This is a genomic window from Exiguobacterium sp. s192 (assembly GCF_018618795.1).
Classification (GTDB): domain Bacteria; phylum Bacillota; class Bacilli; order Exiguobacteriales; family Exiguobacteriaceae; genus Exiguobacterium_A; species Exiguobacterium_A undae.
On record NZ_JACSMS010000001.1, the window covers coordinates 1 to 57671 of the forward strand.

Consider the following 57671-nt stretch of genomic DNA (forward strand, 5'->3'; position numbering starts at 1 on the left):
CCTGGTCCACTTTTCGAACGAGATGGTCCTGCGGGACCAATTGTTCCAATGTGATGGTGATGTTCTCAGAACGATGATGTTGGTCTCTTTTTCCCATCATAATGAGTCCTCCTCTTTCGAATGTCTATGCTAGTTTTATACCCGGAAGTATGAAAGAAAAAGCGTTTGTTCGCTCGTAATCGCTTCCTAGGGAAAAACAAGCAGGAGCGACCCAGCAGCGAAGCGATGCGGCGCGATGCTTGTCCCAGGAAAACGATTCGAAGCGAACAAAAAAGCGGTTCTTCTCAATCAAGAGAAAAACCACTACTTTGTCTTCAGTCTGAACACTGATCCTTTCAGATCAGTGTTTTTGGTAAAGAAGTTATTCAGTTTCTTGCTTGGCGTCATTTTCTTTCTTTTTAGCGTCCACCTCGGCTTTGCGTTTGGCTTCAGCCTCTGCCTTCGCTTTGGCATCGGCGTCAGCTTTACGTTTCGCATCAGCCTCAGCTTTCGCCTTGGCGTCGGCGTCGGCTTTACGTTTCGCGTCAGCCTCAGCTTTCGCTTTGGCGTCGGCGTCGGCTTTACGTTTCGCGTCAGCGTCTGCTTTCGCATCGGCGTCAGCTTTACGTTTCGCGTCCGCATCCGCTTTTTCATCCTCGGCTTTTTGTTTGGCGTCTTCAGCCTTCGCTGCATCTTCTTTTTTCTTTTCTTCTGCTTGCTTTTTCTTTTCTTCAGCGGCTTTTTTCTTCGCCTCTGCTTCTTTTTTCTTTTTATCCTCTTCTTTGAAACGACCTGTATTTTTAAAGTCGTTGGCGCTGACTGACGCTGGCTGATTAAAGCGGGCATCTGACTTAAAGTAACTGCTGTTTGCGTTATACGTCAGATTCGCCATTTGAGCCCATAGATTTTGCGTCCGTTGGTAATATGTCGTCGCACCTAACAAGGAATTGTTTTGGTCGTGTCCCGTCCAGACAGCAAGTGTGACACCTGGTGTAGAGGCGACGAGGTACGAATCCTTGATTTCATTTGTCGTTCCTGTTTTACCGGCCCAATCTCCAGGTGCATTGAGTAAGGAATTAGCATACTGGGCTGTTCCTTTATCAAAGACACCACGCATCATATCAAGCGTGAGATATGCCGTACGGTCTTGATAAATTTGTTTTTTCTTCGCTTTTGCTTTGTAAATATTTTTGCCGTCTTTTGTAATCTTCGAGATGACATATGGTTTCACGTATTCACCGTAGTTCGCAAGTGTTGCATAAGCACCTGCCAGTTCAACTGGAGTGATTTCCATTGTCCCGAGCGCAGCAGACGGCGCATAACGAATATTGTCGGGAATTTCGATGCCCATGTCGACTAACTTTTGAATCGAGTTCGACATGTTCATTTTTTCGTACGTCTTAACAGCCGGAACGTTTAATGAGAGTTCCAATGCTTCCCGAACCGTGACATTGCCACGATAACGTCCACCTTCGTTGTTGATCGGGTTGTCACCCGGTTGACGAGGAACGGTCTGGTAATAGTATTCTTCATCGTTGATCGTCGAAGCTGGCGTAATTAATCCATTTTCGATTCCGTTTGAATAAACAAGAATCGGTTTAGCTGTAGATCCGATTTGGCGTTTCGCCTGGAAGGCGCGGTTGAAATCGTCCGCTGTCCCATCGGTGTAACGACCGCCGACAAAACCAAGAATACGACCGGTTTCGTTTTGCATCAAGACGGCAGCTGTTTCTTCCGGATCTTTTTTCGTGACCGTCTTTTTCGTTTTCGGATCGACGACTTGCTTGTATTGCGGAGCTCCCGGGAAGTTCGCCGCATTTTTGGCAGGAGTCTGCATCGCTTCATGAATTTTTTTGTCGAGTGTTAAATGAATTTTATAACCACCTTGACGGATGGCAACAAGTGCCTGATCTCGATAGTTGGCTTTGACTTCGGCCAGTTCAGATGGTTTCACTTCATCTTCCTTAACACCATCTTGTTTCATGAGGTAACTGGTCATGATTTTTAACGCTTCTTTTTCGGCTAAATCATAGACATACGGGTACGTGTCGCGTGAACGAGTTGATGTTTTAGCGAAATCTTTTGTAATGTCGTATTTGACAGCCTTTTCGTACTGCGCTTTTGTGATGTTTTTAGCAACATACATCCGCTTTAAAACAGTTTTCATGCGGTTCGTGCTCGGTGTTAAGTCTTTTTTGACAACACCGCCTTGAAGATATGGCGTGTAGTAGTAAGGGTTCTTCGGAATACCGGCCAAGAAGGCAGCTTGCGGTAACGTCAGTTTCTTGGCGGGTTTATTAAACACGCCGCGTGACGCCGCTTCGATTCCGGCGATGTTCCGCCCTAAAGAGTTTCGTCCGAATGAGACGACGTTCAGATACGCTTGAAGAATTTCATCTTTTGTCATGGCGTTTTCAAGACGCAGTGCCAGAATGATTTCTTTTGCTTTCCGTTCGAACGAGACTTCGTTCGTTAAAATCTGGTTTTTGATGAGCTGTTGTGTCAACGTACTTCCGCCTGTTCGTGAAGCAGAGTTCGTCAGCTCTTGAAGAACGGCACGTAATGTTGCTTTTGGCACAACACCATCATGTTCGTAAAAATCAACATCTTCTGTTGAGAGGACTGCATCAAGCAGGTAAGGTGAGATTTCTTTGATATCAACGGGTTGACGTTCTTCATCAGTCGAGATGTTCGTCAACTTTTCGCCGCTGCCCCAGTAAATTTCGCTGGTGATCGCATAGCTGTTCACTTGTTGTTTCATGTCTGCCAGTTGTGGTGCTTTCGTATCCTTGACGAGTGATGCGAAATAGCCGCCAGCTGCACCGACAGAAAAACTTCCGACGAGTAAGACACCTATGATGAGGAATAAAATGATATTCCAAGATACGTCGTATGTGATATTCGACCAGTGCCGAACGGCTTTCGTTCGGGGGTGATTCCAAAACTTGAACCAGTTCTCGCGCATAAATGATCTCCTTTACATCTTAAACTTGGGTGTAAATTAACATTAAATCACAGATAGACGTATTATACCATATCTGAAGTATTAGAAAGTGGCTTGACAGTGGATTCTGCTTCGACGTATCATGGAAACATCTTAGGATAATTATATAAAAAATAAGCTGTGAATGGAATTAAGTAATGAATCGCTCCCTGTATCAGAGACCTAGTGGTGCTGCGAACTAGGACATAGCGCTTTCATGAATTACGCTTTCAGGAGCTTCTTGAGAAATCAAGCGGACTGTGCCCCGTTATCGGCAATCTAAGTGGCATGATGTTCATGCAATTAGGGTGGTACCACGGAATATTCCGTCCCTTCGTTTATACGAGGGGACGGTTTTTTTTAGACTATTTTTAGGGGGAAGACAGATGACGTTACTTGAAGATTTAGAGTTTCGCGGCTTAATCAGCCAACTGACAGATGAAGAAGGAATTAAGGAATTGTTGGCCAGTCCGACGACACTGTACACAGGATTTGATCCGACGGCAGATTCCCTGCACATCGGACATTTATTGCCAATCCTTGTTCTTAAACGCTTCCAAGAAGCCGGGCACCATGTCATCGGCTTAGTGGGTGGCGCTACCGGAATGATCGGTGATCCAAGTGGTCGTTCGACGGAACGTTCATTAAATACATCGGATATCGTCGAAGAATTCGCGAACCGGATCAAAGGACAACTATCTCGCTTTTTACCGCTTGCAGGTGAAAATCCGGTGACGATCGCCAATAACCTGGACTGGACAAAGGATTTGACGATCATTGATTTCTTGCGTGACATCGGAAAGCATTTCCCAATTAGCTACATGCTGGCGAAGGATTCCGTCGATTCGCGTCTCCAAAATGGGATTTCGTTCACGGAATTCTCATACATGTTGCTGCAATCGTTTGATTTCCTGAAGTTGTACGAAAATGAAGGATGCCGCCTTCAAGTTGGAGGAAGCGACCAGTGGGGGAATATCACGGCAGGAATGGAATTGATCCGCCGCGTCGGTCATGATCAAAAAGCATTCGGCATGACGGTTCCACTTGTCACAAAATCAGACGGACAGAAATTCGGAAAAACAGCCGGCGGCGCAGTCTGGCTCGATGCCGATAAAACGACGCCATACGAGTTTTACCAATTTTGGTTTAACGTCGACGATCTCGATGTCATCAAGTTCTTAAAATACTTTACGTTCCTGACGCATGAAGAAATCGGAGATCTCCAAACAGAAGTCGAGACAGCACCGGAAAAACGGATTGCCCAACGTCGACTGGCGGAAGAAATGACAGTTCTCGTTCACGGAACGGATGCGTTGGAACAAGCGAAACGCATCACACAAGCGCTCTTCAGCGGTGAAATCAAATCATTGAAAGCAGAAGACATTGCCGATGCTTTCAAAGGCATGCCGCGTTTTACACTCGGTGAAGCGACGAACCTGGTCGATGTTCTCGTTGAAGCAAACATCAGTCCGTCAAAACGTCAAGCACGTGAAGATGTGACGAACGGAGCGATCTACATCAATGGAGATCGGGAACAGGAATTGACGAAAGAGATTACAAAACAAGATGCGATTGGTGATTTTACAATCATTCGACGTGGGAAAAAGAAATACTTTGTACTCGAGCACGCTTAAACCTAAAAAAAAGAACGCTGACGGATTTCGTCAGCGTTCTTTTTATTACGCGACCCGGAATAAGCGAAGCGGGAGCAAACGAACGGCAATCGTCGTCGCAAGCAAGGCTTTTAATACGTCGCCGAGGATAAATGGAATGTTGATGGTCAGGGCATCAAGGAAAGACAGTTGTAAAACGGCCATCAAACCAAATGTACCGAGCAGATAGACAAGTCCAAGCCCGAACACGATCATTCCGATAAACAGCGGCAGGAAACGACGTGTCATTTCAGCGACCAGACCGATAAAGAAACCGGCAATCGGGAAAGCAATCAAATAGCCGACCGTCGGACCGACGAATGGGGCAAGTCCTCCTTTTCCACCAAGTAAGGGAAGACCGGCGGCAGCGAGCAGTAAAAAGACCAGGACAGCAAGTCCACCACGTTTCGCACCGAGGATGGCACTGACCGTCATGATGGCAAGCATTTGAAGGGTGATCGGAACGGGTCCGACAAGTTGGAGTTGCGGCAGTAGACTGACCGCGGAAATGATGGCAGCACCTAAAGCGATAAATGTAAGATCTTTCGTTTTCATAACATGACACGTCCTCTTCATTATGTGTTAACCAATATAAATAAAAGGTTAACACATAATGTGAAAAAGGGAAACACAAAAAAAGCACCCACCGAAGTGGATGCTTGAAACAACTGATTAACGTGAGTAGTACTCAACGACGAGTTGTTCTTGGATTTGATCGTTCAATTCAGAACGCTCTGGAAGACGGACGAACGTTCCTTCGAGCTTCTCAGCATCGAAAGTAACGAAGTCTTTAGTTGCTGGAGCAACTTCGAGTGCTTCTTTGATAACGACAAAGTTCTTCGATTTTTCGCGAACTGAGATCGTTTGACCTGGTTTCACGCGGAACGACGGGATGTCGACGCGAGCGCCATCAACTTGGATGTGACCGTGGTTGACGAGCTGACGAGCAGCACGACGTGTACGAGCCATACCCATACGGTAAACGACGTTGTCAAGACGTGCTTCAAGTAAGAACATGAAGTTCTCACCGTGGATACCAGGCATTTTGCCAGCATCGTTGAAGATACGGTTGAATTGGCGTTCGTTTACTCCGTACATGTGACGAAGCGTTTGCTTCGCTTGAAGTTGAAGACCGTACTCAGACATTTTGCGACGGCTGTTACCGTGTTGTCCTGGAGCGTACGGACGTTTTGCGATTTCTTTTCCTGTTTCAGTAAGAGAGATACCGAGACGACGTGAAAGTTTCCAAGCTGGACCTGTATAGCGAGCCATAATAAGACTCCTCCTTAGTGTTCGTTATTATTTGCATAAAAATAATAACGCCATCAAACCCACGTTACGCCCATTTCATGATGTGGCACCCTCGCTTGATAGCAAAGTTACACGATGCCCCTCCGGCAAAAGCCGAGTCATGAAATGTGATACGTAAGCGATTTGACCGCTATCGTTATCATTTCTGCACTTTTACAAGTATACGTCTGCTGATTCCTGCTGTCAATCAAATATGACGAAGAAGAATTTCGCTGAACGCTTCGAGACCGGCTTGGTCCGTTTCGTCAAAACGACGGAGTTCCGGACTATCGATATCGAGGACACCAATTGTTTTTCCATCTTTAATCAATGGAACGACGATTTCTGAATTGGTTGCGGCGTCGCATGCGATGTGCCCCGGGAAAGCGTGCACGTCCATGACGAGTTGTGTTACCTGATCTTGAGCAGCTGTCCCGCAAACACCACGTCCGAACGGGATGCGGACACAAGCCGGCAAACCTTGGAATGGACCGAGGACCAATTCATTTTGCTCGGAATCCGTCAAATAGAAACCGACCCAGTTCGTTCGATCGAGAAATTGACCAAGCAATGCGCTGGCATTGGCAAGATTGGCGATTTGATTGGTTTCTCCGGTAAGTAAGGCATCCAGTTGCTTGTTCAGCATTTCGTATTGTTTCGTGCGGTCACCATCATAAGTCGTTGTCTCAAACATGTAGCATTCCTCCTGAAAAATCATATTTTATTCATCTTATCGGGTTTTTACGTGACTGACAAACAATTGATTTCAAGAAACGGGTCTGAAAAGTTCGGAAGAAATTAGGAAAAGCCCGAGTAAATCTATGCAAATCGGTTGCGCTATACTATTATAAGGATAAGATTAAAGCGAATATATGAGAATATGAAGTCGCTTGACAGGGTGGAGGTCGTAACAAATGTGGGCATGGGTGATTGGCGTCATCGTCATCGTATTACTCGTCATGCTGTTCAGCATGATCAGTCGGAAAAAATATTATACGAAAATCGATGAACTTGATCTGCGGAAACAAGGAATCATCAGCGCGTCGATTCCGAAGGAGTTGCAAGAACTGAAAGAACTCCCGATGGCGGGTGAGACGGAGACGAAATTCACTTCCTGGCACCAAGCATGGGAGGAATTAGTGACAGTCCACGTCGCACAAATCGATGAGACATTGTATCGGGCGGAAGAAGGACTGGACGGGTACCGATTCGTTGCAGTCAAAAATGATTTGGAAGTAACCGAGCAATTGATCGGTGAGCTGGAAGGGTTGATTGAAGGAATGCTGACGGAGATGTCGACGTTCAAGGAAAATCAATCGGTTCTCGCAGAACTGAAAGCGCAAGGGGAAACCGATTCCAGTCAAGTCCGGAAATCGTTGTTATTGCAAGCAACCTCGTTCGGACCAGCTTTACCTAAACTCGAAGAACAGGCGGAAACGATTGACCAGCTACGAACTGAAATGGTTGCGTTCGAGGAAGCGGGAGAAGTCACGAAAGCTTACGAAACAAGCCTTCAATTGGAAGCGCAAGTTGAAAAAACGCGCCAATTCGTTGAAGTGATTCCGAAACATTGGAAGACGCTTGCCCACGAGTTGAGACAACGGATCGATCAATTGAGTGCCGGTTATAAAGAGATGACGTTAGACGGCTATCCGCTTGAACCTCTAGGAATGCAGTCCGACATCAAACGGTTTGAAGAACAACGTTTGAGTCTCGTCAAAAAGTTAGAATTTCTTGAAATCAACGGTCTTGAAGAACAAGTCCAACAACTTGCGGCCGACATCGATCAAATGTACGACACGTTCCGACGTGAAGTCGATGCCCGTCACCATGTGAAAAAAGAAAATCAAGCGTTGAAACAAAAAGCTTTGCGGATGCGTGAGAAAGTTCATCAGTTGGCGCAAGAGTTCAGCATGTTACGGGAAAACTACGAAATTTCGGCGGACTTGGGCGAACATTACGAGTCGATTCAACGCGATGAAGAAATGTTGTTTGGTGCCGCAAAAGATTTGGATGAGTCCATTGCAAGTCGGATCATTCCGTTCAGCATGCTTGAAGATCAGATGCGGGATGCCGTACGTCTCGAAGAACAGCTGATGATTCAATATGAACGGTTTACTGTGGAACTGCAGGCGCTGCGCAAGGAAGAAACAGAAGTCCGGCAGCGTGTCACGGAATGGCGGCAAATCGTTTCCTCGACACGTCTGCGTCTAAAACGACTCGGGCTACCGAAAATTCCGGCAGAGGTAGAAGAAGCATTACAAGCTTCGAACCGTTCCCTGCAGACGCTCGAATCACGCTTCGAGGAGCTGCCGTTCAACGTCAGTTACGTCGTGGCGCAGAGCGAAGATGTCAACGGAACGTTTAAACTTCTGCAAGAACGGATAGATAAATTAGTATTCGAAGTCACTTACGCAGAACGACTCGTCCAGTATGCCAATCGGTTCCGGCGACACGACAATGAGATACATATGTCGCTGACGATTGCCGAGACGAAGTTCCTCGCAGGAGATTATGAGCGGACGATCATTTTGGCAGAACGTGTATTGGAACAATTTGATCCAAGTTCGATTGACCGAATTCGAAAAGCATGCGGACAACAAGAGACGATGCATGCATAATCATCACTGACAACTCAGGGTGGCCTTTCAGGTCACCCTGTTTTTGTAAAACAAAAGGGAGCGATTCAGATGGGAACACTGTATGTGAACGGCGTCATCCGGACGATGACACATGAAAATGAGGTTCAACCGGCGATGTTTGTCGAAGAGACGAGAATCATTGCAATGGGAGAAGAGGGTACGCTGCGCCGACGGTTCGGAAGACGTGTGACGACGATTGTCGATCTAAACGGGAAAGCTGTCTACCCGGCGTTTACAGATGCGCATATTCATTTGATTGGTTACGGAGAAGCCATCGGACGAGTGGACGCCTCTAGTTATGCAACACTAGATGAACTGGGAAAAGCCTTTGTTCAGGCGGAAGCCGTCAATGGGTTGCACGTAGCAGAAGGCTATGATGAGACGAAACTGGACCGTGCACCGACCAAGGCATGGTTAAATCAATTGTTCCCAACTGAACCGGCGTTGCTAAAACGGACGGATCGTCACACGGTACTCGTCAACGATGTCTTGTTCAAACAACTCGGATACAAGGCATCGACGGTCATCGAAGGCGGTAAGATCGGTTTGCTCGAGTCCGGTGAAGCGGATGGTTTCTTGTACGATGCAGCAATCGAACCGTTGTATGCTTTACAATCGGGATCGGTCGAACGGAATAAGGCCTCACTCCGATCGGCCATCAAGAACTTGTATCGTCGCGGGATCATTGCTGCCCATACAGAAGATTTGGCATACCATGGTGAGTTGTCGGAAGTATTACAAGCGTACCGGGAAGTGACGGAAGAAACAGGCTTCCATGCCCACCTGCTCGTTCATCATTTGGTTGTCGATCAGTTCATCCAAACGAATCCTGAGTTACCGCCGACCTTGTCGGTTGGAGCGATGAAACTGTTTGTCGACGGGGCATTGGGTGGACGGACGGCGTTACTTGGAAGAGGATATTCAGATGACGCGACGACACGCGGCATCGAAGTCCATTCACCGGAACAACTGGAACAACTCGTAAAACGAGCCCGGAGCTACGGCTTTACGGTCGCGGCACACGTCATCGGTGACTTGGCGATCGAGCGTTTTGTGACGGTCCTTGAGAAGTATCCGGCACCAAAAGGAACACGCGACCGAATCATCCATGCAACGGTCGTCCGTCCGGAACTCTTGGCACGGATTCGGAAGCTTCCTGTTTTGATTGATGTTCAACCGGTCTTCCTGCTCGACGATGCCGACTTTGCGCAAGACCGTCTCGGGTTGAACCGGCTGGACTGGGCGTATCGTCTGAAGTCACTGGCGGAAACGGGGGCGCTTCTGTGCGGCGGATCGGACGCACCGATTTCGGATCCTGATGTTCGACGTGCCCTCTATGCGGCAACTACCGGAACAGCGGGTAATATCAATAAGACGAACGAAGTCCTGTCGATGTACGAAGCTTTACTCCTGTTCACGAAAAATCCGCATATCGCAACCGATACACATGGACGAAAAGGAATGTTGCTTCCGGGATACGATGCGGACTTCGTCATCTTTGAACAAGACTTCTATTTATTGCGCGGAGAAGACATCTTACGAAACCAGCTTGTTGAGACGGTCCAAGCGGGAAAAACCGTTTTTCAAGCAGATCCCGTCTTACGGTAAGTCAGCGTGTTTGGGTGTAAACCGTAATAGCCGCTGCGTAGAAATCGGCTAAGCCCGGTTCATACGTTTCGTAATAGTTTCGGAAGCGTTCATCGGTGACATAAAGCTGTCCGAGCGACTGAAAATGAGTGAGATCACACGGATAGTAATGTTGGTCGATGAAAGCGTGTTGATCCCGGACGACTTGCTGGACTTCTGCGTCGTGAACGGGACGGTGAGTCCGGTACAACTGCGTCAACCGTTGATCCAACTGTTTGTGTTGCAGGCTCAATTGTTCTGCTTCTTGTGGACTTCGCCGTTGTTGGCGGATTTGACTGATCCGGTAGGCCTTGGTTTCGGCATAGTGTGTTTTTGCTTCTTCGGCATGCTGCGCTTCAAGCGCGGTGAGTTCTTCGTGACGAAGGCCACGGAAAAGTTGCTCATCGTTCATGTTGATTCCTCCTTCAATCGATTGGAGTGTCTGAGTGGCTAAATCAATTAAAGTCTGATAGTGCAGGGCGGTTTCCTGAAGACGTTGAATTTGATCCCGCAGGACGGCGCTTGCTTCCATCCGGTTGCCTTTTAGGAGGTGAGGGATTTGAGACAGCGGGACATGCAGTTCGCGGTACAACAAAATCTGTTGCAAACGGTGAAGCTCGGTCCGGGAATAACGGCGGTGACCAGCCGGAGTCCGGTGACTGGGAGTAAGCAAACCAATGCTTTCGTAATGGTACAGAGTTCGTTTTGAGACCCCGGCCAGCCGAGCCAATTGTTGCGTTGAATACATGTCTGACACCTCCTGGTTATGATGATAAGGGGTGACGTAACGGAACAGGCAATAAAAAAATCTGCCAAACGGCAGATTTTTTTATTCTATAAGAATGAACGTTGGATTTTATGCCAAAATGTATTGTTTGTTAATTTAACGGTCTTCAATTCTTTTTCGGATAACTGGATATCGACCGAATCGGTCCGTTTCAAACTGAGTGCTTCGTTGTCCATTCCGATGATCGGATAGTCATTGCCGTCTTCGATGATGCGCAGAGACAGTTTACGACCACGGTTCAAGAGGAACGCCGATCCGAGTGTCCGGTAGCGGTTATTGTTGACGGATGCGATTTCACTGACTTGGAGACAGTGAATCAATGGGTCAACAATCGCACCTGACAAGGATTTGTTGTAAGCTGTGGAACCGGTTGGTGTTGAGATGACCATACCGTCGCCACGGAAGGTCTCGAACAGGAAACCATCGATGTACACTTCAATGGCGAGTGATTTAATGATGCTTGATTTGACGGAACATTCATTCAGGCAAAGCATCCCCGGACCACCATTGATCGAAGCTTCCAGAAGCGGATAACGACGGACTTCAATTTCTCCATTCGAAGCACGGTTCCCGGTTTCTTTGAAAATCGCCTCAACGGACGACAAATCGTTGATGTCAAAGTCACAATAAAACGAATTTGGTCCTTCGGCAAAACCAACGTAAATGGCATCTTCGCGGAATCCTGTAAAGCGGGCGGCTTGTAGGAAAGCACCATCTCCGCCAATTGAAACGATGATGTTCGCTTGTTTATGATCCTGGACGACATTCAATCCATACCGATTTCCTACTTCAATCAGTTTACGTACCTGTGTCTCGTGTCTTTGTTTATTACGGTAATACAGGTAAACATTGTTTCGAGCCATGGTCAATTCCCCCTTGAAAGCGTTTCATGAACTCCTTCATTATACCTGTATTTAGGATAAATCGGTACTGATAGCTGAGGGCAGCGGAAGAAATCTTGTTTTACCGTCCGTGTGTTTTTATAGTAGAATAGGACAGGACTTAGAATCTATCGGGAAATGGGGAATTGACATGGCAACATTTAAAGGGAATGACATCACATTAATCGGAACACCGGTTGAAATCGGACAACAAGCACCAGATTTCGAGGTATTGGCAAATGACCTTTCACCTGTGACACGTGATACATATGCAGGCGTCCGGATTATCAGCGTCGTTCCATCTATCGACACAGGTGTCTGTGATGCACAAACTCGTAAATTCAATGAAGAAGCTGCAGAAATCGAAGGCGTAACGGTACTGACGATTTCGAACGACTTGCCATTCGCCCAACGCCGTTGGTGTGCATCAAGCGGACTGGATAACGTCGTGACGTTGTCGGATCACCGTGATCTGTCATTCGGGACGCAGTACGGTGTCGCGATTGAAGAACTTCGTTTATTGGCCCGTTCGGTGTTCGTCATCGATGCGGCGAATGAAATCGTATACGCGGAGTACCTCGAAGAGTCGACGAACGAAGTCGATTTCGAATCTGCTCTTGCCGCAGCGAAACGTGCAAAAACGACGAAGTAAGAATAGTTTACAAACGGCGTAAAACCGCTACAATGAAGATAATGAGAAAAAACGGCTCCCAAGAAGTGCGGGGGCCGTTTCGTTTTGAAAGGATGGAATACAGATGGAAGCTTTAGAAAATTTATATAAAGAACTGACACAACAAACACGTAAATTAGAACGTGATCTGGACATGCCGTATTTAGAAGCCTTGACGGAAGTCATCGATCGACTCAATGAGCGGCATACGGAAAATGTAGAATCCGAGACGGTACGTAAAGCGGTCTCACTCGCAATCCTGGAAGGGATGAAACAGGCGCAGCCGAATCATTTGCCGACGCCGGACAGCGTTGCCTTGTTTGCGGGTTATTTAATCGGGAAATTAATCAAGAAGGACGATGTCCGTCTGCTTGATCTTGGAAGCGGGACCGGCGGGATGTTGCATGCCGTCCTCAGTCAGCTTCCGAAAGATACCGTCGCAGAAGCGGTCGAGGTGGATGAGACGTTAATCCGTTTATCGGCGTCAGTCACGGAACTGCTTGATTATCCGGTCAACTATACGCACCAGGATGGACTGCGTCCGCTCTTACTGGATCCCGTCGATCTGGCGATGGCAGATTTACCGATCGGTTATTATCCGGATGAAGAAGCAGCGAAGACGTATGTCTTGAAGCGGGAAGAAGGGATGAGTTACAGTCATTTTCTTTTGATTGAACAAGCCATGAATTACGTGAAGCCGGGCGGGTTCGGTGTGTTCGTCATTCCGAACGGATTGTTCCAACATGATACAGAAGGAAAACTGAAACAGTATTTCGAAACAAAGGCTCATGTCATCGGTATTCTTCAGTTGCCTTTGACGATGTTCAAACAAGAACAAGCTGCGAAAAGTTACTTGATCGTCCGAAATCATCTGGCAGGGGTGACGATGCCGAAACAAGCATTATTGGCAGAGTTGCCGTCCTTTACCGATGCCCGTGCCTTTGGCGGAATGGTGAAACAGATTGATGAATGGATTAACACAGAATTAAAATGAAATGCGCAAAGTGATTGAAATCTGTTGTTAATTTGACTATTCTAGTGTAGAACAGAAATAGAGCAAGACTCATACAGATGTGAATGTCTACTGATTTCGAATGGAAAAGGGGAAATAAATCATGGCAAAGATTATGGCAGTAAACGCCGGTAGTTCGTCGCTTAAGTTCCAATTACTTGAGATGCCGAATGAGACGATGATTGCAGTTGGTTTAGTAGAACGTGTCGGAAAAGACGACGCAATCTTTACGATTAAATATGGTGAAGGACAGAAGTTTACGGATGTTCTTCCACTTGCTACACATAAAGAGGCCGTTGAATTGTCACTTGAGAAATTGATGGAATTTGGCATCATCTCATCGTATGACGAAATCAAAGGTGTCGGACATCGTGTATTACACGGAAAAGAAAAGTATGCTGATTCTGTTGTCATTACAGAAGAAGTCATGCAAGACATCGAATCATATACAGAGCTCGGTCCATTGCACATTCCACCAAACTTGATCGGAATCCGTGCGTTCCAAGCGATTTTACCAGATGTACCACAAGTGGCAGTCTTCGATACGGCTTTCCACCAAACGATGCCGGAAGAAAACTTCCTGTACAGCCTTCCGTACGACTACTATACGGAGTACGGCATTCGGAAATACGGTTTCCATGGTACAAGCCATAAGTATGTCACGGAACGTGCGTCTGAATTATTAGGTCGTCCGTTACAAGACCTCCGTTTGATCTCATGTCACCTCGGTAGTGGTGCTTCGATCGCTGCAGTTGCAGGCGGAGAATCACTCGATACGACAATGGGCTTCACACCGCTTGAAGGAATCACGATGGGGACACGTTCTGGTTCGCTTGATCCAGCCTTGATTCCATTCTTGATGGAGAAGACAGGAAAAACGGCAGAAGATGTCTTGAACGTCATGAACAAAGAGTCGGGTATTTACGGTCTGTCTGGTCTCTCGAGTGATTTACGTGATGTTGAGTCGGCAGCGACAGAAGGAAACCACCGTTCAGAGATGGCACTCCGAATCTTCGCAAACCGAATCCATGGATACATCGGACAATATGCGGCAGAGATGAACGGCGTTGATGCGATCATCTTTACAGCAGGTGTTGGTGAAAACTCTGATTCGATTCGCGAGCGTGTTTTACGTGGACTTGAATTCATGGGCGTTTACTGGGATCCATCCCTCAACAACGGCGCACGTGGTGAAGAATTGTTCATTAACTACCCGCATTCGCCGGTCAAAGTCATCATCATTCCAACAAACGAAGAATTGATGATTGCACGTGATACGGTTCGTATCGGTGGTTTGGTCGAGCAAAACGCTTAAAACGAACAGCATATGACTTTTAGTCCCGCTCCAACGTCTGTTGGAGCGGGACATTTTTATGTCCTTTAAACCGGATTTCAGCATCGATCAAAACACGATGAATCGGCTCGCGATTATTTTCTATTACAGGCGTTGTCATATAAAAATACAAAAAAAGAAAGTTAAACGTCAATTTGACGTAATAAACACTCAAAAATGAAAAAAATGAGTCTTTTGTAACACGATAGTAATAAAGGCGTCATCTTTTTGTGGTCTATATGTAACGGCACTGCTCCATTTTGTCATGTATATTAATGTAAGTTACAAAACAGGGACAATTATGGAGGAGAGATTACATGATGAAACGGATACTCGCTAGTGTTTTAGCAGTCTTGTTAGCACTCAGTTCGTTTGCAGGTCTTCAAGCGGAAGCTGCAGCCAAAAAAAATGTTAAGTCGTCGGTCGATAGCCTAGTTGTTCGTCAGAAAGCAACAACGTCGTCTAAGAAACTTGGTCTTTTATATAAGAATCAAACATTACCGTACAAAGCAAAAACAGGAAACTGGTACAAAGTCAGCTACAAAGGTAAAACAGCGTACTTAAGTGCCCGTTACTCAAAAGTCGTAACCAGTTCTTCTAAAAAACAATCAACGGGTGGCTGGAAAACACTCACGAATGTAAGTGCTACAGCATACACACCGTACGATCCGGGCAGTGGTAACTTAACGGCAATCGGTTGGAACATCAAGAGCTCTAAAAAGAAAGTCGTTGCAGTTGATCCACGTGTCATTCCGCTTCGTTCAACAGTAAAAGTGTATTACAAAGGGAAATTAAAAGGGACGTACACAGCAGCTGATACGGGTGGTGCGATTAAAGGGAAAAAGCTTGATATCCTTTACTACTCACGCTCTGAAGCATTTGACTGGGGTCGTCGTAACGTCACCGTTAAATTCAAATAATCCGTCAGATCTATTGCACATCGGTGCGATAGATCTTTTTTTTGATCAAAAAAACACTCCACCCGCAGGTGAAGTGCTGAAAAATAGTAATGAGTGCGGTTAAAGACGGACAATCAAGACGTCACATTTGGCGTAACGGGTAATGCTTTCGGATACACTACCGATAAAGAAGCGTTCTACAGCGTTTAATCCGGTGGCACCACAGATGATCAAATCCACATTGTGGTTGGGGGCGAGTTTCTTGGCGATGGTTACTTTAGGAGAACCGTATTCAATTGCGACTTCAACATCTTTGACACCGCGTTCTTGTGCGGTTTTGACATAGTCATCCAGTAATTCCTTGGCGTACGATTCGGCGCGTTCTGTAATCGTCCGGTCATAGGCCTCGACGGTCGCAAAAGTCCGTGTATCGATGACGTGTGCAATGACAAGTTTGGCATCGTTTCGAAGTGAGACGTCAATCGCTGTTTCAAAAGCACGTTCTGCTTCTTTTGAACCGTCGACTGCTACTAAAATGTTATGATATACAATTGCCATTCTGTATCCATCCCTTCGTATTCAGCTGATCTTACACCCTTATTATACCATTCCCTCAAATGGAAGATGACGAACATTTAAGGAGATTTAAAAATTGTTCTTCCTCAAGGGAACCCGTAAGATGGAAGGAGATGAAAGGAGGCGATGCCACGATGAGGCACGCATTGATTACAGCAGGAACAAAAGGGCTCGGGGAGATGGTGACCCGCCGCCTGCTCGAAGAAGGGTGGCACGTGACGGCACTTCATCGCTCGAAACCAACCTTCGAGCACGAACGTTTACATTTGATTGAAGCGGATGTGACGAAACAAGACGAATTACTGAGTGCCGTAGAGCAAACAGTGGAGAAACACGGACGCATCGATGCCTTGATCTTAAATGCAGGACCGTATATCTTTGAACGGAAGTCGCTTGTCGATTATTCGGATCAAGAGTGGAATGAAGTCGTAACCGGAAATCTGACGGCTAGCTTTTGGTTGTTACGAAAAATTCTTCCGATTATGCGCGAGCAACACTACGGACGGATTGTTACATACGGCTTTCCGGAGAGTGCGTCAGCACCCGGATGGATTGACCGGGCAGCATTCGCAGCCGCTAAAAGTGGGATGGTCAGTTTGACGAAAAGTGTAGCGCTTGAGGAGGCGGGCCACGGGATCACCGTGAACATGGTCAATCCGGGTAATATCGTGGGTGAAAACAAATCGAAGCGGATTGAGCAGGCAACGGCGGACGATCAGACGCCGGTTGGACGGACAGGTGTCGGGGAAGATATCGCCCGGGCCATCTCGTTTTTACTGGCGGAAGAATCCAGTTTGATTACTGGGGCAATCCTGGATGTTACAGGCGGCGTCAACGTCGTCCATCAATCGCGTCAATGAGTTTAGGAGAAAAGTTCGAAGATAGAATAACAGGGTCCATTCCGTTTTTCGGAATGGACCCTGTTATTTACTGTACAGATGGAAGAGACTGAAGATGTTTTGGAGATTGATTTAACGCTTCCGGTCCGTTTTCCGTAAGATGAATATCATCTTCAATCCGGACGCCGCCGACGTTTGGAACATAAATTCCCGGCTCGAGCGTATAGACGATACCCGCTTCAGCCGTCAATAGATTGTTTGAAGCGAGTGACGGGAATTCGTGGACATCAATTCCAAGACCATGTCCAACCCGGTGTGTGAAGTACTCGCCGTATCCTGCCGTTTCAATGACGTCCCGAGCAGCTTTGTCGAGTGTACCAAGCGTTACACCAACACGACTCGCTGCGGTTGCTGCTTCAAGTGCGCCAAGGACCGTGTTGTAGATCGTTTTCTGTTCTTCGCTCGCTTCTCCGTAAACGAAGGTCCGTGTGATATCAGAACAATATCCTTTCCACACGACACCGAGATCAAACAGGACGAAGTCTCCTTCTTGAATGACACGGTCACCAGGGACGCCGTGCGGGTCAGCGCTGTTTGCGCCAAACAAGACTAACGTATCAAATGACATCTCGCGAACACCTTTTTTCTTCATTTCAAACTCGATTTCCGCGATGACTTCCATTTCCGTGACGCCGGGGCGAATCGCCTGTTTCCCGATTTCGACGGCTTGATCGGCCAATTCAGCTGCTTCACGAAGGATGTCGATTTCTTGGGCATCTTTTTTGACACGTAACGCCTGCAGTTGCTCACCGATATCGAGGATCGCCGCATTTTCCTGACGGGACTCCAGTTCCTTGAAACGGCTGAATGTCATATGCTCCCCTTCGATTCCGATCCGATTATTCGAGACGGCAAAGGTTTCGAGAAGCTGACTGATTTTATCAAATGGATTTTCGTGGTCGGCATACGTGACGACGTCTCCATCCCAAGGGCTGGCTGAAACGATATTCGCTTCGAGTGCCGGGCAGAAAAGGGCACGTTTTCCATTCGCATCGACGATGACCGCCATGACGCGTTCATGTGGTTCAGCGTAGACACCTGAAAAATAGAAAACGCCGGCTTTTGACGTAATCAACGCCACATCGATTCCTGATTCTTGCAATACACGACTGATTTGATTTGTCCGTTCTAACATGTCGTTACCACCTCTCGTTTCTTGTCACGTTTTAGTATACCAAAGTTGGATTTGGAAAACATTTCTCAGAAATCAGACTAGTACACTTTTCATTCTTCCGAGTAGTACAGTATAATGACAGGAGAGTAGAATATAGGAAAAAGAAGGGATACAGCATGCCTACGAAACATGAACAGATCATCCGGCACATTGAGGATCTCGATGTGGGCGCCAAAATATCCGTCCGGCAAATCGCGAAGGACCTAACGGTATCCGAAGGTACGGCGTATCGTGCCATTAAAGAAGCAGAGAATTTAGGGTTCGTCTCGACGATTGAACGTGTCGGAACGATCCGGATCAAGAAAAAGCAAAAAGAGAACATTGAAAAATTGACCTTCGCAGAAGTCGTCAATATCGTCGATGGACAAGTGCTTGGGGGACGAGACGGACTTCATAAAACCTTGACGAAGTTTGTTATCGGAGCAATGAAACTGGAAGCGATGATGCGTTATATCGATGTCGACAGTCTTGTCATCATCGGAAACCGGGAAAAAGCCCATGAACTCGTGTTAGAAGCAGGGGCTGCGGTTTTGATTACCGGTGGTTTTGATACGACGGAAGAGGCGAAGAAGCTGGCTGATGAAATGGAATTGCCTATCATTTCGACGTCATATGATACGTTTACCGTCGCGACGATGATTAACCGGGCCATCTATGACCGGCTGATTAAAAAAGAGATTTTACTGGTATCGGATATTCTGATTCCGTTGCATGACACGTTTTATTTACAGACGAACGATCCGATTGCCAGATGGCATGAACTCAACGAACAAACGAAGCATAATCGTTATCCGGTCATCGATGAACAAATGAAGGTCGTCGGTGTCGTGACAGCGAAGGATATCATTGACCGTCCGCATGATTGGCCGGTCGAAAAAGTCATGACCCGTCACCCGATCACTGTCGGAATCCGGACCAGTGTGACGAATTCCGCCCATCAGATGGTTTGGGAAGGAATCGAAATGTTACCGGTCATCGATCAGTACGGACGTCTGCTTGGTATCATCAGTCGGCAAGATGTTTTGAAAGCGTTACAACTGGCGAACCGGCAACCGCAGGTCGGAGAGACGTTTGACGACTTGATTACGGGACAAATCAAAGCAGCAGAAGATGCAAGAGGTCCTTATCTCTCGCTCGAAGTTTCTCCGCAGATGACTAATTTCATGGGGACGGCTTCAAGTGGTGTCTTGACGACCTTGCTTGTTGAAGGCGCAACGCGGATGTTGCGTCACATGAAAAAAGGGGACCTCGTGATTGAAAATGTCAGCATCTACTTCATCAAACCGGTCCAAATTGAAAGTACGATTACGATTCGGGCGAACGTGTTTGATGTCGGACGGAAATTCGGGAAAGTCGATGTCGAGATGTACCAAGGCACACAAATCGTCGCGAAGGCGCTCGTGACTTCACAACTAATCGATCGATAAGTCGTTTTCAGAGCATAAAAAAAGACGGTCATGACCGTCTTTTTTACGACTGTTCCGTTTGTTCCATTTCCCGGACGACATACGGATAGATTTTTTTGTAACGGATGAAGCCCGCAATAAATGAAGCAACACCGATTACGATCAGGATCGAACAAACGATTTTTCCTGTCAGTGTCGTCAAACCGTCACCGGACACAAACTGATTGACGGCAAACAAAATGACGAACAGGCTGAGCCAGATGCTCGCTTGCGTATTAAATAAAAATTTTCGATTCGTACTTTTCGTATGGAATGCACGTCGTTTTGCGAGTAAATATCCACCAAGCGACAAGACGATTAACAGAATGAGAACAAACTGCATATGATAACCTCCTTTTCTTTCTATATCTGTTTGTATCATATCAATATTTAGAGGAGCTGTGCACTGTGAAAGAACAAATCAGACAATTGATTGAACAAGCATCGACGATCATCATCCATCGGCACGAACGGCCGGACCCGGATGCACTCGGCAGCCAGTTCGGCTTACGGACGGTTCTGCAACACCAATTTCCGGACAAAAAAATAAAAGCAACCGGCGAGATGGCAACGTCGCTTGCTTTCATGGGGACGCTTGATGCGGTCGAAACAGATGAGTATCCGGACGCACTGGTCATCATTTTAGATACAGCAAACGAAGCGCGAATCGATGGTAAGGATGCGTTACGCGGTCGAAAGACGATTAAAATCGATCATCATCCGGACGAAGATCCTTACGCTTACATCCAACTTGTCGACCCGACGGTCAGTTCGACGTCAGAGTTGTTGGTCCATCTGTTAAACGAGTGGGGATACGTGATTCCGGAACCGGCGGCGATTCAGTTTTACGCAGGTATCGTCGGAGATACCGGTCGTTTTCAATTCAGAGGGACAACGAGCCGGACGTTTTCGGTCGCGGCACAATTATTGGATACAGGGATCGACACGGACTGGCTTTACCGGAATATGTATCAGACGGAACTGGCAGCTTTACAACTGCAAGGATATGTTCTCCAACACATCGAGTTGACGGAAGCGGGTGTCGGTTATGTCGTCTTGACACAAGAAACGCTTAAGGCATTTAACGCGACTGTCGAACAGGCTTCGTTACTCGTGAACAGCTTTGCCGGTCTGAAAGGGTTAAAAGCGTGGGCACTCTTCCTTGAAACGGATCAGGAAGTCCGTGTTCGTCTACGCTCAAAAGGACCGATCATCAACGAGGTCGCAAAAGAATTTAATGGAGGGGGACATCCGATGGCATCCGGTGCGACGATTCAAAATCTAACCGAAGTCGATGGTGTCATTTCCCGTTTGAATGAAGTGGCGGGAGCCTTCCGCTTCTAGACAAAAAGAGGCTGCTCGCTACAATCCTGTGTCGGATGCATGGCGAACAGCCTTTTTGTCTTCAATTCGTTGAAGCCTCTTCTTGGGGAATGAACCAAATTCCACGTTCTGTGTGGTCTTCGATGACGTTCAGTTCCAGTTCCTTGACAGCCTTCCGGATTTTTTCAGCAATTTCTTCAGTCTCAGTAAAGGCAGTCACACCTAACTTTAACTGTTCAACTTTTTCGCGAGCGATTTGGCTACGGTTTAAAATCATGGCAAACTCTCCTTCCATGCAAGTCATGATGTTCTCTTTTTATTGTAGCGAATAATTCACGGAATGGCGAGACTCAGGAACAAGCAGATATGACACTTCTGAAAACGTTTTAAAATGGTGGAACATAGACGATGAAAAAGAATGGAGGAGGCAGTATGATTCAGCTAAATGTCCGGACAGCTTATAGTCCCCTGCAGAGTACCATTCGAATGGATCGGTATCTTGACGAATTAAAACAACGAGGCGCGCATGCAGCCGCGATTTGTGAGACAGCGTTGACCGGCGTGCCGGCATTCATCGCCGGTTGCGAGCAACGGGACCTGCTTCCGATTGTTGGTTTGGAACAGGATCAGGCAGATGACGAACTGACCATCTTGTGGTACGCCAAAACAAGCGAAGGTCTGAAGGCACTGTATCGGCTGTCGAGTCAGATGCCGGTCGAGGACTATTCGGACTTGGTTGCCATCTTAGAACCAAAACGACAAGCGCCGGATGACGAGGCTCGGTTGCGACGCCTCGTTTCCCAGTGGATCAGCCTTGCGCAAAATGCGACTGTTTATTTGGGTGTAAAGGCGGCGCGCTCCACCGTGGAGCGAGAGAGCCGGGAACACTACCGCCAGGCAGCGTATGCACTTGGAATCGAGACGATTCCGATTGATCCCGTCCGTTATTTACGGCGAGACGAGGCGGAAGCCTATCAGGCTGTCCGGGCGATCGATGAGGGAACAACGTTTCAAGAACAAAAAATCAACCGGACGGCGTATTTGAAGTCAAATGAAGAATTACAGGAACACTTTACGGAGCGGGAACGGATGCTTGTCGAACGATGGGCAACCACACAACAGGCGTTGGTGTTACCGTTCCAGTCCCGTCCCTTACCGCGGGTGACGGAAAATTCGGATCAGGCTTTAAAAAAACTGGCCCATGATGGATTGTTGGCACACGGTCTTGTCGATACCGTCGCAACAGACCGGTTGCAGTATGAACTGAACGTGATTGAAAAAACCGGTTTTGCCGATTACTTTCTGATCGTTGAGGATATGGTCCGGCAGGCGAAAGCAAAAGGTATTCAAGTGGGACCAGGACGTGGTTCTGCCGCCGGTTCACTCGTCAGTTACGCCCTAGGCATCACGACAGTTGACCCGATCAAATACGGTCTGTTATTTGAACGCTTCTTAAATCCCGAACGGATTTCGATGCCTGATATTGACATTGACATCGAGGACGAACGGCGGGAAGAAGTACTTGATTATTTGGTCGAACGTTACGGAAGAGCACACGTCGGACAAATCGGAACGCTGTCTACGCTCGGAGCAAAGGCAGCACTTCGTGACGTCGCGCGCGTGCTGGAGTTTTCGAAAGATGAGACAGATGCAGCAGCTAAACAACTTGGGAAAGCGACGACCTTACAAGGATTGGAGCAAAAGGCGGCAATCTACCGTTGGTTCTCAGGCAGTGAAAAACGACGGCAACTGTTGCAGCTGGCTCAAGCGATTGAAGGGCTGCCACGACAACGTTCGATTCATGCAGCGGGTGTTGTGATCGGATCGGACGATCTCATCGAGACAACGCCTGTCGATCGGAATGCGAGTGACCGGTTCGTCACTCAATATTTGATGAAGGCACTGGAACAACAAGGATTATTGAAAATCGATCTGTTAGGTCTGCGGAACCTGACCCGGTTACGTCAGATGGAACACTTGATTCAACATACACATCCCGGATTTTCTGTTGAACAGATTCCGGAAGATGATGCCGTGACACTTCGGCTGTTCTCTAAAGGCGAGACGGATCAAATCTTTCAATTTGAATCAGCCGGGATGAAGCAAACCTTGCGGGAAGTCAAGCCGACACGTTTTGAAGATTTGGTCGCGACGATGTCGCTGTTTCGTCCGGGACCGATGAAATTCATTGACTTGTATGCGAAACGGAAAGCGGGTCAACCGTATCAGACGGTCCATCCGATTTTAGCTGAAATTTTACAGTCGACGTACGGTGTCATCGTCTACCAGGAGCAGATCATGGAAATCACACGCCGTGTCGCCGGGTTTACATTGGCACAGGCTGACTTGTTACGTCGGGCGATTTCGAAGAAAAGCAGTCAATCGGTCGAATCCGAGAAAAAACGTTTTATCGACGGTGCACTCGGAAATGGGTTCGAAGCGAGCGTCGCCGAGACGTTATATGATCAAATCGAACGGTTCGCTGGTTATGGATTTAACCGGAGTCATGCCGTTGCTTATACGAAAATCAGTTACGCATTAGGATATATGAAGGCACATCATCCGCAAATCTTTTCTCTCGTCTCAATCGATCAGCCGGAACGTCTGGTCCGTGTCATGCGGGAAAAACGATTGCCGGCGTTGCCACCGGATGTCTGGATGTCGGATTATCGTTCAACCTTAGAAGGAAAAGGTATCCGTCTTGGTCTGCAAACACTGCGTGGAATTACGGAAAAAGATTTTCACAGCTTACGAGAAGCCGCTAAAACGTCGCAAACGATTACCCAATTGTTATCGGCCGTTGGTTGGGGGAAAAAAGAACGGACGAAGATTGAACTGCTGTTATACAGCGGAGCACTGGATCGCGCGACGCACGGCGATCGAGCGTTGGCTGAACAAGAAGTCTTGGATTACTTTACGATGGCGTCCAATACGTTGTTGCCGGATGAACTCGCAAGTCTCGGGCGAAGAAAGACGGTTGCGAAAACAAGCCGGACAGCCACGGATTGGGCACGGCTCGAGCGGGAATCACTTGGATTCTGGTTGACGTATTCGCCATTGATGACGGCGATGAAACCACAGGTTGAGACGACACATTTTCAAGCCATCTCTGCAGAAGCCGAACAGACCCATTACCTCGTCTGTTACATCGATCAGCTGCGCGAATTCAAAACGAAACGGGCCCAGACGATGGCCGTCATCCACGCGGTCGACGGTTATACGACAGAGGAAGTCGTCGTTTTTCCGAAGCAGTACGAGCTGTTCAGCAGATCGTTATACGTCGGCAACGTGCTCTTGATCGAAGTCAAGGCACAGGAACGGGAAGGAAACCGGCAGTTTGTCCTGGAACGGTTACGACCGCTTGGGCAGGACGTCTTGTTTATCAAATTGCCGTCCAAAAATGAGTTGGCGGTGTTGGAACGGATTTTAGAAACGGCCCCGGGAGACATTCCGGTAGTCGTCCGTTATGCCGATACCAATGAAACGAAACCGTTACCAGGAATCTATGCGATTCAACACAACGAAGAATTGCTGGCACAGCTACGAATTCGGTTCGGGGAAACGAATATCGTCTTGAAAAATGTCCCGCGTTCGACCTAGTAGTAGGTAATAAGATTTGTTATAATAAGGGGTAATTGGTCTGACCAATGCCGCCGGATTTTGAAAGTGACGACTACGTCAGGAAGGTGGTGCCGTACAAAATGGAAAAGAAGCGAAACGCTTTTGAAACGAACATCTCGGCAATCAAAACGATGATCGAACAGGATGGGTTTGTTCCGGGAGACCGGATTCCATCCGAACGCGAATTAGCGGAACGGCTGGCAATCAGTCGCCCGTCTGTCCGGGAAGCACTTCGGACATTGGCCTATCTCGGAATCATAGAGACGAGACATGGCGGGGGAAGTTTTCTCTTAAATCGTGACGACCATACCTACATTCAAATCATCGCACAATTTTTAGTGACCGGAGATTCAAAATTTGAGGATTTGGCGGGAACCCTACGTTTACTCGAACAATCCGCCTTCGTTCCATTAACGGACAGGTCTTTTTTGGAAGCCCATGTCGATTCCGACACAGCCTTTCGAGAAGCATTGATCGGTACGGTCGGCAATGACTTGTTTGAACGGATTTGGCGACAGGTGAATGCCTTTTATCTCAGTTTTGGTCAAGGGGAGCTCTATACACGAGCGGAACGGGAAGCTTTTCTGAAACGCTCGTAAGAACCACAAGGGGGAACTAACGTGCAAGCATTTTTTCGAAAACCTAAAAAATTTGTCACTTTGACGTCAAAAGAACAACGGGTCGATGTACCTGTCGGCTTGATGACGAAATGTCCAAAGTGCAAACTCATCCAATATACGAAACAACTTGAAGCGAACCTGCGTGTCTGTACGTGTGGCTACCACCATCCGTTGACAGCGCATGAACGCTTTACACAACTGTTTGACGAAGGAACGATCACGTATTTCGACTTACCTGCCGTCAAAGCAGATCCACTCCAATTCCAAGATTACCCGGAAAAACTGAAAGGGGATCAAGTGCGGACGGGGCTCGAAGAAGCAATCGTCTGTGGAGTCGGACATGTAAACGGCCATCCACTCGTTGCCTGTGTCATGGACGCACGTTTTCGGATGGGTTCGATGGGAGCGGCAGTCGGTGCTGCCATTGCAGAAGCGATTCGATACGCAACAAAAGAACGGTTGCCGGTGACGATTTTTTCTGCTTCTGGTGGAGCACGGATGCAAGAAGGCATGGTCAGCCTGATGCAGATGGCGAAATCGAGTTTATTTTTAAAGCAGCATTCTGATGCCGGATTATTGTACATTTCCTGCATGACACATCCGACGACAGGTGGAGTGTCTGCGAGTTTTGCGATGTTGGGTGATTTTAATATCGCGGAGCCAGGTGCACTGATCGGTTTTGCCGGTCGAAGAATCATTGAACAGACGATTCGTGAAAAGTTGCCGGAAGACTTCCAAACGTCAGAGTTTTTACTGCAGGCGGGACAACTCGATGATGTCGTATCGCGACACGATTTGAAAGCCTATTACTCACGTATTTTGATGATGCACTCGGAGGGGAACAATCATGCAACCATTTGATCAACCAGTAATCGCGTTACGCGAAAAGATATTAGAACTGCACGATATGGCTGAGACACAAGGTCTCGATTTTAAAGAAGAGCTCAATTTACTTGAGGAGCGGTTGCGTCGGTTAGAACTCGATGTTTATGGGAATATGAAAGCGTGGAACCGTGTGCAGTTGGCACGTCATCCAGAACGTCCGACGACGCTTGATTATGTACAGTTGATTTGCGAAGATTTTATTGAATTGCATGGTGACCGGCATGGATACGATGACGCCGCAATCGTTGGCGGGATTGCGATGCTGAACGGGCAAGCCGTGACGATCATCGGTCATCAACGTGGAAAAGATACTAAAGAAAACATCCGTCGGAATTTTGGGATGCCACATCCTGAAGGATATCGAAAGGCATTACGGTTGATGCAACAAGCGGTCAAGTTCAAGCGACCAATCATCACATTCATCGATACGAAAGGAGCTTACCCGGGACGAGCGGCAGAAGAGCGTGGTCAAAGTGAGGCAATCGCTAAAAATCTGTTTGAAATGGCAGGCATGCCCGTGCCAATCATTTCAATCGTTATCGGTGAAGGGGGATCAGGTGGTGCACTCGGCATCGGTGTCTGCGATCAACTCTTGATGCTTGAGAACTCGACCTACTCGGTCATTTCACCGGAAGGCGCGGCAGCCTTGCTTTGGAAAGATGCCAGTCTTGCGGAACAAGCGGCTGAATCGATGCAGATTACGGCACCGGATTTACTTCGTCTCGGGATTGCAGACGGAATCATTCCAGAGGTCGTCGGCGGTGCGCATTTAGATGTTTCATTACAGGCGGACAAAGTGAAATCTGTTCTAGAACAAAAACTAGCCCAACTGACCCGTTTGACGCCAGAACAGTTAATCGAGAAGCGCACAGAAAAATATCACCAAATTGGCACATAACCTGCATGTAATCGCTATCATGATTGGCAGTCCTTATTTCGTGATAGGGTGAACAAACTGCTGACGAAAGTTTATGCAGTCTGCCCTGTTGTAAAACAACAAAACTACGTGCTATTTTAGACTAAGATTAATGGAGAGGTGATTAACGTGAGTTTGAAACGGATTGCTGTTTTAACAAGTGGTGGCGACGCACCCGGCATGAACGCCGCAGTGCGAGCTGTAACACGTAAGGCGATTTTTCATGGACTAGAAGTATTTGGTGTCTATAACGGATATCAAGGTTTGATCAATGGAGATCTTGTCCAATTGAATCTAGGTTCGGTTGGTGACATCATTCAACGCGGTGGGACATTCTTACGTTCTGCCCGGTGCCCAGAGTTCCGGACGGAAGAAGGACGTGCGAAAGCAGTCGTCAATCTGAAGAAATTCGAAATCGATGCGCTTGTCGTCGTAGGTGGTGACGGGTCGTATCGTGGTGCCCAAAAATTGACGGGACTCGGCTTCCCGACGATCGGACTGCCTGGAACGATCGATAATGATATTCCGGGAACGGATTACACGATTGGATTTGACACGGCTTTAAACACGGCGCTTGAAGCGATTGATAAAATTCGGGACACGGCTTCTTCACACGAGCGGACGTATGTCATCGAAGTCATGGGTCGTGATGCAGGCGATATCGCGCTGTATGCCGGTTTAGCAGGTGGCGCGGAATCCATTCTTGTTCCAGAACGCCCTGAAGATTTAAAAGAAGTATTGGAACGTATCCAAAGTGGTGTCAATCGTGGTAAGAAACACTCGATCGTCATCGTAGCGGAAGGTGCGGGTCGTGCTCAAGACGTCGGCGATGAAATCGCCAAAGAAACGGGCCTTGATACACGGGTTACCGTACTCGGTCACGTTCAACGCGGTGGTGCACCGACAGCTGCTGACCGTGTGCTCGCCAGCCGGATGGGCGCACATGCGATCGACATCTTACTGGAAGGTAAGCAAGGTCGTGTCGTCGGTGTCCGCGGTGGAAAAATGATCGATCTCGATATCGATGAAGCATTGGATGAAAACAAACATGAACTGGATCTTGATATCTTAGAATTGTCAAAACAACTTTCAATTTAAGATTTTCGTGTACTCAGTTGATTGGGATAGGCTTGTTGGCAGGTTATTAAACAGCCAAACATTGTAGGAGGTTTATGGAATATGCGCAGAACTAAAATTGTATGTACGATTGGACCGGCGTCAGAAAAACGTCTTCCAGAAATGATTGAAGCAGGTATGAACGTCGCTCGTCTTAACTTCTCACACGGTGACTACGAAGAGCATGGTGCTCGGATCACAGATATCCGTCGTGCAGCAGAAGAAGCGAACAAATTAGTCACGATTCTTTTAGACACAAAAGGTCCTGAAATCCGGACGCATACGTTTGAAGAAGGAAAAGCACTTCTCGTACGCGGTAAACAAGTCATCGTCGTCAGCGGCGACGCAAATGAAATCGTCGGAACAGCGGATAAATTCTCTGTGACATATGACGGTTTATATGACGATGTCGAAGTAGGTTCAATGATCATGTTGGATGATGGATTGATCGGACTCCGTGTTGCAGAAAAACTTGCGAACCGTGAACTTCTTTGTGACATTGAAAACGAAGGAATCATCAAAACGAAAAAAGGGGTTAACTTACCAAACGTAAAAGTTAACTTGCCTGCTTTGACAGATAAAGATATCGCGGATATCGAATTCGGAATCAAAAGCGACATCGATTTGATTGCGGCTTCATTCGTACGTCGTGCATCTGACGTCGTTGCGATCCGTCAATTGCTCGAAAAACACAATGCAAGCCACATTAAAATCTTCCCGAAAATCGAAAACCAAGAAGGTGTCGACAACATCGAAGAAATCATCGCGATTTCTGATGGTTTGATGGTCGCACGTGGTGATCTTGGAATCGAGATTCCAACAGAAGAAGTTACACCAACACAAAAAGACCTCATCAAAATTTGTAATGACTACGGTAAACCTGTCATCACAGCAACGCAGATGCTCGACTCGATGCAACGTTTCCCACGTCCAACTCGTGCAGAAGCATCAGACGTTGCTAATGCGATTCTTGATGGAACAGATGCGATCATGCTTTCAGGCGAAACAGCAGCTGGGGATTACCCGATCGAGTCTGTTCAAATGATGCACACGATTGCAAAACGGACAGAAAAAATGCTCGACTACAAGATGCTCTTGAAAGATCGTCAAACACGTAGCGAACATACAGTGACGGATGCAATCGCTCAAGCGGTTACGCATACGGCAATCAACTTGGATGCAAAAGCCATCTTGACACCAACACAGTCTGGTTATACAGCGGCACGGATTTCAAAATACCGTCCAGAACCAAACATCGTTGCTGTCACACCAAGCGCACGTGTCGCACGTCAGCTTAACATCGTATGGGGTGTCTATCCAATCGTCGTCGATCACCTGTCAGACAACACGGATGACATGTTGACACTTGCTGCTGATACAGCTAAAGAAGCAGGATTCGTCACAGATGGTGACCTCGTCGTCATCTCTGCAGGAATTCCGGCTCTTACAGCAGGTACAACAAACATGTTGAAAATTCACATCGTGGGTAAAGAAATCGCTAACGGTCGTGGAATCGGTGAACGTGGTGTCGTCGGTGAAGTCGTCATCGCCCACAACGCAGAAGAAGCAAACGCAAAAGCGAAACCAGGCATGATTCTTGTTACGAACTCAACAGACCGTGACATGATGCCTGCAATCGAGCTTGCTGCAGCGATGATCACAGTAGACGGCGGATTGACAAGCCATGCTGGAATCGTTGGTCCTTCACTCGGTAAACCAGTCATCGTCGGTGTTGAAAACGCCTTGACAATCTTCACGGATGGTCAACAGATTTCAATTGATCCGTTAACTGGTAAATTGTACAACGCATAATCAATGAAACGGATGTGGCGAAAGCCATGTCCGTTTTTCAAATCGGGGGATTCATATGGAAGCGTATCTGTTTTTGATTGGCCTTGTCTTAATTGGTGTCATCGCCCAAAATAAATCCTTGATCATTGCAGCAGCTTTCTTACTGATCATAAAAGCAATCGGCTTAGATGGTCGTCTGTTTCCGTCTTTACAGGCGAAAGGGATCACCTGGGGCGTCACCTTAATTACAGCGGCCATTCTCGTTCCGATTGCAACCGGTGATATCGGGTTTAAAGAACTGCTGAACAGCATTCGGGGACATATCGGGATCATTTCTTTCTTGTCGGGAATTTTCGTCGCCATCATCGCCGCACACGGTGTCGGATTGATGAAGGAAGATCCGCTCGTCACGACGGCCTTGCTTGCCGGGACGATTCTTGCGGTTGGCGTGTTCCAAGGAGTTCCGGTTGGGCCATTGATCGGAGCAGGGATTGCGGCGCTTATCATCGGAATGTGGGACATCATCGTCAAGTTAATCAGTGGTTAAGTCGAAGAACTACACACTTTGGAATTAATTTTTTGATAATAGTATGCAAGTTCGTTCACTTTTTGGTTAATTTTGTTTATACTAAGGACAGAAACAAGATGGTCTATTCAAGAGCAAACGGTTCAACGTGGGGAACGACTCTTGCGTAGACGTCTTTTTTTCAATACGGAAATGAAAGCGTTTTAAATTTCTGGGGGAAAAAAAGGGGGATTTTTGTATGACACAAACAAAAGGTTTAGAAGGAATCGTCGCGACAGCATCGAAGATCAGTTCGATCATTGATGGTCAGTTGACGTATGGTGGCTATACAATTGATGATTTGGCGGAGCACGCCTCATTCGAAGAAGTGGTCTTTTTGCTTTGGAATGACCGCTTACCAAAAGAAGAGGAACTGAAGCAACTGTCAGAAGCGTTGATTTCTGAAGCGACCGTTGCACCTGCAGTACTTGAGACATTAAAAGTGGCGCCAAAAACCGCTAATGCGATGTCTGCCATTCGGACTGCCTTATCGCAACTCGCATTATATGATGAGTCTGCAGAGGATATGTCGACGGAGGCGAATTACGCTAAAGCCATCAAACTCCAAGCGCAGATTGCAACACTCGTCACGGCGTATGCGCGAATCAAAAAAGGACAGGAACCGATTGCTCCGAAACCAGGACTCTCGTATGCTGCAAACTTCCTTTATATGCTGACAGGCGAGGAGCCGACAGAAGTAGCAGAAAAAGCCTTTAACCAAGCGCTTGTGCTGCATGCGGATCACGAACTGAATGCATCGACGTTTACGGCACGTGTCTGCGTCGCGACGTTATCAGATGTCTATTCTGGTGTCACGGCAGCGATGGGCGCACTCAAAGGTCCACTTCACGGTGGAGCGAACGAAGCGGTCATGAACATGTTGCTTGAAATTGATTCAGTTGAAAAGGTTGACGAGTATGTTCATAATAAACTTAAGAACAAGGAAAAAATCATGGGCTTCGGTCACCGTGTCTATAAGGACGGCGACCCGCGTGCGAAGCATCTCCAGGAAATGAGCCGCCAGTTGACGGCACAAATCGGAGAACCGAAATGGTACGAGATGTCAGTGAAGATTGATCAGATCGTCCAATCGGAAAAAGGATTGAAACCGAACGTCGATTTCTATTCCGCTTCCACATACCATGCACTTGGACTTGATACGGAATTGTTTACGCCAATCTTTGCCGTCAGTCGTATGTCAGGTTGGTTAGCGCACATTTTAGAGCAGTATAGTGACAACCGCCTCATTCGTCCACGCGCCGATTATATTGGTGAAACACACCGGACATACGTGTCCATGAACGAACGTTAAAAAAGATGGAGAGGAGAAATCCTCTCCTGCTTTTTGATGACATCAATCATATTCAAGGGGGATTTTACAAATGGCTACAATTCAAGGCGAAAACATCACGGTAACAAACGGCACACTCAACGTACCAAACGCTCCAATCATTCCTTTCATCATCGGTGATGGCACTGGACCTGATATCTGGAATGCTGCAGTTCGTGTCTTCGACGCTGCTGTCGAAAAAGCATACAACGGCGAGAAGAAGATTGAGTGGAAAGAAGTCTACGCTGGAGAAAAAGCCTTCAATAAAACAGGTAACTGGCTTCCGGAAGAAACACTTGATCTGATCCGTGAACACATCATTGCCATCAAAGGACCACTCACGACACCAGTCGGCGGCGGAATCCGTTCACTTAACGTTGCACTTCGTCAAGAACTTGATTTGTATACATGTCTTCGCCCGGTTCGTTACTTCACAGGTGTTCCTTCACCAGTCAAACGTCCAGAAGATACAGACATGGTCATCTTCCGCGAAAATACAGAAGATATCTACGCAGGAATCGAATATGCGTCAGGTAGCGAAGAAGCGCAAAAATTACTTAACTTCCTTCAAACAGAGATGGGTGTCAACAAAATCCGTTTCCCTGAAACGTCAGGTCTCGGAATCAAACCGATCTCAAAAGAAGGAACAGAACGCCTTGTTCGTGCGGCGATTGAGTATGCTCTTGAAAACAAACGTGCTTCATTGACGCTCGTTCACAAAGGAAACATCATGAAGTTCACAGAAGGTGCTTTCAAGAACTGGGGTTATGAACTTGCAGAACGTGAGTACGCAGAACACGTCTTCACATGGAACCAGTACGACCGCATCAAAGAAGAAGAAGGTACTGACGCGGCGAACAAAGCACAATCAGAAGCAGAAGCTGCTGGTAAGTTGATCGTTAAGGATTCAATCGCAGATATCTTCTTACAACAAATCTTGACGCGTCCAAAAGAATTCGATGTTGTCGCAACGATGAACTTGAACGGAGATTACATCTCGGATGCACTTGCAGCGCAAGTCGGTGGTATCGGAATCGCACCAGGTGCGAACATCAACTACATGACAGGTCATGCCATCTTCGAAGCGACTCACGGTACGGCACCGAAGTATGCTGGACTCGATAAAGTAAACCCGTCTTCTGTTATTCTTTCAGGCGAAATGATGTTCCGTCACCTTGGCTGGAATGAAGCAGCAGACTTGATCATCCAATCGATGGAAAAATCAATCGAAGAAAAAGTGGTCACGTATGACTTCGCACGTCTCATGGATGGTGCGACAGAAGTGAAATGTTCTGAATTCGCAGATGAACTCATCAAGAATATGTAATACAATCTTGACTAGGGGGACTGGGCAATGAATCGACGGAAAAAGATTTCGGTCATCGGCAGTGGATTTACTGGAGCGACGACAGCACTTTATCTGGCTCAAAAAGAGCTGGGGGATATCGTGCTCGTCGATATGCCGCAACAGGAAAACGCTACGAAAGGCAAAGCGCTCGACATGCAGGAAACGGCCCCAATCCAAGGCTTTGATGCCTGGATTAACGGGACATCAGACTATCAAGACATCGAAGGTTCTGACATCGTCGTCATTACGGCCGGCATTGCCAGAAAACCCGGGATGAGTCGCGAAGATCTTGTCAGTACGAATGCAAACGTCATGAAAGCGGTCACGAAAGAAATCGTGACCCATGCCCCGGAATCAATCATCATCGTCTTGACGAACCCTGTCGACGCGATGACGTATACCGTCTTTCAAGCGTCCGGTTTTCCGAAAGAACGGGTCATCGGACAATCCGGTGTGCTCGATACGGCCCGCTTCAGAGCGTTTGTTGCGATGGAGCTGAATGTATCGGTCAAGGATATTTCCGGATTCGTGCTCGGCGGGCATGGGGACGATATGGTTCCGTTGTTACGGTATTCCTACGCGGGTGGAATTCCGCTGGAGAAACTGATGACACCGGAACGGTTGTCTGCCATCGTCGAACGGACACGAAAAGGCGGCGGTGAAATCGTTCAGTTACTTGGGAACGGTTCGGCGTATTACGCACCAGCGGCAGCGATCGTCGAGATGGTGGAAGCCATCCTGAAGGATCAACGGCGGATTTTACCGGCGATTGCCTACCTCGAAGGCGAATATGGGTACGAGGACTTGTACTTGGGTGTTCCGACTGTTTTAGGTGGGAATGGGATCGAACAAGTATTGGAACTGGAACTCAGCCCGGCAGAGAAGCAGGCACTCGATCAATCCGTTTCGACGGTCCGTTCCGTTCTTTCGCTTCTGTGAAGCAATGATTTTTAAAAGTATGATAGAAAGGTGAGTTCGATTATTAAATCGGGCTCATCTTTTTTGTATGGATTTTTTGAAGTGAATAAAATCAATGAACGGGTGGGTGACTTTGCTTGAGGTCCCTCTTTTTGTAAAAAACATGTAACATAAATGCTGCTTATTTGGGGTAAACGAATAAAGTACGCTATTTTTGAAAAATCAAAGGGGGAACCACCATGCGCGCTGTCACTTATCAAGGTACAAAAAATGTCGAAGTGAAAGATGTACAGGATCCGTCGATTGAGAAAAATGATGATATCATCGTCAAGATTACGTCTACTGCCATCTGTGGGTCAGATTTGCACATCTATCAAGGAAACATGCCGGCGAAAAAGGATTATGTCATTGGACATGAACCGATGGGGATCGTCGAAGAAGTGGGTCCTGACGTGACGAAGGTCAAGCGGGGCGACCGGGTTGTCTTACCGTTTAATGTCGCGTGTGGTCATTGTTTCTACTGTGATCACGATATGGAGAGTCAGTGTGATAATTCCAATGGGAACCCACACGTCGATACAGGCGGCTATTTTGGATTTACGGAAGAATTCGGCGGACATCCCGGTGGACAAGCAGAGTACTTAAAAGTCCCGTTTGGAAACTTCATGCCGCTTGTCGTGCCTGAATCATGTGAACTGGAAGACGAAGCGTTGTTGTTTTTGTCGGATGTTATCCCGACAGCGTACTGGAGCGTCATCAATTCAGGGGTCAAGAAAGGGGATACCGTCGTCGTCTTGGGGTCAGGACCTGTCGGATTGATGACACAGAAATTCGCCTGGATGCAAGGAGCAAAGCGGGTCATTGCGGTCGATGAACAAGTGTATCGTCTGAATCATGCGAAGATGACGAATCGGGTCGAGACCGTCAACTTACAAGATCATCAGGAAACAGGTCAATATTTAAAAGAACTGACACAGGGCGGGGCAGACGTTGTCATTGATTGTGTCGGATTTGACGGGAAGATGTCCGCGCTTGAAAAAGTGGAACAAAAGATCGGATTACAGGGCGGGACATTGAGTGCAATCAATATCGCCAAAGACGCTGTCCGGAAATTCGGAACGGTCCAACTGACAGGGGTCTATGCGAAAAAATACAATCAATTCCCGCTCGGTGATTTCTTCACCCGAAACATCACGTTGAAGATGGGGCAAGCACCGGTCGTTCATCTGATGCCGGAATTGTTCCAAAAAATCATCAATCAAGAATTTGATCCAACCGATATCATCACCCATAAAATTGATTTGGAACAGGCTGCTCATGCTTATCAAACGTTTAACGATCATGCGGACGGATGTATCAAAGTCATCTTAAAACCATAACGGAAACTAGTAAAAAGACCGCTTCGAATATCGGAAGCGGTCTTTTGTATGAAGACATTTCTTTGATTTATCCGGTACGCGTCACAGATTAAAAGAACAGCACGGGCCAGAGGAAACCAACGGCTAGACCAAGCAACAGACCAACGAAGACCTGGAACTCGGTATGTCCCACCAATTCGTTGAGCAGCGGTGTTTCATGACGGATTCCTTTGAAGTAATCATTCAGCAGTTTGGCTTGAAGACCAACGGCCTGACGGACTCCGGTCGCATCATACATGATGATGACGGCGAAAATCGTAGCGAGCGCAAACAGCGATGAGCCGAAGCCTTCTTGAAAACCAATCACGACAGCCAGTGCGACAACAGTCGAACTATGTGAACTAGGCATGCCGCCTGAGGCAAACATAATTTCAAGATCAAATTTCTTAGTCTTAATTAGACCGGTGACGAGTTTTGCGGCTTGGGCAATAAACCAAGCGGTGATTGCTGCAAATAACGGGTTGTTCCATTCCATATTCATTCCTCCACATGATGACGATATGTAACTGTTTCCCCAATTTTGTTGTTTCAACACGGGAAACTACTGGAAGAACGTGTACGACCTTAAAGATTATGTAAAGAAACGACAGAAAGATTTGTGGTTTAGTAGCGAAAGTCGTTAAGATGAAGACAGAAGAAGTGGATTCCACGGAATTCCTCATTCAAAGATGAAACGCGCTGAGGAGGCCAACTGTTTTGAAAGATAAAATAATCGTTGTTGATGATGAACTCTCAATCGCCACACTTTTGAAATTTAATTTAGAACAAGCCGGATTTGTAGTCGAAACGGCTCATGATGGAATGACAGGTCTGAAATTAGCTGAAAAACAAGACGCGGCATTGATTGTACTCGATCTTATGTTGCCGGAACTCGATGGACTAGAAGTCTGTAAACGATTACGCCAACAAAAAATCAATACACCAATCTTGATGCTGACCGCAAAAGATGACGAATTTGATAAAGTACTCGGACTCGAACTGGGCGCCGATGATTATTTAACGAAGCCGTTCAGTCCCCGTGAGGTCGTGGCACGTGTCAAAGCGATTTTACGCCGGATGAATCAGCAAACGGTCACGGAAGAGGTGACGGATGGGACGATTCTCATCGGAGATGTAAAAATCGTTCCAGACAATTATGAGGCGTTTAAAGCGGACGAACGATTGGAATTGACACCAAAGGAATTTGAATTATTGGTGTATCTCGCGAAAAATAAGGGACGTGTGCTGACACGGGATCAATTATTGTCTGCGATCTGGAATTATGACTTTGTTGGGGATACACGTATCGTCGATGTCCATATCAGTCATGTCCGTGAAAAGATTGAACCGAATACGAAAAAACCGATTTACATTAAGACGATCCGCGGACTCGGGTATAAGATGGAGGAGCCGAAGGCGGAATGAGTAAATACCGCAAACGATTTATTTTAAAAATGCTGTCCTTCATCAGTTTGGTTCTGATTGCCTTAGGGGTGTTACTCGGTCAGTCCTTTAAAGAATTTTATGTCAATAACGAGAAGGAAAAGTTGACGGATGAGACAGCGCTCGTGGAAACAATTTTGCGGGATCGTTCAGTTTCGGAGATGGCCCAGTATGTAGACAAGCTGTATGCCGAGTCGAATTTTGACATGATCCTCTTTAATTCACGGGGAGAAATCATTGCCGGTACACCGATTGATGTGACCAAATTGAACGTCCGTGCCATCAATTTTTCTGCCATCCCCGATGAGGGGACGTTTGAATCAAAGGTCGACGAGACGAGTCTTCAATATACGAAGCCGGTCGCAACCGCAGATGACCGTGAAGTCTATATCAGTTTAATCCGGTATACAAAAGACTTGGATATCATCTATTCCCGCATTTGGACGGTCATCGTCCTGTCACTGATTACCTCGTTCTGTATTATCTTTTTTGCTGTTTACAGTTCGACGAAACGTTTTCTCCGTCCGATTGCCGAAGCGACCGAAGTCTTATACGAGCTGTCTCACGGGAATTACAAATCGCGTGTTTATGAGCTCACCGCACCGGATGAATCGCGTGACCTCGGGAAATCGATTAATCTTCTGGCCCGGAATTTAGAGAATGCTTCTTCCGGTGAAGCGATGCAACGGGCAAGACTTGAGTCATTGATTGAATACATGGGTGCCGGTCTGATGTTGATTGATGAGAAAGGATACGTGTTGCTTGTCAATCGGACGTACCGGGAGATGTTTAACATCCATGAAAAATCAAATGGGAAACTGTATTACCGTGTCTTACCGAATGAAAAAATGAGTCAAGTCATTGAAGATGTGTATCTGACGGAGAAACCAAACCGGAAACAATCGAGTGTCCGGTTTGGACTAAACAGCCGGACCTTCATGGTCAGTGCTGCACCGATTTTCGGAAAGAACGGTCGTGTCCAAGGAACGACGGTTGTATTCAACGACATTACGGAAATTAAAAAATTGGAACAGATGCGCAAAGATTTTGTAGCGAACGTCAGTCATGAGTTGAAGACGCCGTTGACGTCCATCAAAGGATTTGCCGAAACCTTACTGGATGGGGCACAAGATGTCCCGGAAATCCGGGAACAATTCTTGAACATCATTCACGACGAATCGGAACGGATGCAGACGCTCGTCGAGGACTTGCTCGAGTTGTCTCGTCTCGAACAGGACAATTATCAGCTGGAGACGACGATTGTTGATGTGACGAGTTTGATTCGCGAAACGGAAACGTTATTACGCCGCAAGGCAGCCGAAAAGCAGATGACGATTCATCTTGAAACGGAAGAAGAAGTGTTTATACGGGCAGACTTAAACCGTTTGAAGCAGGTCGTCGTCAATCTTGTCGCGAATGCACTCAACTATACGCCGAACGGAGGAAATGTTTGGATTAGTCTGGAGGACGGCGAGGAAGAGGTTATGCTTCGGATTCAAGACGACGGGATTGGGATTCATCCGAAAGAAACGCAACGGATTTTTGAACGATTTTACCGCGTGGATAAGGCGCGGAGTCGAAATTCGGGCGGTACCGGTCTTGGACTCGCGATCGTCAAGCATATCATCGATCTTCATCACGGAACGATTGAAGTCGAATCAGAAGAAAACGAAGGAACGACCTTTACGATTCGTTTACCGAAAAAGGGATAAGGGTTCACACTCCCTTTACAGAGGAATCGTATGCTAAAGATACCTTCTTCATCATCTGTGTCCCGACTGGTTCAGCTCCCATGTCAGGATACGCCAAGACGATCGGCTTTTTAGCCGGTCGTCATTTTTTGTTGGCTTTTTAGCGAACAAATGTGTGCAGAGTGATACAATAAGAACAGAAAATCTTCCAAAGGGGCGTAGATGATGGAAAACAAACTTTTATTAATTGATGGGAATTCACTCACATATCGAGCTTTTTTTGCTTTGCCGCCGATGACGGACGCGCAAGGACGCAACACGAATGCGGCTTACGGTTTTACGATGATGTTACTGAAGCTACTGGAGGAAGAACAACCGACACATATGCTTGTCGCATTCGATGCTTCGAGTGAAACGTTCCGGCATGATGTCTATCAGGAGTACAAAGGCAGCCGGGAAAAAACACCGTCTGAACTTCGGGAACAATTTCCGATCGTCCGCGACATCTGTGAGGCGCTCGGGATTCAGATGATGGAACTCCACCGCTATGAAGCTGATGATTTAATCGGAACATTGGCACAGACGATGCCGGCTGAACGCATCCGGATCGTGACGGGAGATAAGGATTTACTTCAACTCGTGACGGATCAAGTCGAAGTGTTGATTACAAAACGTGGCATTACAGACGTCCTCTGTATGACGGAGGAACTGTTTGCCGAAACTTATGGCGGGTTGAAGCCGATGCAGATGATTGACCTGAAAGGATTGATGGGCGATAAATCCGATAACATTCCAGGTGTTCCGGGAATCGGTGAAAAAACGGCCATCAAATTGATTTCTGCCTACGGTTCGGTCGAAGGACTATACGAACATGTCGAGGACTTAAAAGGAAAACAAAAAGAGAAAGTCATTGCAAACGAAGAATTGGCACGGCTGTCGAAGGAACTTGCGACGATCAAGCTCGACGTCCCGCTTGATGTCACGCTCGATGACTTACAGATCAGTGATGTCGATACACAAGTGCCGTACTCACTGTTTCAGTCGCTCGGCTTCAAATCCTTGACGAACCGGTTTGCGCCGGTCGTCGAGGAAGCGGATAAAGAACAGTTGAACGTTCAAACCATTACTTCGCTTCCAGAAGGCGTGACGGATGCTGTGCTCGTCGTCGAACAATTACGGGAAGATTATATGGAAGAAGACATCATCGGGTTCGGGATCGCAACACCGGATCAGATTTATGTGGCTTCCCCGGAACTCGTGAATGATCCGGCATTTCGTGCCTGGATCGAGTCGGATCATCAAAAGATCTGCCTCGATGCGAAACAAGTTGCCTTTGCCTTACGGAAACATGATCTAAAATTAACGGCTTTTGACGATCTATTGCTCGCCGGCTATTTACTGAACTTAAGCGGCGGTACGACACTCGCATCAATCGCGGGACATTATATGCTGATGGCACCAAACGAAGAAGCCGTCTTAGGGAAAGGCGCGAAACGTCTCGCTCCGACAGACGAGTTGTTGCATCCGTACCTGGCGGAAAAAGCACGGATGATTGAGCTGTTGTTCCCGAAAGTGAAAGAAGAACTGAAAGCCAATCAACAGTTCGAACTGTACGAGACGTTAGAGCGACCGTTGTCCGGTGTCCTCGCTGAGATGGAGTGGACAGGCATTCGCGTAGACGTCGCGACATTACAGGACATGCAGGAAGATCTCCGGGGACGATTAACGGATTTAGAACAACTGATTTACGGTGAAGTCGGAGAAGAATTTAACATCAACTCACCTAAACAACTGGGCGTCATCCTGTTTGAGAAACTGGAGTTGCCCGCCTTCAAGAAAACGAAGACCGGTTACTCGACGGCAGCTGACGTACTGGAAAAATTGCGACCGTTGCACCCGGTCATCGACCACATCATGTTGTACCGTGAGTTGCAAAAAATACAATCGACATACGTCGAAGGATTGCAGAAAGTCATCAAAGAAGACGGGAAAATCCATACCCGTTTTGCCCAAACGATTGCCCAGACCGGACGACTCAGTTCCGTCAATCCGAACTTGCAAAACATTCCGGTTCGAATCGAAGAGGGTCGGAAAATCCGCAAAGCCTTTGTTCCGAGTGAAAGCGGTTGGTCGCTCTATGCCGCCGATTATTCACAGATCGAGTTGCGGGTCATGGCACATATGTCGGAAGATAAAACACTGGTCCAAGCCTTCTTAGACGATGCGGATATTCACACACAAACTGCCAGCAGTGTATTTGGCGTCGCGCCAAACGATGTGACAGGGAATATGCGTCGTCAAGCGAAAGCGGTCAACTTCGGCATCATTTACGGCATCAGTGATTACGGGTTGTCGCAAAACTTGAACATCTCCCGGAAGGAAGCGCAAGACTTCATCGATCGTTATTTCGAACTCTTCCCACAAATCAAGTTGTTCATGGATGAGGCGATCGAGAAGGCGAGAATGAATGGATTTGTCGAAACACTGATGAACCGCCGTCGCAACATTCCGGACATCAATTCGAAAAACTTTAATTTACGAGGGTTTGCGGAACGGACAGCAATCAATACACCGATTCAAGGATCAGCGGCCGATATCATCAAAAAAGCGATGCTTGATGTTCATGCGGCGCTGGAAGCATCGCCGTTGCAGGCTCGCCTGTTACTGCAAGTACACGATGAATTGATTTTTGAGGCTCCGGACGAAGAATTGGATGCTTTAAAAACGTTGGTCAAACAAGCGATGGAGCAGACGGTCGACTTGTCGGTTCCGTTACGCGTGGATGGCGATGCAGGACATTCGTGGTACGAAACAAAATAAGAAGTTGCCAGAGGAGGAAATAAGTTGCCTGAATTACCTGAAGTCGAGACCGTCAGACGAAGTTTGGAACGGACGGTCTCCGGAAAAACGATTTCTTCTGTAAAAGTGTTTCATCCGAAGATGATTCGCGGGATGGACGTTGCCCCGTTCGTTGATGCGTTACATCAAGAACGGATTGAGCGGGTCGACCGCCGCGGGAAATTTTTGCTGTTTTCATTCGAACGTTTTTATCTCGTCAGTCATTTGCGGATGGAAGGAAAGTATTTTCCTTATCCGCAAGCGATCGAAAAGGACAAACACACCCATGTCATCTTCCGCTTTACGGACGGTTCGGAATTACATTATAACGATGTCCGGAAATTCGGGACGATGGAGCTACGGGATAAAGAGACGGCGATGCAGGTTCCGCCGCTTGCCCAACTCGAGCGGGAACCGTTTGATCCGACGTTCACAGCCGAAGTCTTGGCTGAAAATCTGATTCGAAAAAAACGCAGTCCGATTAAAACCGCATTGCTCGATCAATCGATCTTTTTAGGATTGGGAAACATCTATGTTGATGAAACGTTGTTTGCGGCACGGGTCCATCCGCTGACGAAAGCGGGCGCACTGACACTCGACGATATCTCGCGGATTCATGTCGCCGGTGTCGAGGTCTTGCAAAAAGCCGTCGACAGTGGGGGAAGCACGATTCGGAGTTATGTGTCACCGACCGGAAAAGGAGAATTTCAGTTGCAACTGGCGGTATACGGGCAAACCGGTGCCCCGTGTCCACGGTGCGGAACAGCGATTGAAAAAATCAAGGTCGGCGGACGAGGGACGCACTTCTGTCCGACGTGCCAACAGGTTGCGTTATGAGAGTCGGATTGACGGGAGGCATCGCAACGGGGAAAAGCACCGTCTCTGCTTACCTGAAACAACAGGACATCCCTGTCATCGATGCCGACCTCGTGGCACGGCAGGTCATCGAACCAACGGGACTGGCTTATCCGGAAGTCAAAGCAGCGTTTCCGACGGCTTTTATCGACGGACAGCTGGTCCGGTCCAAGTTGGGGGATATCATTTTTCACGATAATGAAAAACGATTACTGTTAAACAAGTTGATGCATCCGAAGATCAGAGAACAGATGCTTGAACTGGCCAGTCAGTATGAACAATCAGGGCATTCCTTGATTGTATTTGATATTCCGTTGTTGCTCGAAGGGGACTGGAAACAGCTCGTGGATCAAGTCGTTGTCGTCTATTGCAACGCGTCTTTACAAAAAGAACGGTTGATGGAACGGAATCAACTGTCGGCGGAAGAGGCCCAGGCAAGAATCGATTCACAACTCGACATCGAACAGAAAAAACGTCTTGCTGACCATGTCTTGTGGAACGAAGGAAAACGTGAAGCGTTATATCAACAAATTGATACGTGGTTAAAATCCGTCCAAGACAAGCAAAGAAATCTCTGACACGCCATTGATTTTTTAATCCAAAAACGGGTTTCAGCATTCAAGTGGGAGAAAGTTACCAACTTCTCTCACTTTTTTTACGTTACATAATGAAATCGCTTACATTTCGTGATATAGTTCTATCTGTAAACGGAGCAACATCCGTCACATTGAAGGGGGATCCGCAAATGGGAGTCAAGGTGGCAGTTAATGGTTTTGGTCGAATTGGTCGAATGGTATTCCGGCGCCTCATCGCTGAGGGGAAAAGCGAGGTCGTCGCCATCAATGCGAGTTATCCAGTGGAGACACTGGCACATCTAATCAAGTATGATACGGTCCATGGAAAATTTGCTTATCCGGTCGAGATTCTGGATGGGGCGTTGATGGTCAACGGTCGCCAAATCCAAATCGTCAGTGAGCGCGATCCGGAACGGTTACCGTGGGGGGAACTTGGGATTGATATCGTCGTCGAAGCGACCGGGAAATTTAATTCGAAATCGGGTGCGGGGAAACACTTGATTGCCGGCGCAAAAAAAGTCGTCATTACAGCACCGGCAAAAGGAGAGTTACGAACAATCGTCATGGGAGTCAATGACGACATGTACGATCATGAGACGGATGACATCATTTCGAACGCTTCTTGTACGACGAACTGCCTTGCACCAGTCGTTCAGGTCATTGACCGGGCATTCGGGATTGAGACCGGTCTCGTGACAACAGTACATGCCTTTACGAATGATCAAAATAACATCGATAATCCACATAAGGACTTGCGTCGCGCACGTGCCTGCGGTTCATCCATCATTCCGACATCGACAGGAGCAGCCAAAGCAATTTCGCTTGTCTTGCCGCATTTGGAAGGGAAGTTAAACGGTCTTGCGTTGCGTGTCCCGACACCAAACGTGTCGCTCGTCGATCTTGTCGTCGAAGTGAGTCGTGATACGACGGTCGCGGAAGTCAACGAAGCATTCGTCAAGGCGGCGGACGGGGCGCTTGACGGCATCCTCGGTCTGACGATGGAGCCGCTTGTGTCAATCGACTTTAACGGGGAAGAACGTTCGACCGTCGTGGACGGGCTGTCGACGATGGTGATGGGCGGACGGCATGTGAAAGTGCTGGCCTGGTACGATAACGAATGGGGCTATTCATGTCGCGTCGTCGATCTTGTCCACCTGGTTGGTGCCCATATCGAAGCGACAAATGTGACAGAAAAACAACTCGAGTTAAAATAAAAAAATATCGATAAAAACGCTCTACACCAGTCTGTAGAGCGTTTTTTTGATAGAAATATATTAAAATTTGAAATTTATCCTTGTGTATCTTTTTGATACTCGCTATAATTCAAATCGTGAACTTCAATCGGTCTGGCAATCGCAGCTTAAAGGGTTAGGACCTCTCTGGACTAACTTTCCCCCGTGGGTGCGAACGACTCAGGCGCAAAGTAAGTGATCATGACTATACTTTGAAGACCATTGAATGTAGGGGGGATCCACAAATGGATACTATGGGAAGACACATTATTGCAGAACTTTGGGATTGTAATCCTGAAAAATTGAACGACATGGAATTTGTAGAACGTCTTTTTGTTGATGCAGCACTTCAAGCAGGTGCGGAAGTTCGCGAAGTCGCGTTCCATAAGTTTGCTCCACACGGCGTCAGCGGCGTCGTCATTATCTCTGAATCGCATTTGACGATTCACAGTTTCCCAGAACATGGATATGCATCGGTTGATGTATTTACATGTGGCGATCGGATCGATCCAGCTATCGCAGCGCATTATATCGCTGACGGACTCGATGCGAAAATCCGTGAAAATGTCGAAATTCCACGTGGTATGGGACCTGTTGAAGTTCCAGCTGCTACGGTTCAGCACGTTAACTGACAAAAACACGAATGAACAAGCCCTCGTCTTCATGGCGAGGGCTTTTTAATATGTCTGACGTCTGTTATTCTTAATAGTAGAAGAAAACAGAAAAAGGTGATGACGAATGGGACTGAAGGAACGATTACAAAAACAGCTGGAAACGTCGGACACACATAAAAACGAAAAATTACGGACCCATTATTATGCAGCGACAGCAGAGATGTTGTTTACGGGTCTTGAGACGGCGATTACACGCCAAGAGGGAACGGTCAAACGGATTGATCAAGGGCGAGGGGAATTGGCCTTCAGTGCGTCAGGACTGGATGGACTGGCGACAGTCATCATGGTCGGATCAGGTCGAACGGCGGTTGATCTTTTTTTACACCGCGACGGGTTATTAGGTCCGGATCTTGAGAAATGGATCGATGCGATTTATCAAGAGCTTGATGCGACTTATCGCTTGAAGATGATCGGTACAAGAGAAATTACGTGAATGGAGGTACGACATGCGTTGTCCAGCCTGCAACTATAACGGCACAAAAGTGTTAGATTCGAGACCGGTTCAAGATTTCGGATCGATTCGAAGACGACGTGAATGTGAATCCTGTGGCTATCGTTTTACGACGTTTGAGATGGTGGAACAGACACCGCTCATCATCGTGAAAAAAGACGGGACACGTGACGAATTCAATCGAGATAAGATTCTGCGCGGACTGGTCCGGGCTTGTGAGAAACGACCGATTTCAATCGAACAGTTGGAAACGGTGGTCAGCCGCGTCGAAAAAACGTTGCGTGCGACCGCACAACATGAAATTCCAAGCGAACAGGTCGGGCGACTGGTGTTGAATGAACTCGCTTCAGTCGATGAAGTGGCGTATGTCCGGTTTGCGAGCGTCTATAAACAATTTAAAGACATCAATGTCTTTTTCCAAGAGTTATCTGAATTGATGGAACGTCACCAAGACAACGAACGCGAAAATCAAACCTAATGAAGGAGAGGTCGTCTGTCTGTTCAGAACGCACCTCTCTTTTTCTCAGGAAAGAAGGGACGAATCAAATGATGGAACGTGAATTATCAGGAACGGACCTTTGCTTGATCATGAGTAATGGTGTCGTCGACCGGGAAGCCTATCAGTCCCTGTATTATTTATATCAACCAATCATCGGTGTGAAGGCACTTGGTCTCTATCAGACATTTTGGAGTGAGATGATTCCCGGGAAAACAAAATCCCAATACATCTCGCACGCTGAACTGGGTACGCTCCTCGGATTTTCCGTCGATGAGTTTAAAGATGAATTGTTTAAGCTCGAGGGCATTGGTCTGATCCGGACATTCGAAGCAAAACAAGCAGCGTATCGGTATGTCTATCAAATTCGTGTCCCGTTAGCACCGAATACGTTTTTGAATGATGGGGTGTTATCAAGCTTACTGTTTTATCGAGTGGGTGAAATACGGTTCCGTGCCTTACAAAACCGATTCCGGACCGATCCCTTACCAAAAAACGTCGTCGATCGGACCGTTCGTTTTGATCAAGTCTTCGATGTCAAAGCAGGATTAGCTTCCGCACATCAACCAAAATCCTATGCCAAACAAGAACGGGCAGCGTACGAATTTGATTATTCTTTTGATCTCGAAGAAATGAAACGTCAAACCGATCGTTTCCTGCCACGCAGTTTTTATACAAAATCGATTGATCATCTGTTGTTGAAACTGGCGTACGTCACACAATCGAATGAAGCGTTAATGGCGGAACTCCTGAACGCGCGTTTCCGGCATGAAGCATACCTGCCGATGACCGACAGTGAAAAACAAGAGCGTTGTAAACAGATGATGTTGTCTGCCAAACAAAAGTTAAGTCGGGAAAAGAAAGCCAAGGTCGCGGTGCTCGAAGAAGTAGAAGTCGGGGAGCTGAGCGAAACGGAAACAATGGAAGGAACACATCCGAAACATTACGTCGCTAAACTTCGGAAAGTCAAAGCGTTATCGGAACGCGACGAAGAGTTGATTCAACAGTTGATCATTGATTACGAAATGTCTTCTGGCATCGTCAATGCCGCTTACTATTACGCATTGGTCATCAAAAAGGACAACCGCTTCAGTAAAAACTTCCTTCTCTCCATCGTCGATGATTGGAAACAAAAAGGATACGTGACGGCAGCCGAAGCTTTGGCGAAAACAAAAGAGCAGGACGAATTGATTTCGAAAAAACAAGACCAGAAACAAGAACGTTCCCGTCAGACCGTAGGCGGACGACGCGGTCGTCCGAATGCAGCCGGTCCGAATCCAAAATGGTTACAAGAAGAGAAAGAAAAACAACAACAATATGAAGCAACCAAAAAAGCCAGCTTTGAAGCCGAAGTACCAGATGATGAAGAGATGGAACGGATTCTGCGGGAGCTGAAGGGCAAATAAAGGAGTAGTGAGATGGAACATATCCAATCCTCGATTGAAAAGATCTTGAACCGGCCAGATGTGGCGGCATCCGTCCGCGCGATTCATGAGCGTGTGTTATCCCATCCCGGTGTCATCATGTTTCTAAGGACCCATCCGGAAATCGATCAACGGACGATTGAACGGGGCATGTTGAAGTTAAACGAATACGCCGAGCAGATGCATGGCAATCAAATCATTGAAAAAAAAGCGGTCATTGAAGGCTATCAGCCTGTCCTGCATTTAGAAAAAGGACAAATCATGGTCGCCTACGAAAAAACACAGGCCTTGCGGGATCTTGAAAACGAACGGGCGCTTGAAAAGAAGTTCAAGAGTCTCTTTTTACCGGATGAAGTCCGGGATGCGAATTTCAGTGATTTTGACTTGACGACGACGGACCGGAAACTGGCCTTACGTGCCGCTTCTCAGTTTTTAAACGCAACCCGTTCAAAGCAACAGACAAAAGGGTTATATTTGCACGGCAGTTTTGGTGTCGGAAAAACCTATTTGCTCGCCGCCATCGGTAATGCCTTGAAGAAGGAACGCGTCGCGACCATCTTGGTCCATGCGCCCGGTTTCGTCTCGGAAGCAAAACGCCGGATCCGGACGGACAGTTTTGATACCTTTTTGGAAAGTTTTCAAACCGTTCCGGTCCTGCTGATTGATGACATCGGAGCGGAGTCGATCAGCCCGTGGGTACGCGATGAATTATTCGGAATCATCCTGCAATACCGGATGATGCACCGGTTGCCGACCTTGTTCAGTTCGAATTTATCGTACGATGAACTGGAGTTGCATTTTGGAATTACGAACGATCAAGGGGATAAATTAAAAGCGATGCGCTTGATGGAGCGGATCCGGACGACGACGAATCCGATTGAATTTTTAGGAGAAAACCGCCGGCGCTATTAATTTCTCTTGTCAAAGAAGTTTGTTTTTGGCTATACTAAGGACACAATCTGTATAGATGTCAGCTACGATTGAGGACACGAAAAATGAAATGGTCCAAACAAGCGAGAGAAGGATGGTGAAAGCTTCTCATGGAATCCGTTCATTTCTTTACTCCCTCATAGCTCAAGCGGGGCTAATCCGTTTGCGTGTCACGCCCGTTATCGCGTGTTCGAGCCGGTGCATGGAAACATGTTCGGGAACGAGGGTGGTACCACGAGATTGAGACTCGTCCCTTTTTGAGGGATGGGTCTTTTTTATTTTATTTCAAGGGGGAAGCAGTCATGTCAAACATTGCACTTACATTTCCAGATGGTGCGGTAAAAGAGTTTGCCGCCGGAACAACAGCTGAAGAAGTTGCCGCGTCCATTAGTCCAGGATTACGAAAAAAAGCATTTGCTGCTAAATTAAACGGACAAGTGATCGATTACCGTCGTCCAATCGAAGAAGATGGTTCAATTGAACTCGTCATGCCGGATTCGGAAGAAGGACTCGATTTGATTCGCCATTCATCGGCACATTTGATGGCACAGGCAATCAAACGTCTTTACCCGGATGAAACGATTCACCTTGGCATCGGACCGACAATTGAAAATGGCTTTTATTATGACATCGATATGGAACGTCGTCTGACAGAAGAAGATCTTCCGGAAATCGAAAAAATGATGAATAAGATTGCCGGTGAGAACTTACCAATCGAGCGGGAAGTCGTCTCGCGTGATGAAGCCTTAGCGGTCTATCAAGAATTAAACGATCCTCTCAAAATCGAACTGATTGAATCGATTCCAGCGGATCAAGATTTAACATTCTACCGTCAAGGGGAGTTCTTCGACTTATGCCGTGGACCACACGTACCGGCGACAGCCAAGCTGCAAGTCTTTAAATTGATGAGCATTGCCGGCGCATACTGGCGCGGTGATTCTAAAAACAAGATGCTGCAACGGATTTACGGAACAGCGTGGGCCAATAAAGACCAGTTGAAACAACACCTGCATTTCCTGGCAGAAGCAAAAGAACGTGACCACCGGAAACTGGGGAAAGAACTGGATTTGTTCTTCACATCCCAAGATGTCGGTCAAGGGTTGCCGATGTGGTTACCTAAAGGGGCGGCCATCCGCCGGACGGTCGAGCGTTATATCGTCGACAAGGAACTCGAACTCGGTTACGAGCATGTCTACACACCAGTTCTCGGTTCCGTTGAACTGTATAAAACGTCTGGACACTGGGACCACTATCAAGATGATATGTTCCCGAAAATGGAGATGGACAATGAAGAGTTGGTCCTGCGTCCGATGAACTGTCCGCACCACATGATGATTTATAAAAATGAACCGCGGTCATACCGTGATTTGCCGCTCCGTGTCGCAGAACTCGGCGGGATGCACCGTTATGAAATGTCGGGTGCCTTGACGGGTCTCCAACGCGTTCGTTACATGGTCCTGAACGATGGGCATACGTTTGTTCGTCCGGACCAAATGAAGGAAGAATTCAAAGCCATCGTCCACTTGATTCAAGAAGTGTACGCGGACTTTGGAATTACCGACTATAAGTTCCGCCTGTCGTATCGTGATCCAGCCGATAAAGAAAAATACTTCGACAACGATGCGATTTGGGAAATGGCGCAACGTGAGTTAAAAGAAACAATGGATGAGCTGGAGCTACCGTACTTCGAAGCGGAAGGCGAAGCCGCGTTCTACGGACCAAAGCTTGACGTGCAGGTCCGCACAGCACTCGGTAAAGACGAAACATTGTCGACTGTCCAACTCGACTTCCTCTTGCCGGAACGTTTTGAGCTGACATACAAAGGAAACGATGGACAAGATCATCGTCCTGTCGTCTTGCACCGTGGTGTCGTTTCGACGATGGAACGGTTTGTGGCTTACTTGATCGAAGAGTACAAAGGGGCCTTCCCGACGTGGCTCGCACCGGTTCAAGTCAAGCTGATTCCGGTTTCGAGCGTGCATGAAGACTACGCACGTGAAATCAAAGCAATGCTCTTGAAAAAAGGAATCCGTGTCGAAACGGACTTCCGTGACGAAAAACTCGGCTACCGGATTCGGGAAGCACAAGTCAATAAAGTTCCGGTCATGCTGGTCCTCGGTGATAAAGAGATTGAAGCGCGCGAAGTCAACATCCGCCGTTACGGTTCAAAAGATTCAAGTAATGCTTCACTTGAACAGTTTGTCCTCGATTTAGAACAAGAAATTGCAAACCGTTCAAAATAACAGATGAACTAACGGAAAAGGGAATGGCGCATCAGCCATTCCCTTTTTTTGTGGGCTACAGAGTTGATCTCCCGATACCGATAACAGATGTAAGGAGGGGAGTCGAAAACATGAAAAAAGGACTGGTTTTTGGAATTTGTCTGCTGCTCGTTTTTTTACTTGTGCCGCATCCGGAACATGCCAAGAGTATGAAAAGTTACCGGATCACACCACAAACCGAGCCGATTGATCCCGTATTACGAAGCTATTCGACGTACAATGCCAAAACAAAAAATCATTATACGTTACGGTCCTATCTCGAAAGAATCGAAAAAGAGGGCGGCGGAACATTAGTCTTGTCAAAAGGCACTTATCTGTCCCCGTTACGTGTTGGAATTCCTTCCAATACGACGATCATCCTGGAAAATGGGGTCATCCTCAAGAAAACGAATGAGACCGGCACATCAAAGATTCAGGCAACGACAAGTATTTTCGATTTCGTGCCACCTTCTGTTTTGCGGTTGAATACAACAGTCGGAAAATATAGTGGTTCAAAAAACATCAAGATCATTGGGCAAGGGAATGCTCAAATTGATTTGAATCATTTCCCACGCGGCTCGGCGTTTGCGATTGCGCACAACGAAAACTTGTATCTCGGAGGAATTACGATTCGAAATCAGTACGGATCACACGCCATTGAACTGGATGCGACGAAAACGGCACTCATCGAAGATATGCATTTCGTCGATGCGAAGATGCTGGCTGGGACGGGTCCAAATGAATCAATTAACTTGGATACGCCGGATCCGGTTACAAAAGGCTTTCAATGGAAGTGGTCGGCACAAGACCGGACGCCGAATCACGACATTACGATTCGCAACAACCGCTTCACTCACATTAATGTAGCCATCGGGACGCATCAATATTCGCAAGATCGTCCGCATACCGCTGTCCGCATCCTGAACAATGTGATTGACGGCACGAAGGACCATGCGATTTCGATGATGAATTGGAGCCAGCCTGTTGTTCAATCCAACACGATTCGTAACGTCCGTCGATCAGACGGAAAAGCAATCGCTATTTTAGGGCGCGGGATAGTTGGTGGCAACATCAAACAAAATCGACTGGAAAATGCAGACCGGGCGATTCAATTTCAACCCCACGTCAATTATGGATTTAAGCCGATTTACAACCGATTTACGGATAAAGAAAAATTGAGTTTTCGCCAGAACGAGGTGAATGAGGTCGGAGTGAATCAAGTTGTTTTGTTTTCGAAGTTAGGCACGTTTTCAGCAGAGACATCGGAACGGTTTAATTTTGTTCCATAAAAAAAGCCTATTCCTTTGCGGAATAGACTTTTTTGAATGATTATTTTTGCATCTGTTGCAAGAATGGTTGAATGTCGACTTGCAAAGCTTCCGATAATTTTTTACCGAGTGATTCATCTGCCCGGTAGAAGTTGCAAATCGCAAGCAAGACGGTATTTTCATGGCGGACTTGTTTTAGGTCATCCACGAGGTTGTTGAGAAGAGCTGTTTGTTCTTCTTCTGTTAAGCGACGGTAAACTTCACCGGCTTGTCCGAAGTTATTTGTTTTTTCGATTTCAAGACGTCCGTGAATATCATCATACAACGGTTGGTTTTCTTCCGTGTATTCAGGTGTTTGTTTCGGCTCGTCCTGATAACGGTTCGGCTCATAGTTGACCGGACTCGTTTGTTGTCCGACAGGCATCGCACCGTCACGTTGATAGTTATTGACTTGCGCGAACGGACAGTTGATCGGCAACTGTTGGTAGTTCGTTCCAATACGGTAACGCTGCGTGTCTGAATACGAGAAGAGACGTCCTTGGAGCAACTTATCTTCTGACGGCAACATTCCTGGAATCAGAACACCCGGGTTAAAGCCGACTGACTCTGTTTCAGCAAAGTAGTTATCGACGTTTTTGTTTAGCGTCATCGTTCCGACATGTTGGAATGGGATGACATCTTCGAACCAATCTTTTGTTGCATCGAGCGGATCAAAGTCGAAGTTATCAACATCGGCAGGGTCAAGGACCTGTACGAAAAGATCCCACTCTGGGAACTCGCCGTCTTCAATGGCTTGGAACGTATCGTTCGAAGCGTGATTAAAGTCTTTTCCTTGTACTTCTGTTGCTTGGTCCGCAGAGAGGTTATGGACGCCGATTTTCGGAACCCAACGTAATTTAACGTAAACCGTGTTTCCGTGCGCATTCACCCATTTGAAGGCATGGACGGAAGAACCGCGCATCTTACGGTAGCTTGCCGGAATTCCTTCATCTGTAAACAGGTGCATCAACATGTTTGTTGATTCCGGGCGTAACGTCATGAAATCCCAGTAACGATCCGGATCTTGGATGTTTGTCCGTGGATCTGGTTTTAAAGAGTGAACCATATCCGGGAACTTCATTGCATCACGAATGAAGAAGACCGGTAAGTTATTGCCGACGAAATCCCAGTTTCCTTCTTCTGTATAGAACTTGACAGAGAAGCCGCGTGGATCGCGTAATGTTTCCGGAGAATGTGTACCATGGATGACGGTCGAGAAACGAGCGAATACCGGTACTTCTGTTCCTTCATTTTGAAGGAATGCCGCTTTTGTATATTTTTTCATGGAGTTTTTCACTGTGAATACACCGTGCGCGCCAAAACCGCGGGCGTGAACGACACGCTCAGGAACACGTTCCCGGTCAAAGTGCGCCATCTTTTCAATCAGTTGATAATCTTCCAATAATGTAGGTCCACGACGTCCAGCTGTTCGTGAGTTCTGGTTATCACCGATCGGGACACCTTGATTCGTTGTTAATCGTTTTTCACTCATGTTTATAATTCCCCCTTATGTATAAGATTACATTGATTATAAAACAATAATTATTCTAAATAAAGAATAATGCTCTGCAAATTCTGAAAAGTTAACGATACTTTTTTTAAATACCCCGCGTATGTCAGTTAGAAACTTCTTGCTAAACGTGAACAGGATTGCTATTATAATCAAGTAACTGAGCAACGTTCTGTTGAACAGATATAGCGGCTTGACATCGAGGGAAAACAAGTGCTATGATAGCAAAGTGAAATGACAACAAAGCAGAAGCATCCCGCTTCTCACCACGCATAGTAAACTGTGCTGGTCCATCATGATGATATGCGATGATAGAGTGTTCTCTGATTATTGTATAGGTTATGAGTGTGGGCGGGAAAAACTGCCGACGCTTTTTTTATAGCGTTTTATATCATTCATTTTTCGTGCTCTGCACGATGGAGGTGCTAACCATTAGCAAAGATCTGTTAATCAATGAAGGCATTCGCGCTCGAGAAGTTCGTCTTATCGGAGCGGATGGTGCTCAACTTGGAGTCCAGTCGCGTACGGAAGCGTTACGTTTAGCTGAGGAAGCTGACCTTGACCTCGTCATGGTCGCACCACAAGCGACGCCGCCTGTATGCAAAATCATGGACTACGGTAAATACCGTTTTGAGTTACAAAAAAAGGACAAAGAAACTCGGAAGAATCAGAAAGTGATTCAGATGAAAGAAGTTCGTCTCAGCCCGACGATCGAGGAGAATGACTTCCAAACGAAATTCCGTAATGCGAAGAAGTTCTTAGAGAATGGCAACAAAGTGAAAGCGAGTATTCGTTTCCGTGGACGTGCCATCACTCACTCAGAAATCGGTAGACGTGTCCTCGAACGTCTCGCTACAGAATTGAGCGAGTTCGGTGTCATTGAACAGAGACCGAAGATGGAAGGACGCAGCATGTTCTTAGTGCTTGCTCCAAAGAAAGAAGACTAATCGAATCGAAGTAGGAGGGAATCTCTCATGCCTAAAATGAAATCGCACCGCGGTGCTTCTAAGCGTTTCAAACGTACTGCTTCAGGTAAATTGAAACGTGGTCGTGCTTACACAAGCCACTTATTCGGTAACAAATCAACTAAAGCGAAACGTAAATTACGTAAAGCTAGCATGGTATCATCGGGTGACTTTAAACGTATCCGTCACATGATCGCTAAGTAATTTACCCAATCGTACACAGATTTAGGAGGGAATTTATATGCCACGCGTAAAAGGCGGATATACGACTCGTCAACGTCGTAAAAAACAACTCAAATTAGCTAAGGGCTACTACGGCTCGAAACATACACTCTTCAAGGTTGCAAAACAGCAGGTCATGAAATCTCTCATGTATGCTTATCGTGACCGTCGTCAAAAGAAACGTGACTTCCGTCGCCTCTGGATCACTCGGATCAATGCGGCTGCACGTATCAACGGTCTTTCTTACAGCCGCATGATGCATGGTCTCAAACTTGCAGGTATCGACGTTAACCGTAAGATGCTTGCTGACCTCGCAGTTACAGATGCAACTGCATTTGCTTCACTTGCTGACACAGCAAAAGCAAAATTGAACGCTTAAGTTCAACAATTCGTCGGGGAATTTAATTCTCCGACGATTTTTTTGGATTCATGGTAAAATAAAAAAGCACATTTTTGCACGCTATGGTAATTTTTTTAGAGTAAAAGGAGAATTAAGATGGACTGGTTGACACTTTTTGAAATGCAGGAACAATTGGATAAACGGATTCAGTCAGAACACAATTTGACGGGAAATCAATTTGATGAACGTTTGCTGGCGCTGTTAGTGGAGCTTGGTGAGCTTGCGAATGAAACGCGTTGTTTTAAATTCTGGTCGACAAAAGGACCATCCGCTCAAGTCACGATTCTCGAAGAATATGTGGACGGTGTCCATTTTCTGCTTTCGCTAGGGCTTTCGTTGGATTATCGTAAAAACGCTTTTGTCGAAGGAGATTATTACTTGACGGCAACAGATGCCTTCTTGGATGTCTACAATAAAACAAATGTGTTTGCGATTTCGCGAACAGAGCAAAGCTATGAGGTTTTAATTGGTGCCTACTTAGCATTAGGTGCTACACTTGGATTTACACAAGAAATGATTTTCAAGGCTTATGTCGCAAAAAACGAGGCGAATCACGTTCGCCAAGACAACGGTTACTGAGGAGGAAATCAGATGAACGAACAATTACATATGCTGAAACGTCTTACAGACGCAACGGGTGTTCCAGGGAATGAGAAAGAAGTCCGTCAATTGATGCGGGAATATCTGGAGCCGCACGCAGAAGCCTTTCACCAAGATGGATTAGGAAGTTTGTTTGCTGAACATCAAGGGGCAGGAGAAGATGCACCACGGATTCTGATTGCCGGTCATATGGACGAAGTTGGATTCATGGTCACGAAGATTGATGAGAAAGGGTTTCTTCGTTTTCAACCGCTCGGTGGTTGGTGGGGACAAGTTCTTCTCGCACAGCGTATGAACATTGTTACGTCATCTGGCGAAGTCATTCCGGGTGTCATCGGTGCGAAGCCGCCTCATGTTTTACCACCGGAAGCGCGCAATAAACCAGTTGATATCAAAGACATGTTCATCGATATCGGTGCCACTTCAAAAGAAGAGGTAGAAGGTTGGGGGATTCGACCGGGAGATACGGTTGTTCCGCATTGCGAATTTACTGTGATGAAAAATGAGAATTTTTTAATGGCAAAAGCGTGGGATAACCGGGTAGGTTGCGCGATTGCCATCGAAGCCATCAAACGTTTAAAAGAAGAGGGACATCCGAACACGATTTTCGCCGGTGCCACCGTCCAAGAAGAAGTTGGATTACGTGGGGCTCAAACGATTGCGAACTTGATTCGACCGACGATTGCCTTTGCAGTCGATACGGGCATCCCGGGTGATACACCGGGTATGACGGATCGGGAAGCGTTGTCGAAACTCGGAGAAGGTGTTCAAGTCATCATCTTTGACGCAACGATGATTGCACACCGTGGATTGGTTGACTTCGTAACAACTGTCGCAAAAGAAGAAAACATTAAATATCAATTGGATCTGACACCGGGTGGTGGAACGGATGCAGCGAAATTCCACCTGTCGCATACAGGGGTACCTTCACTTGCCTTGACTGTTCCAATCCGGTACCTGCATACCAACGTTTCAATCATGCATAAAGCAGATTTCGAGGCAGCTGTCGACTTGATCGTCGCTGTCACAAAACGTTTAGACGCAGAGACGGTTCAAGCGATTTATGAGGGGTAAACAATGAAACATATTTCTTCCGCAAAAAACGAGATCGTCAAACAATGGAAAAAACTTTTAACAAAAAAAGGACGCTTGCAAACCAAACGTTTTCTGATTGAAGGAGAACATTTAGTCGAAGAAGCGGTCCGCGCCGGCATCATCAAGGAATTGATCGTCCGTGAAGACGTTCAAGTACCGGGTTCTTGGAAAAAGAATGCGGCTGATTTGATCACAATCGACGAGTCCGTTGCGAAAGTATTATCCGAAACCGAAACGACACAAGGGATTTTCGCGGTTTGCGAAATGAAAGAGCAGACGGAGCGCTTAGAGCGTGGTCGTTATCTCTTGCTGGATCGCCTTCAGGATCCGGGTAACGTCGGGACGATGATCCGGACAGCGGATGCTGCTGGATTTGATGGCGTCATCGTTGGACACGGAACGGTTGATGTCTACAACAGTAAAGTCCTCCGGGCAACACAAGGCTCCATTTTCCATCTTCCGGTCATCATGATGTCACTGGAAGACGCTATTCAAGATTTACATGAACTGGGTGTCTTCATTTTAGGAACGGCACTGCGGGATGCGCAACCGTATACGGAAGTCGGCAACATCGGGGCGATTGGTCTGGTCATCGGAAACGAGGCACAAGGGGTTGCACCTGAGTTACTCAATCAATGTGATGGACGGGCATACATTCCGATTCGCGGAAAAGCGGAATCGTTGAATGCAGCAGTCGCAGCCGGAATTTTACTGTATCATTTTGCGAGCGTGGATTGAATCACTGACCCGTTCATGCTAAAGTAAATGACAGCAGAACAATTATAATGAGACGTTGATGGAACAGAGTAGGTTGGAAAACGATTCGATTAGGGAGAAGAAGCCCTGGACTGAAAGCTTCTTTACGAATCCGCTGACTGAATTCACTCCGGAGTCGCACGAGAGATCGTGACGGGAAGCGCCCGTTATCGCGCTACTTGAGGACTTGATGAATTCAGGTCAAACAAGGGTGGTACCACGATTACATTGAATCGTCCCTTCGGCATAATGTCGAAGGGGCGATTTT

General features: G+C 47.0%; 52 protein-coding genes and 1 other annotated feature. Of the genes, 40 read left to right on the forward strand and 12 right to left on the reverse strand.

Translation table 11 applies throughout. From position 1 onward, the window contains the following. Window positions 1–361: 361 nt before the first annotated feature. Window positions 362–2944 (reverse strand): transglycosylase domain-containing protein, encoded by a 2583-nt coding sequence (locus KNP87_RS00005; protein ID WP_214720512.1) that lies wholly within the window; start codon window positions 2942–2944, stop codon window positions 362–364. Window positions 2945–3094: 150 nt separating this feature from the next. Beyond that, window positions 3095–3299, forward strand: a binding site (T-box leader). 49 nt (window positions 3300–3348) lie between these two features. On the opposite strand from KNP87_RS00005, the gene tyrS reads away from it, so the two are divergent. Beyond that, window positions 3349–4596, forward strand: a complete 1248-nt coding sequence (tyrS, locus tag KNP87_RS00010; protein ID WP_214720513.1) for a tyrosine--tRNA ligase — start codon at window positions 3349–3351, stop codon at window positions 4594–4596. Window positions 4597–4641: 45 nt separating this feature from the next. On the opposite strand, the gene KNP87_RS00015 is transcribed toward tyrS, so the two are convergent. The 3 genes from KNP87_RS00015 to KNP87_RS00025 form a co-directional block, all read right to left on the reverse strand. Further along, window positions 4642–5169, reverse strand: a complete 528-nt coding sequence (locus KNP87_RS00015; RefSeq protein WP_214720514.1) for a biotin transporter BioY — start codon at window positions 5167–5169, stop codon at window positions 4642–4644. Between the two features lie 117 nt (window positions 5170–5286). Next, complete coding sequence (gene rpsD, locus KNP87_RS00020; protein ID WP_012371102.1) at window positions 5287–5886, reverse strand: 30S ribosomal protein S4; 600 nt, start codon at window positions 5884–5886, stop codon at window positions 5287–5289. A gap of 226 nt (window positions 5887–6112) precedes the next feature. Then, the gene (locus KNP87_RS00025) at window positions 6113–6598 is read right to left on the reverse strand and encodes a GAF domain-containing protein (protein ID WP_026832318.1); all 486 of its coding nucleotides are present in this window, start codon (window positions 6596–6598) and stop codon (window positions 6113–6115) included. 220 nt (window positions 6599–6818) lie between these two features. On the opposite strand from KNP87_RS00025, the gene ezrA reads away from it, so the two are divergent. Then, window positions 6819–8525, forward strand: coding sequence for a septation ring formation regulator EzrA (gene ezrA, locus KNP87_RS00030; protein WP_026832319.1), 1707 nt, complete (start codon window positions 6819–6821; stop codon window positions 8523–8525). A 69-nt stretch (window positions 8526–8594) separates the two neighbouring features. Beyond that, complete coding sequence (locus tag KNP87_RS00035) at window positions 8595–10154, forward strand: amidohydrolase (protein ID WP_214720515.1); 1560 nt, start codon at window positions 8595–8597, stop codon at window positions 10152–10154. A 1-nt stretch (window position 10155) separates the two neighbouring features. On the opposite strand, the gene KNP87_RS00040 is transcribed toward KNP87_RS00035, so the two are convergent. Both KNP87_RS00040 and KNP87_RS00045 read right to left on the reverse strand, forming a co-directional pair. Continuing rightward, window positions 10156–10920: a MerR family transcriptional regulator gene (locus KNP87_RS00040; protein ID WP_214720516.1), complete on the reverse strand. Its 765-nt coding sequence runs from the start codon at window positions 10918–10920 to the stop codon at window positions 10156–10158. Between the two features lie 86 nt (window positions 10921–11006). After that, a complete protein-coding gene (locus KNP87_RS00045; RefSeq protein WP_026832322.1) occupies window positions 11007–11822 on the reverse strand; it encodes an NAD kinase in 816 nt (271 codons plus the stop codon). 163 nt (window positions 11823–11985) lie between these two features. Between KNP87_RS00045 and tpx the strand changes: the two genes are divergently transcribed. From tpx to KNP87_RS00065, 4 genes are all read left to right on the forward strand, one after another. Then, complete coding sequence (gene tpx, locus KNP87_RS00050; protein ID WP_144239348.1) at window positions 11986–12492, forward strand: thiol peroxidase; 507 nt, start codon at window positions 11986–11988, stop codon at window positions 12490–12492. Window positions 12493–12595: 103 nt separating this feature from the next. Continuing rightward, window positions 12596–13504, forward strand: coding sequence for a class I SAM-dependent methyltransferase (locus tag KNP87_RS00055; protein WP_214720517.1), 909 nt, complete (start codon window positions 12596–12598; stop codon window positions 13502–13504). 121 nt (window positions 13505–13625) lie between these two features. After that, complete coding sequence (locus KNP87_RS00060; protein ID WP_028105868.1) at window positions 13626–14837, forward strand: acetate kinase; 1212 nt, start codon at window positions 13626–13628, stop codon at window positions 14835–14837. A gap of 335 nt (window positions 14838–15172) precedes the next feature. After that, window positions 15173–15775, forward strand: a complete 603-nt coding sequence (locus KNP87_RS00065; protein WP_026832326.1) for a 3D domain-containing protein — start codon at window positions 15173–15175, stop codon at window positions 15773–15775. A 99-nt stretch (window positions 15776–15874) separates the two neighbouring features. Here the strand turns inward: KNP87_RS00065 and KNP87_RS00070 are convergent, their stop codons facing one another. Next, window positions 15875–16312: a universal stress protein gene (locus KNP87_RS00070; RefSeq protein WP_026832327.1), complete on the reverse strand. Its 438-nt coding sequence runs from the start codon at window positions 16310–16312 to the stop codon at window positions 15875–15877. Window positions 16313–16464: 152 nt separating this feature from the next. Here KNP87_RS00070 and KNP87_RS00075 point away from each other — a divergent pair, with 152 nt between their 5' ends. Continuing rightward, window positions 16465–17190 carry an SDR family oxidoreductase gene (locus KNP87_RS00075; RefSeq protein WP_026832328.1) on the forward strand — a complete coding sequence of 242 codons (726 nt, stop codon included), beginning with the start codon at window positions 16465–16467 and terminating at the stop codon, window positions 17188–17190. Between the two features lie 67 nt (window positions 17191–17257). Here KNP87_RS00075 and KNP87_RS00080 read toward each other — a convergent pair whose 3' ends face one another. After that, window positions 17258–18364, reverse strand: a complete 1107-nt coding sequence (locus tag KNP87_RS00080) for an aminopeptidase P family protein (protein ID WP_026832329.1) — start codon at window positions 18362–18364, stop codon at window positions 17258–17260. 155 nt (window positions 18365–18519) lie between these two features. On the opposite strand from KNP87_RS00080, the gene KNP87_RS00085 reads away from it, so the two are divergent. Further along, on the forward strand, window positions 18520–19830 hold the full coding sequence (locus tag KNP87_RS00085; protein WP_026832330.1) for a DRTGG domain-containing protein: 1311 nt from the start codon (window positions 18520–18522) through the stop codon (window positions 19828–19830). 43 nt (window positions 19831–19873) lie between these two features. On the opposite strand, the gene KNP87_RS00090 is transcribed toward KNP87_RS00085, so the two are convergent. After that, a complete protein-coding gene (locus KNP87_RS00090) occupies window positions 19874–20191 on the reverse strand; it encodes a YtpI family protein (RefSeq protein WP_026832331.1) in 318 nt (105 codons plus the stop codon). Between the two features lie 65 nt (window positions 20192–20256). Between KNP87_RS00090 and KNP87_RS00095 the strand changes: the two genes are divergently transcribed. Then, a complete protein-coding gene (locus KNP87_RS00095; RefSeq protein ID WP_214720518.1) occupies window positions 20257–21192 on the forward strand; it encodes a DHH family phosphoesterase in 936 nt (311 codons plus the stop codon). Window positions 21193–21253: 61 nt separating this feature from the next. On the opposite strand, the gene KNP87_RS00100 is transcribed toward KNP87_RS00095, so the two are convergent. After that, window positions 21254–21448, reverse strand: coding sequence for a YtzJ family protein (locus KNP87_RS00100; protein WP_214720519.1), 195 nt, complete (start codon window positions 21446–21448; stop codon window positions 21254–21256). Between the two features lie 155 nt (window positions 21449–21603). Between KNP87_RS00100 and dnaE the strand changes: the two genes are divergently transcribed. From dnaE to KNP87_RS00155, 11 genes are all read left to right on the forward strand, one after another. Continuing rightward, window positions 21604–24771, forward strand: a complete 3168-nt coding sequence (gene dnaE, locus KNP87_RS00105) for a DNA polymerase III subunit alpha (RefSeq protein ID WP_214720520.1) — start codon at window positions 21604–21606, stop codon at window positions 24769–24771. 101 nt (window positions 24772–24872) lie between these two features. Further along, the gene (locus KNP87_RS00110) at window positions 24873–25391 is read left to right on the forward strand and encodes a FadR/GntR family transcriptional regulator (RefSeq protein ID WP_214720521.1); all 519 of its coding nucleotides are present in this window, start codon (window positions 24873–24875) and stop codon (window positions 25389–25391) included. Between the two features lie 21 nt (window positions 25392–25412). Next, window positions 25413–26273, forward strand: a complete 861-nt coding sequence (accD, locus tag KNP87_RS00115; RefSeq protein WP_214720522.1) for an acetyl-CoA carboxylase, carboxyltransferase subunit beta — start codon at window positions 25413–25415, stop codon at window positions 26271–26273. After that, window positions 26260–27195: an acetyl-CoA carboxylase carboxyltransferase subunit alpha gene (locus KNP87_RS00120; RefSeq protein WP_214720523.1), complete on the forward strand. Its 936-nt coding sequence runs from the start codon at window positions 26260–26262 to the stop codon at window positions 27193–27195. Before accD ends, KNP87_RS00120 begins: the two co-directional genes overlap by 14 nt. Window positions 27196–27348: 153 nt before the next feature. After that, window positions 27349–28311, forward strand: coding sequence for a 6-phosphofructokinase (gene pfkA / locus KNP87_RS00125; protein ID WP_026832338.1), 963 nt, complete (start codon window positions 27349–27351; stop codon window positions 28309–28311). 81 nt (window positions 28312–28392) lie between these two features. Beyond that, on the forward strand, window positions 28393–30141 hold the full coding sequence (gene pyk / locus KNP87_RS00130; protein WP_026832339.1) for a pyruvate kinase: 1749 nt from the start codon (window positions 28393–28395) through the stop codon (window positions 30139–30141). 49 nt (window positions 30142–30190) lie between these two features. Continuing rightward, window positions 30191–30667 carry a DUF441 domain-containing protein gene (locus KNP87_RS00135; RefSeq protein WP_199700010.1) on the forward strand — a complete coding sequence of 159 codons (477 nt, stop codon included), beginning with the start codon at window positions 30191–30193 and terminating at the stop codon, window positions 30665–30667. A 217-nt stretch (window positions 30668–30884) separates the two neighbouring features. Beyond that, the gene (gene citZ, locus KNP87_RS00140) at window positions 30885–31997 is read left to right on the forward strand and encodes a citrate synthase (protein WP_026832341.1); all 1113 of its coding nucleotides are present in this window, start codon (window positions 30885–30887) and stop codon (window positions 31995–31997) included. A gap of 70 nt (window positions 31998–32067) precedes the next feature. After that, on the forward strand, window positions 32068–33342 hold the full coding sequence (icd, locus tag KNP87_RS00145) for an NADP-dependent isocitrate dehydrogenase (protein WP_026832342.1): 1275 nt from the start codon (window positions 32068–32070) through the stop codon (window positions 33340–33342). Between the two features lie 27 nt (window positions 33343–33369). Beyond that, entirely contained in the window at window positions 33370–34302 is a 933-nt protein-coding gene (gene mdh, locus KNP87_RS00150; RefSeq protein ID WP_214720524.1) for a malate dehydrogenase, read from the forward strand. Between the two features lie 218 nt (window positions 34303–34520). Then, window positions 34521–35660, forward strand: coding sequence for a zinc-dependent alcohol dehydrogenase (locus KNP87_RS00155; RefSeq protein ID WP_026827745.1), 1140 nt, complete (start codon window positions 34521–34523; stop codon window positions 35658–35660). Window positions 35661–35748: 88 nt separating this feature from the next. Here the strand turns inward: KNP87_RS00155 and KNP87_RS00160 are convergent, their stop codons facing one another. Next, a complete protein-coding gene (locus KNP87_RS00160) occupies window positions 35749–36180 on the reverse strand; it encodes a divergent PAP2 family protein (protein WP_369877521.1) in 432 nt (143 codons plus the stop codon). Between the two features lie 215 nt (window positions 36181–36395). Between KNP87_RS00160 and KNP87_RS00165 the strand changes: the two genes are divergently transcribed. The 13 genes from KNP87_RS00165 to KNP87_RS00225 all read left to right on the forward strand — a co-directional run bounded on the left by KNP87_RS00165 (window position 36396) and on the right by KNP87_RS00225 (window position 51837). Continuing rightward, window positions 36396–37103 (forward strand): response regulator transcription factor, encoded by a 708-nt coding sequence (locus KNP87_RS00165; RefSeq protein ID WP_026832345.1) that lies wholly within the window; start codon window positions 36396–36398, stop codon window positions 37101–37103. After that, a complete protein-coding gene (gene pnpS / locus KNP87_RS00170; RefSeq protein ID WP_214720525.1) occupies window positions 37100–38833 on the forward strand; it encodes a two-component system histidine kinase PnpS in 1734 nt (577 codons plus the stop codon). The genes KNP87_RS00165 and pnpS overlap by 4 nt, the downstream gene beginning before the upstream one ends. Window positions 38834–39034: 201 nt before the next feature. After that, a complete protein-coding gene (gene polA, locus KNP87_RS00175; protein ID WP_214720526.1) occupies window positions 39035–41632 on the forward strand; it encodes a DNA polymerase I in 2598 nt (865 codons plus the stop codon). Window positions 41633–41656: 24 nt separating this feature from the next. Continuing rightward, complete coding sequence (mutM, locus tag KNP87_RS00180; RefSeq protein WP_026832348.1) at window positions 41657–42487, forward strand: DNA-formamidopyrimidine glycosylase; 831 nt, start codon at window positions 41657–41659, stop codon at window positions 42485–42487. Next, complete coding sequence (coaE, locus tag KNP87_RS00185; RefSeq protein WP_026832349.1) at window positions 42484–43083, forward strand: dephospho-CoA kinase; 600 nt, start codon at window positions 42484–42486, stop codon at window positions 43081–43083. Before mutM ends, coaE begins: the two co-directional genes overlap by 4 nt. A gap of 167 nt (window positions 43084–43250) precedes the next feature. Next, the gene (locus tag KNP87_RS00190; RefSeq protein ID WP_026832350.1) at window positions 43251–44294 is read left to right on the forward strand and encodes a glyceraldehyde-3-phosphate dehydrogenase; all 1044 of its coding nucleotides are present in this window, start codon (window positions 43251–43253) and stop codon (window positions 44292–44294) included. A gap of 263 nt (window positions 44295–44557) precedes the next feature. Beyond that, complete coding sequence (gene speD / locus KNP87_RS00195; protein ID WP_026827753.1) at window positions 44558–44944, forward strand: adenosylmethionine decarboxylase; 387 nt, start codon at window positions 44558–44560, stop codon at window positions 44942–44944. Between the two features lie 106 nt (window positions 44945–45050). After that, window positions 45051–45419 (forward strand): hypothetical protein, encoded by a 369-nt coding sequence (locus KNP87_RS00200; protein ID WP_214720527.1) that lies wholly within the window; start codon window positions 45051–45053, stop codon window positions 45417–45419. 13 nt (window positions 45420–45432) lie between these two features. Next, window positions 45433–45915, forward strand: a complete 483-nt coding sequence (gene nrdR / locus KNP87_RS00205) for a transcriptional regulator NrdR (protein WP_026827755.1) — start codon at window positions 45433–45435, stop codon at window positions 45913–45915. Window positions 45916–45986: 71 nt separating this feature from the next. Then, window positions 45987–47339, forward strand: a complete 1353-nt coding sequence (locus KNP87_RS00210; protein WP_251135364.1) for a replication initiation and membrane attachment family protein — start codon at window positions 45987–45989, stop codon at window positions 47337–47339. Between the two features lie 12 nt (window positions 47340–47351). Next, window positions 47352–48269 carry a primosomal protein DnaI gene (gene dnaI / locus KNP87_RS00215; protein ID WP_214720529.1) on the forward strand — a complete coding sequence of 306 codons (918 nt, stop codon included), beginning with the start codon at window positions 47352–47354 and terminating at the stop codon, window positions 48267–48269. Between the two features lie 320 nt (window positions 48270–48589). Further along, window positions 48590–50530, forward strand: coding sequence for a threonine--tRNA ligase (gene thrS / locus KNP87_RS00220; RefSeq protein ID WP_026832354.1), 1941 nt, complete (start codon window positions 48590–48592; stop codon window positions 50528–50530). A gap of 110 nt (window positions 50531–50640) precedes the next feature. Further along, the gene (locus tag KNP87_RS00225) at window positions 50641–51837 is read left to right on the forward strand and encodes a glycoside hydrolase family protein (protein ID WP_214720530.1); all 1197 of its coding nucleotides are present in this window, start codon (window positions 50641–50643) and stop codon (window positions 51835–51837) included. Between the two features lie 40 nt (window positions 51838–51877). Here KNP87_RS00225 and KNP87_RS00230 read toward each other — a convergent pair whose 3' ends face one another. Next, window positions 51878–53347, reverse strand: coding sequence for a catalase (locus tag KNP87_RS00230; RefSeq protein ID WP_214720531.1), 1470 nt, complete (start codon window positions 53345–53347; stop codon window positions 51878–51880). A gap of 434 nt (window positions 53348–53781) precedes the next feature. Here KNP87_RS00230 and infC point away from each other — a divergent pair, with 434 nt between their 5' ends. From infC to KNP87_RS00260, 6 genes are all read left to right on the forward strand, one after another. Beyond that, complete coding sequence (gene infC, locus KNP87_RS00235; protein WP_012371059.1) at window positions 53782–54312, forward strand: translation initiation factor IF-3; 531 nt, start codon at window positions 53782–53784, stop codon at window positions 54310–54312. Window positions 54313–54339: 27 nt separating this feature from the next. After that, window positions 54340–54534 carry a 50S ribosomal protein L35 gene (gene rpmI / locus KNP87_RS00240; RefSeq protein WP_012371058.1) on the forward strand — a complete coding sequence of 65 codons (195 nt, stop codon included), beginning with the start codon at window positions 54340–54342 and terminating at the stop codon, window positions 54532–54534. A gap of 37 nt (window positions 54535–54571) precedes the next feature. Beyond that, a complete protein-coding gene (rplT, locus tag KNP87_RS00245) occupies window positions 54572–54931 on the forward strand; it encodes a 50S ribosomal protein L20 (RefSeq protein ID WP_012371057.1) in 360 nt (119 codons plus the stop codon). A gap of 117 nt (window positions 54932–55048) precedes the next feature. Next, the gene (locus tag KNP87_RS00250; RefSeq protein WP_026832357.1) at window positions 55049–55531 is read left to right on the forward strand and encodes a dUTP diphosphatase; all 483 of its coding nucleotides are present in this window, start codon (window positions 55049–55051) and stop codon (window positions 55529–55531) included. A 12-nt stretch (window positions 55532–55543) separates the two neighbouring features. Further along, complete coding sequence (locus tag KNP87_RS00255) at window positions 55544–56626, forward strand: M42 family metallopeptidase (protein ID WP_026832358.1); 1083 nt, start codon at window positions 55544–55546, stop codon at window positions 56624–56626. A gap of 3 nt (window positions 56627–56629) precedes the next feature. Then, window positions 56630–57385: a TrmH family RNA methyltransferase gene (locus KNP87_RS00260; protein WP_026832359.1), complete on the forward strand. Its 756-nt coding sequence runs from the start codon at window positions 56630–56632 to the stop codon at window positions 57383–57385. Window positions 57386–57671 lie beyond the last annotated feature (286 nt).

Bases quoted from the DNA above. Each gene is read 5' to 3' on its own strand.
- KNP87_RS00005 (WP_214720512.1), bottom strand. From the start codon at position 2,944: ATGCGCGAGAACTGGTTCAAGTTTTGGAATCACCCCCGAACGAAAGCC.
- tyrS (WP_214720513.1), top strand. From the start codon at position 3,349: ATGACGTTACTTGAAGATTTAGAGTTTCGCGGCTTAATCAGCCAACTG.
- KNP87_RS00015 (WP_214720514.1), bottom strand. From the start codon at position 5,169: ATGAAAACGAAAGATCTTACATTTATCGCTTTAGGTGCTGCCATCATT.
- rpsD (WP_012371102.1), bottom strand. From the start codon at position 5,886: ATGGCTCGCTATACAGGTCCAGCTTGGAAACTTTCACGTCGTCTCGGT.
- KNP87_RS00025 (WP_026832318.1), bottom strand. From the start codon at position 6,598: ATGTTTGAGACAACGACTTATGATGGTGACCGCACGAAACAATACGAA.
- ezrA (WP_026832319.1), top strand. From the start codon at position 6,819: ATGTGGGCATGGGTGATTGGCGTCATCGTCATCGTATTACTCGTCATG.
- KNP87_RS00035 (WP_214720515.1), top strand. From the start codon at position 8,595: ATGGGAACACTGTATGTGAACGGCGTCATCCGGACGATGACACATGAA.
- KNP87_RS00040 (WP_214720516.1), bottom strand. From the start codon at position 10,920: ATGTATTCAACGCAACAATTGGCTCGGCTGGCCGGGGTCTCAAAACGA.
- KNP87_RS00045 (WP_026832322.1), bottom strand. From the start codon at position 11,822: ATGGCTCGAAACAATGTTTACCTGTATTACCGTAATAAACAAAGACAC.
- KNP87_RS00055 (WP_214720517.1), top strand. From the start codon at position 12,596: ATGGAAGCTTTAGAAAATTTATATAAAGAACTGACACAACAAACACGT.
- KNP87_RS00060 (WP_028105868.1), top strand. From the start codon at position 13,626: ATGGCAAAGATTATGGCAGTAAACGCCGGTAGTTCGTCGCTTAAGTTC.
- KNP87_RS00065 (WP_026832326.1), top strand. From the start codon at position 15,173: ATGATGAAACGGATACTCGCTAGTGTTTTAGCAGTCTTGTTAGCACTC.
- KNP87_RS00070 (WP_026832327.1), bottom strand. From the start codon at position 16,312: ATGGCAATTGTATATCATAACATTTTAGTAGCAGTCGACGGTTCAAAA.
- KNP87_RS00075 (WP_026832328.1), top strand. From the start codon at position 16,465: ATGAGGCACGCATTGATTACAGCAGGAACAAAAGGGCTCGGGGAGATG.
- KNP87_RS00080 (WP_026832329.1), bottom strand. From the start codon at position 18,364: ATGTTAGAACGGACAAATCAAATCAGTCGTGTATTGCAAGAATCAGGA.
- KNP87_RS00085 (WP_026832330.1), top strand. From the start codon at position 18,520: ATGCCTACGAAACATGAACAGATCATCCGGCACATTGAGGATCTCGAT.
- KNP87_RS00090 (WP_026832331.1), bottom strand. From the start codon at position 20,191: ATGCAGTTTGTTCTCATTCTGTTAATCGTCTTGTCGCTTGGTGGATAT.
- KNP87_RS00100 (WP_214720519.1), bottom strand. From the start codon at position 21,448: ATGATTTTAAACCGTAGCCAAATCGCTCGCGAAAAAGTTGAACAGTTA.
- dnaE (WP_214720520.1), top strand. From the start codon at position 21,604: ATGATTCAGCTAAATGTCCGGACAGCTTATAGTCCCCTGCAGAGTACC.
- KNP87_RS00110 (WP_214720521.1), top strand. From the start codon at position 24,873: ATGGAAAAGAAGCGAAACGCTTTTGAAACGAACATCTCGGCAATCAAA.
- KNP87_RS00120 (WP_214720523.1), top strand. From the start codon at position 26,260: ATGCAACCATTTGATCAACCAGTAATCGCGTTACGCGAAAAGATATTA.
- pyk (WP_026832339.1), top strand. From the start codon at position 28,393: ATGCGCAGAACTAAAATTGTATGTACGATTGGACCGGCGTCAGAAAAA.
- citZ (WP_026832341.1), top strand. From the start codon at position 30,885: ATGACACAAACAAAAGGTTTAGAAGGAATCGTCGCGACAGCATCGAAG.
- icd (WP_026832342.1), top strand. From the start codon at position 32,068: ATGGCTACAATTCAAGGCGAAAACATCACGGTAACAAACGGCACACTC.
- mdh (WP_214720524.1), top strand. From the start codon at position 33,370: ATGAATCGACGGAAAAAGATTTCGGTCATCGGCAGTGGATTTACTGGA.
- KNP87_RS00155 (WP_026827745.1), top strand. From the start codon at position 34,521: ATGCGCGCTGTCACTTATCAAGGTACAAAAAATGTCGAAGTGAAAGAT.
- KNP87_RS00160 (WP_369877521.1), bottom strand. From the start codon at position 36,180: ATGAATATGGAATGGAACAACCCGTTATTTGCAGCAATCACCGCTTGG.
- pnpS (WP_214720525.1), top strand. From the start codon at position 37,100: ATGAGTAAATACCGCAAACGATTTATTTTAAAAATGCTGTCCTTCATC.
- polA (WP_214720526.1), top strand. From the start codon at position 39,035: ATGATGGAAAACAAACTTTTATTAATTGATGGGAATTCACTCACATAT.
- coaE (WP_026832349.1), top strand. From the start codon at position 42,484: ATGAGAGTCGGATTGACGGGAGGCATCGCAACGGGGAAAAGCACCGTC.
- KNP87_RS00190 (WP_026832350.1), top strand. From the start codon at position 43,251: ATGGGAGTCAAGGTGGCAGTTAATGGTTTTGGTCGAATTGGTCGAATG.
- speD (WP_026827753.1), top strand. From the start codon at position 44,558: ATGGATACTATGGGAAGACACATTATTGCAGAACTTTGGGATTGTAAT.
- KNP87_RS00200 (WP_214720527.1), top strand. From the start codon at position 45,051: ATGGGACTGAAGGAACGATTACAAAAACAGCTGGAAACGTCGGACACA.
- nrdR (WP_026827755.1), top strand. From the start codon at position 45,433: ATGCGTTGTCCAGCCTGCAACTATAACGGCACAAAAGTGTTAGATTCG.
- KNP87_RS00210 (WP_251135364.1), top strand. From the start codon at position 45,987: ATGGAACGTGAATTATCAGGAACGGACCTTTGCTTGATCATGAGTAAT.
- dnaI (WP_214720529.1), top strand. From the start codon at position 47,352: ATGGAACATATCCAATCCTCGATTGAAAAGATCTTGAACCGGCCAGAT.
- thrS (WP_026832354.1), top strand. From the start codon at position 48,590: ATGTCAAACATTGCACTTACATTTCCAGATGGTGCGGTAAAAGAGTTT.
- KNP87_RS00225 (WP_214720530.1), top strand. From the start codon at position 50,641: ATGAAAAAAGGACTGGTTTTTGGAATTTGTCTGCTGCTCGTTTTTTTA.
- KNP87_RS00230 (WP_214720531.1), bottom strand. From the start codon at position 53,347: ATGAGTGAAAAACGATTAACAACGAATCAAGGTGTCCCGATCGGTGAT.
- infC (WP_012371059.1), top strand. From the start codon at position 53,782: ATGGAGGTGCTAACCATTAGCAAAGATCTGTTAATCAATGAAGGCATT.
- rpmI (WP_012371058.1), top strand. From the start codon at position 54,340: ATGCCTAAAATGAAATCGCACCGCGGTGCTTCTAAGCGTTTCAAACGT.
- rplT (WP_012371057.1), top strand. From the start codon at position 54,572: ATGCCACGCGTAAAAGGCGGATATACGACTCGTCAACGTCGTAAAAAA.
- KNP87_RS00250 (WP_026832357.1), top strand. From the start codon at position 55,049: ATGGACTGGTTGACACTTTTTGAAATGCAGGAACAATTGGATAAACGG.
- KNP87_RS00255 (WP_026832358.1), top strand. From the start codon at position 55,544: ATGAACGAACAATTACATATGCTGAAACGTCTTACAGACGCAACGGGT.
- KNP87_RS00260 (WP_026832359.1), top strand. From the start codon at position 56,630: ATGAAACATATTTCTTCCGCAAAAAACGAGATCGTCAAACAATGGAAA.